This is a genomic window from Bacteroides sp. HF-4919 (assembly GCF_018860125.1).
This window is the reverse complement of the sequence record NZ_JAHKNF010000002.1, coordinates 288,358-346,028: the sequence shown is the minus strand read 5'-3', so window position 1 is coordinate 346,028 and position 57,671 is coordinate 288,358. Positions and strand designations below refer to the sequence as shown.

The following is a 57,671-nucleotide window of genomic DNA, read 5'->3' as shown; positions in this document are numbered from 1 at the left end:
GTACTACGTGTAGTTCCGGATTTATAGATGTAAATAAATTAATTGTAAATAACAATGGGTGATAAACAGAAATTTGCCTTCGATAAAACGAACTTCATTTTGCTTGCCATCGGCATGGCAGTGGTTATCTTGGGTTTTATCCTGATGACAGGACCTTCATCGTCGGAAGCGGTGTTTCAGGCGGATATTTTCAGTGTGAGAAGAATTAAAGTGGCTCCGGTGGTTTGCTTCCTGGGTTTTATCTTTATGATATATGGCGTAATGCGCAAACCTAAAACAAAAGAATAAAACAGGATGGAATGGTTTGAAGCACTGATCCTTGGATTGATTCAGGGACTGACTGAATATTTACCGGTGAGCAGTAGCGGGCATTTGGCTATTGGCTCGGCTTTGTTTGGTATAGAGGGAGAAGAGAATCTGGCATTTACCATTGTAGTACATGTTGCAACCGTGTTCAGTACATTGGTCATTCTCTGGAAAGAAATAGATTGGATATTCCGTGGCCTGTTTAAGTTTAAGATGAACAGCGAAACACGTTATGTGATCAATATTTTAATTTCGATGATTCCTATTGGTATCGTCGGTGTGTTTTTCAAGGATGAAGTTGAGGCTGTTTTCGGTTCGGGATTGCTGATTGTTGGCTGCATGCTGTTGCTTACGGCTGCTTTGCTGTCGTTCTCTTATTATGCAAAACCACGTCAGAAAGAGAACATCTCGATGAAAGACGCGTTTATCATTGGGCTGGCGCAGGCTTGTGCCGTATTGCCGGGACTGTCTCGTTCGGGCAGTACAATTGCTACAGGTTTATTATTAGGTGATAATAAAGCAAAACTGGCGCAATTCTCCTTCCTGATGGTGATACCGCCTATATTGGGAGAAGCTTTGCTGGATGCTATGAAGATGATAAAGGGTGAGGCTATTGCGGGAGATATTCCGGCTTTGTCACTGATAGTGGGTTTTATTGCCGCTTTTGTCTCAGGGTGCCTGGCTTGCAAGTGGATGATTAATATCGTCAAAAAAGGAAAACTGATTTATTTCGCTATTTATTGTGCAATAGCAGGAGTGGTCACCATCGTTGTTTCACAATTGCAATAAGTAACGGATGAATTTTAAAGAAGGAGAAGTACTTTATTTTGATAAACCGTTGGGGTGGACGTCTTTTAAGGTCGTAGGGCATGCCCGGTACCATATTTGCCGACGGATAAAAGTGAAGAAACTGAAGGTTGGACATGCAGGTACACTCGATCCGCTGGCAACAGGGGTAATGATTGTTTGTACAGGTAAAGCTACCAAGAGAATAGAGGAATTTCAGTATCATACAAAGGAATATATTGCTACCATTCAGTTGGGTGCCACTACTCCATCGTACGATCTGGAACATGAGATTGATGCTACCTATCCTACGGAGCATATTACCCGGGAGTTGGTGGAAGAGACGTTGAAAACATTTGTTGGTGAAATACAGCAAGTGCCTCCGGCATTCTCGGCTTGCAAAGTAGATGGTGCGCGTGCTTATGATTTGGCCCGTAAAGGTCAGGAAGTGGAGTTGAAGCCCAAATTGCTGGTGATTGACGAGATAGAACTGCTGGAATGTAACTTACCGGAAATTAAGATCAGGGTGGTATGCAGCAAGGGAACTTATATCCGTGCATTGGCACGCGACATCGGGGAAGCCTTGCAAAGCGGTGCACATCTGACCGGATTGATACGTACCCGTGTGGGGGAGATAAAGTTGGAGCAATGCCTGGATCCTGCAAAATTTGCAGAATGGATAGATCAGCAGGAAGTTGAGATATCTGATTGAAATAGAAAAGTAAGAAATAAAATAATTAATAAACGCACATTATTATCATGAAACTGTCGCAATTTAAATTTAAGTTACCCGAAGAAAAGATTGCTTTGCACCCTACAAAGTATAGGGATGAATCGCGCTTGATGGTACTCCACAAGCGTACGGGAGAGATTGAGCACAAGATGTTTAAGGACATCCTGAACTATTTTGATGATAAAGACGTGTTTGTATTCAACGATACCAAGGTATTCCCTGCCCGTTTGTACGGAAATAAGGAAAAAACCGGTGCACGTATCGAAGTGTTCTTACTGCGTGAGCTGAATGAAGAGCTGCGTTTGTGGGACGTATTGGTGGATCCGGCACGTAAAATCCGTATAGGCAATAAGCTTTATTTCGGTGATGACGATTCAATGGTGGCTGAGGTAATTGATAATACTACTTCACGCGGACGTACGCTCCGTTTTCTATATGACGGTCCTCATGACGAATTTAAAAAAGCATTGTATGCGTTAGGTGAAACTCCGCTGCCGCATACGATTCTTAACCGTCCGGTGGAAGAAGAAGATGCAGAGCGTTTCCAGTCTATTTTCGCTAAAAACGAGGGAGCCGTGACAGCACCTACTGCGAGTCTGCACTTCAGCCGTGAATTGATGAAGCGCATGGAGATAAAGGGCATAGACTTTGCGTATATCACATTGCACGCAGGGCTCGGTAACTTCCGTGACATCGACGTGGAGGATCTGACAAAGCATAAGATGGACTCTGAGCAGATGTTCGTAACCGGAGAAGCTGTTAAGATTGTGAACCGTGCCAAGGATCTTGGTAGGAATGTATGTGCTGTGGGAACAACTGTGATGCGCGCCATTGAAAGCACGGTGAGCACAGACGGGCATTTGAAAGAATATGAAGGATGGACGAATAAGTTTATTTTCCCGCCGTATGATTTTACAGTGGCTAATGCTATGGTGTCCAACTTCCACATGCCACTTTCTACTCTGTTGATGATTGTGGCTGCCTTTGGTGGTTACGAGCAGGTAATGGATGCATATCACATAGCATTGAAAGAAGGCTACCGTTTTGGTACTTATGGAGATGCGATGCTGATTTTGGATAAGTGATGAGAATATATCTGGGATTAGGTACTAATTTGGGTGATAAGGAGTTGAATCTTCGTGTCGCTGTACAGAAAATAGAAGAGCGGATAGGGAAAGTGATTTCCCTGTCCGCTTTTTATGCTACTGCCCCCTGGGGATTTCAATCTGATAATAACTTTCTGAATGCTGCGGCGGGAGTGGAGACATCTCTGTCTCCTTTCGATATACTTGAAAGGACCCAACAGATAGAGCAGGAAATAGGGCGTTTACATAAATCACATGATGGGGTATATAGCGACCGTCTGATTGATATTGACCTCTTGCTTTATGGTGATAAGATATTACAGGACGAAAGGCTTTCATTGCCTCATCCATTGATGGCCGAACGAAAATTTGTTTTAGAGCCGCTTGCCGAAATCGCACCGGACGTTGTCCATCCGGTACTTCATAAAACAATCAGAGAGCTATTTCTGGTTCTTTCGTAATTTACGGATCATCAAATGCCGTGGAAGGTAAGCCACACAGCCGATCAATACGGCATACAATATGCGCAAGTCGTCAAACGGTTGATGGTTCAGATAACAAATAAAGGCATAAATGCCCACTGTGACAGCAATATACACCAATAGTATAATAGCGGTTTTTAGTTTATTTTTCATAAGATAGTCTGTTAATACGAAGCAAAAGTAGCAATAAATCCAAAATATTATCTACCTTTGCCAATGAAATGAAGTGTGGAAAGATTTGAGTAGCTTGCAACCACAGAAAAAAATGCTAAAACAACATTCCCTTCTGTATGCGTTTTCTACTCTTTTTAATTTCTGTCCGCATTCATAATTTATAATTCATAATTCATAATTTTATTATGGGATATTTATTCACATCCGAATCGGTGTCTGAAGGACACCCCGATAAAGTGGCCGATCAAATATCGGACGCTGTGCTTGACAAACTGTTGGCTTACGATCCCAGTTCGAAAGTAGCTTGCGAAACCTTAGTGACTACCGGACAGGTGGTACTTGCGGGAGAAGTGAAAACAGGTGCTTATGTTGATTTACAACTGATAGCACGTGAAGTGATCCAAAAGATTGGTTACACGAAAGGCGAATACATGTTCGAAAGTAATTCGTGCGGTGTATTTTCTGCCATTCATGAACAGAGTGCCGATATCAACCGTGGTGTAGAACGTGAGGACCCTATGAATCAGGGGGCAGGCGACCAGGGAATGATGTTTGGTTATGCAACCAACGAAACTGAGAACTATATGCCGTTGTCGCTTGACCTGGCACATAGAATACTTCTTGTATTGGCCGATATCCGCCGGGAAGGTAAAGAAATGACTTATCTTCGTCCGGATGCAAAGAGCCAGGTAACTATTGAATATGACGATAACGGTACTCCCGTGCGTATTGATACAATTGTTGTTTCAACACAGCATGATGAATTTGTATTGCCGGCTGATGGTTCTGCTGCTGCCCAACTGAAGGCGGATGAAGAGATGCTGGCGGTAATCCGGAAAGATGTGATTGAGGTATTGATGCCGCGTGTCATTGCGTCTATCAATCACCCGAAGGTTCTTGCCTTGTTCAATGATAATATTGTTTATCACGTAAATCCGACCGGTAAATTCGTTATTGGCGGTCCGCACGGAGATACAGGGTTAACCGGACGTAAGATTATTGTTGATACCTATGGTGGTAAAGGGGCTCACGGTGGTGGTGCTTTTTCTGGTAAAGATCCCAGTAAAGTAGACCGCAGTGCTGCTTATGCTGCTCGTCATATTGCTAAAAACCTTGTAGCTGCCGGTGTTGCCGACGAAATGTTGGTACAGGTTTCTTACGCTATCGGGGTGGCGCGTCCGATTAATATTTATGTAAATACATACGGCCGCAGTAATGTGAAAATGAGTGATGGTGAAATCGCCGAAAAGATTGATGAGTTGTTTGACCTCCGGCCAAAGGCTATTGAAGATCGCTTGAAACTCCGTTATCCGATTTACAGTGAAACGGCCGCTTACGGACACATGGGGCGCGAACCTCAGGTAGTGACTAAGCATTTCCACTCTCGTTATGAAGGTGACCGGACTATGGAGGTAGAGTTGTTTACATGGGAAAAACTTGACTATGTGGACAAAGTAAAAGAAGCTTTCGGTTTGTAATCAGCGTAGCTTTACAGCTATTTATTATAGGGGGCCGTACTTGTTTTTATCCCATATGGGGAGAAAACAAGGCGGCCTTCTTCTTTTCTCCTTGAAATTTGGTACTTTTGCATCGTGTTTAACCAAACCCATGCAAGAAATGAACCAAATAGCTTCCGTATGTGTATATTGTGCTTCAAGTACGAAAATAGATCAGATTTATTTTGATGCAGCTGTGCGATTAGGACAGTTGTTGGCAACCCGGCATATCCGTTTGATAAATGGAGCGGGAAATATAGGGTTGATGCGGTCGGTGGCTGATGCCGTATTACAGAACGGAGGCGAAGTGACCGGAGTGATCCCTCACTTTATGGTAGAGCAAGGATGGCATCATACCGGTTTGACGGAGCTTATCGAGGTGGACAGTATGCACGAACGTAAACGACTGATGGCTGAAAAGAGTGATGCTGTGATTGCATTGCCCGGAGGATGCGGGACTCTGGAAGAGTTACTTGAAATTATTACCTGGAAACAGTTGGGGCTTTATCTTCAACCGATCGTGATATTGAATACCAATGGCTTTTTCGATCCTTTGTTGACAATGCTCGACAAAGCCATAGACGGTAATTTCATGAGGAAACAGCATGGAGATATCTGGCATGTAGCCCATACTCCGGAAGAGGCTGTGGATCTGGTTTATTCAATACCCGTATGGGACAGTTCCATCCGTAAGTTTGCTGCTATATGATTTCTCCTCGGGACTCTGTTGGTGTGCAGGTGGCAGATACTTTGCCGCAGACCTTCCATGAAGCTTGTGTTCCGAAAGATACATTGGCGGCGGTTGATTTACAGGCGGTGAGCGAGACGGTTACGGGAGTGGATGGCATATCGATCCCTTACTCTCCAAGGACGGATGACGGGTTGGCAATGATACTGCTGGGATGTTTCTTTATTTCTTCGTATGTATTGGCGCGCAGTAAGAAATTCCTGTTGCAACAAGTTAAAGATTTTATGTTGCATCGTGAAAGAACAAGTATTTTCGCTTCCTCTACGGCAGCTGATATGCGTTATCTGTTATTGTTGACTGTGCAGACTTGTGTTCTTGGAGGTGTATGTATCTTTAACTATTTTAATGATGTCCGGCCCTCACTGATGGAGCGCGTTTCGCCTCATGTGCTCTTGGGAGTTTATGTTGCTGTGTGCATATTCTATTTTTTATTCAAGTGGATTATATATTCGTTTTTGGGATGGGTGTTTTTTGACAAAAGTAAAACAGATATATGGCTGGAGTCTTATTCTACGCTGATTTACTACCTTGGATTTGCTTTATTTCCGTTTGTTTTGTTTCTGGTTTATTTTGATCTGAATGTTACCTTTTTAGTTTCAATTGGTTGCATTTTGGTAATTTTTACTAAAATATTGATGTTTTACAAGTGGCTAAAGCTTTTTTCCTGTAATATTTATGGGGTTTTCCTTTTAATTTTATACTTTTGTGCCCTTGAAATCATACCTTGTTTAATAGTCTATCAGGGTCTGATTCAGCTAAATAATGTTTTGATAATAAATTTTTAGGACGTTGAAAATTAAGAAAGTATTAGTGTCGCAGCCTAAGCCTGCTTCAGAGAAATCTCCTTATTACGACATTGCTGAAAAGTATGGTGTAAAAATAGATTTCCGCCCCTTCATCAAGGTTGAGAGCGTCTCTGCGAAAGAATTCAGACAACAGAAAGTATCGATTCTTGATCATACGGCTGTTATATTTACCTCACGCCATGCGATTGATCATTTCTTCCATTTATGTACGGAGTTGCGTGTGACGATCCCTGAGACGATGAAGTATTTTTGTGTAACAGAAGCTGTTGCTCTTTACATTCAGAAATATGTGCAGTATCGTAAGCGTAAGATTTTCTTCGGAGCTACGGGTAAGATTGAAGATTTGATTCCTTCGATTGTGAAGCATAAAACAGAGAAATATCTCGTTCCGATGTCGGATGTACATAACGATGACGTGAAGAATCTGTTGGATAAGAATAATATTCAGCATACGGAATGCGTAATGTATCGTACTGTTAGTAACGACTTTATGGAAGGAGAGGAGTTTGATTATGACATGCTGGTATTCTTTAGCCCTGCGGGAGTTTCTTCATTAAAAAAGAACTTCCCTGATTTCGATCAGAAGGATATCAAGATCGGAACATTTGGATCGACAACAGCACAGGCTGTTCGTGATGCAGGACTCCGTCTGGATTTGGAAGCACCTAATGTGAAGTCTCCTTCAATGACGGCTGCTCTCGATTTGTTTATTAAGGAAAACAATAAAGGAAAATAAATGAAACGGTGAACAGCAAACGGTAAACAATGAACAGGCATATTCATCTGTAGCATTGTTTACTGTTTGTTGTTTGCCGTTTATAATTATTATGGCAAATACCCTGTGCAAGGCCGAAAGGCTGAATAGTAAGATTCTGATTGAGAAGATGTTTGCAGGCGGCTCTAAGTCGTTTTCCATCTTTCCGTTGCGTGTGGTGTATATGCCTGTGGAAAATCAGGATGCTCAGGCATCTGTTTTATTGAGCGTTTCGAAGAAGCGATTTAAACGCGCGGTAAAGCGGAATAGGGTGAAACGCCAATTGCGTGAGGCGTACCGGTTGCATAAGCATCTACTATTGCAGACTTTAACCGATAAACAGCAACAGTTGGCTATTGCTTTCATCTATCTTTCGGACGAATTAACGTCCTCGGCCGAAATAGAGGAGAAAATGAAGACTCTGCTGGCTCGTATCAGCGAGAGATTGGTATGAAACGTCTGCTTTCATATATATTATTGCTTCCTATATACTTTTACAGGGCTTGTATTTCGCCCATGACCTCTCCTTCATGTCGTTTTACGCCTACTTGTTCGCAGTACGCTATTGAAGCGATTAAGAAACATGGTCCTTTTAAGGGGCTTTATCTTGCCGTCAGGCGGATATTTCGTTGTCATCCGTGGGGTGGATCTGGGTATGATCCCGTTCCTTAGTGATTTATGAATATTCTGGATATACATACGCATCGGCTGCCTGCAGAACCGGGGCAGGCAATACAAAATTGTCAGCCGGCAGAATTTATTCCGCTGGTCGGTGCTTACTATTCTGTGGGGATTCATCCCTGGTACCTGACCCGTGAGAATTTCGTCCGCCAGTGGGAACTGTTGTTGTCAGCTATCCATTCTCCTCAGGTTCTTGCAATTGGCGAAGCAGGTCTCGACAAGTTGGCACAGACGGACTATGTGTTGCAGCAAGAAGCATTTGAAAAGCAGGCTATACTTGCACACGAAATGGGATATCCGTTAGTAATTCATGCAGTGCGGTCAGCAGATGAAATTATCCGCTTTAAAAGGAAAATGCAGCCTTCTAACCCCTGGATTATACATGGTTTCCGCGGGAAAAAAGAATTGGCTCTGCAATATATCCGGGAGGGAATTTATCTTTCACTGGGAGAGAAGTATCAGGAGGAAGCGCTTCGACAGATACCTTCGGAATACTTGTTTCTGGAGACAGATGAAAGTCTGATAGATATCCATAGCCTTTATGAGCGAGCTGCTTTACTTCTGGAGATGCCTGTTTGCAAACTCATGCAACAAGTACAGCAAAACATTAATAACGTCTTTTTTAGGCAATAAGAGTTGCTTGTTCCGATAAAGAGTCGTACTTTTGCCCTAATTAAACTTTAAAACTTATTATCATTCGATGAATTTTGTAGAAGAACTAAGATGGCGTGGAATGGTGCATGACATGATGCCCGGCACAGAAGAGTTATTGGCGAAAGAACAGGTTACTGCTTATTTGGGTATTGATCCGACAGCCGATTCGTTGCATATCGGACACTTATGCGGTGTGATGATCTTGCGACACTTCCAGCGTTGCGGCCATAAACCATTGGCTTTGATTGGTGGTGCAACAGGTATGATTGGCGATCCTTCGGGTAAGTCGGCAGAACGTAATCTGCTCGATGAAGAGACTTTACGCCACAATCAGGCTTGTATCAAGAAGCAGCTGGCTAAGTTTTTGGACTTCGAATCTGATGTTCCTAATAGAGCCGAATTAGTGAACAACTATGATTGGATGAAGGAGTTCAGTTTCTTGGATTTTGTTCGTGAAGTGGGTAAACACATCACTGTAAACTACATGATGGCTAAGGAATCAGTAAAGAAGCGCCTGAACGGTGAAGCCCGTGACGGATTGTCGTTTACAGAGTTTACTTATCAGTTGTTGCAGGGTTATGACTTCCTTCACCTCTATGAAACCAAAGGATGTAAATTGCAGATGGGTGGTTCCGATCAGTGGGGAAATATCACTACCGGTACTGAGTTGATTCGCCGTACCAATGGTGGTGAGGCTTATGCACTGACATGTCCGTTGATTACCAAAGCTGACGGTGGAAAGTTTGGTAAGACAGAATCCGGTAATATCTGGTTGGATCCTCGTTATACATCTCCTTATAAATTCTATCAGTTCTGGCTCAATGTGAGTGACTCTGACGCAGAACGTTATATCAAGATATTTACTTCGCTTGATAAGGCAGAAATCGACGGGTTGGTTGCTGAACATAATGAAGCTCCGCATTTGAGAGCACTTCAGAAACGTTTGGCAAAAGAAGTAACTGTAATGGTTCATTCTGAAGAGGATTATAATGCTGCGGTAGATGCATCTAATATCTTGTTTGGCAATGCTACATCCGATGCGTTGAGAAAGCTGGACGAAGACACGCTTCTGGCTGTGTTCGAAGGTGTTCCTCAATTTGAGATTTCACGTGATGCATTGACAGAGGGAGTGAAAGCAGTTGACCTGTTCGTTGACAATGCTGCTGTATTTGCTTCAAAAGGTGAAATGCGTAAACTGGTTCAGGGTGGCGGTGTTTCTTTGAATAAAGAGAAGTTGGCTGCTTTTGATCAGGTGATTACTACTGCTGATCTGCTTGATGAAAAGTATCTGTTGGTTCAGCGTGGTAAGAAAAACTATTATTTGATTATCGCTAAATAAGGAGTTTTCTTTTCCGCCTTTCATTCAGGGGGCGGGTTGAGTGAAACTTTAATATAAAAAAGAGGATGTCTCAAAAGGGGGTGCCATGTAATAGGCAAATTGACCCTGTGAGACATCCTTTTTCTTTGTGGAGTGGCAGATTAATGCTTTCCTGCTTTATCTGCCGGGAGTTCTTTCAGTAATTCCTCTACTGCCGTCTTCAATTGCGTATCTTCACCTTTGACGATTGTTTCCGGTGAGTTGGCAACTTTAATGTCCGGTTCCAGCTGTGTGTTTTCCAGATAGCTTCCATCCGGGAGTCGATAGCCTATGACAGGAATACCGAATACCAGAGATGGGTCTTGCAGGCGTTCCCATGAAACACTGGTCATAGTTCCCGGTACGGGCATACCTACCAATTTACCCAATTTCTGGTGGCTGTATACCCATGGTGTACCGTGCGCATTCGAGTAATTGGCTTCACATGTCAGCATGATAGATGGTTTGTTCCATCGGCGGCTGGGCATATCGCATGCTTCGCGTCCGCGAACAACCTGAGTGAAATACTTCTTGCCGCTGAACAATACTTCGATATCTTCGTGAAGGCGGCCACCACCATTGAAACGGGTGTCTATAACGATACCTTCGCGGTTATTGTATTTTCCTAAAATATCCGAGTAGACGGAACGGAAACTGCCATCACCCATCGACTGTATGTGTACATATCCCAAACGTCCGTTGGACCATTTGTCTACATTGGCCGCCCGTTGTTTCACCCAGCGTTTGTAAAGCAGATTGTTGAGGGTTCCGTTGCCGACCGGGATTACTACTTCTTCCCACCGTTCACCGTTTTGCGGATTGTATAGCGAAACAAGCGTCTTCTTATTGGCTTTGTCATTCAGTAACGTCAGATAATCTGTTTCGGGAGTTATTGCCTGCCCGTTGATCTTTTCAATGACAGTTCCGGCTTTCACCTTCGAGCGGGCGTGATCGAACGGCCCTTTTTCAATCACTTCCATGATCAATGCACCTTTTCCTTTGTGATTCCAGTCTGTAAGCACTCCCAAACTGGCTGTGGCATCTCCCGGAATGGATGGAGAGAAGCGGCCGCCGGTATGCGATACATTCAGTTCACCCAGCCATTCGCTCAGCAATTCGGCAAAGTCGTAGTTGTTATTGATGTGCGGCAGGAATTTGCGGTAAGCAGCAGACATGGCATCCCAGTCTACTCCGTGCATGTTGGTGTTGTAGAAACGTTTCTGCTGCTGCTTATATACATGGTCGAACATATATTCTCGTTCTGCGGCTAAATCCATTTTCATCTCTGCTTTATAGCTGATCGGCTTCAGAGTCTCTCCGCTGAGGTCCATTTTCTGCATGGTGTTGCCTCCCAGGACAAACAGGGTTTTTCCTTCTTTGTCCATATTCATAGAAGCCCATCCGGCATTCATTTTATGAAGCAGCTTGGTTTCTTTTTTGCGGAGATCCATTTTCCATAGGTCAAATCCACCTTCGAATGCTGACAGATAGTAGAGGGTTTCACCGTCTTTTGAGATGATGGTACTGCCCAGATTCGAAGAATTGGGAGTGAGGCGGATGATACGGTCTTCGAGCCCATTCAGCTCCACTACGATGGTTTTTACCTCGTCTTTCTTTTCAGTCTCTGCTTTGGGATCTTTCTTTTTGCCTTTTTTCAGGTTAGCAGAAGCTTTTTCTTTATCCTTCTGTTGCTCCTTTTCCAGTTCTTTCTGCAATTCATAATCCTCTTTACTCAGACGGAACTTATCGAAAGCATCCTGATTGAGGAATACCAGCATGGCATCGTTTTGTGAACCCCAGGAAGCATGTGCACGCATCCCATATCGTTCGGTCGTGAACAAGATGGCATTGCCGTCCAGTGCCCAACGGGGAGATCCGCTCATGTAACCACTGTTAGTCAGGTTGATGATCGGGCTGCCACCCTGTGCACTCACTAATCCTATGTCTGAATATGGATCATGCCGGTTACCGATAAACTCGAGTGTGAACCATTTTCCGTCAGGTGACCATTGGTAGTCGAAATTTCCGTCGGTGCTGAACCAAGTGGATCCATCGGTGATCTGGCGAACCTTTTTCGTGTCTAAATTAACTACCATCAAGCGGTTGCGGTCCTCTATAAACGCCAGTTCTTTACCGTCCGGTGAGAATTGCGGATAAGCCCGTTCCACGGTTGTGGAGGGCAGTAACACTTCTTCTTCGATGATAGTGGCATTCGGGAAGTTGGCCTCCTCTTTACGGGCTATTTTAGCCAGGAAAAGTTGCCAGTTGCCGTTACGTTCGCTTGCGTAGGCCAAGGTACGGTTGTCCGGGGCGAAAGTGAGTCCGGCTTCGCGTGCAGGTGTTTGGGTGATTTGTTTTGTGGTGGCATAATCTGTCGAGGTCACAAATACTTCTCCCCGTACGATAAACGCAATCTGTTTTCCATCCGGCGATACGGTTCCCGATGTCGCTCCGTTTGTAAAAGTCAGGTCTGCTATTTTATCCTGATCATCGCGGACAATGTCTATGTCCGTTTTTTGTGGAGTGGCATTACCTTTTTGAGTATATATTTCCCCGTCATACGCATAGCATAATGTTCCGTCATGACTCATTGACAAGAAACGCACAGGATGTGTTTTGAAAGATGTCACCGTTTTAAGAGACTGTGTGTTGTCCAATGGGAAGTTGTAGACATTGAACGAGCCTTCGCGTTCACTTAATATATATACACTTTTTCCGTCCGGTGAAAGGATGGGGTTGCGGTCTTCTCCGGCGTGATTGGTCAGGTTGGTATGTTTTCCTGTTTGAGTGTTGTACATCCAGATGTCACGGGTGATGGACGAAGTGTGATGTTTCCGCCATTCATCTTCAAAACCTTTACGGTCCTGATAAAGGAAGAATTCCCCCGATGTTGCATAACAAACTGCTTCGGCCGGGGTGCCCAGCACCTGTTCCGTACGTCCTCCGTTTGCAGGGACCTTGTAGAGCTCTGTCATGGCTGTTGTCGGGAACATGGCGCTTTGTGCGGGATCCTGGATGGATGCTGAAAATAGAATATATTTTCCGTCCGGTGTAAAAGTTGAAGGGAGTTCGGATGCAGAATTGGTAGTCAGTCTTTGTGCCGTACCTCCTGTCGCCGGCATTATAAAAATGTCAAAATTGCCATTACGGTCACTGGCAAAAGCGATTTGCTTACTGTCCGGTGACCAAATCGGTGTGCATTCATACGATGGTTGTGTTGTAAGCTGGGTGGCTACCCCTCCTCCGGCAGGTACCTTGTAAATATCTCCTTTGTAACAGAATGCTATTTCTGTTCCGTCCGGCGAAATCTGTACGTCACGCATCCATAGCGGTGATGCGGCATTGCCGGTAAGCGTGGTGAGACCCAATGCAATGCATACAAAAAGTTTTCTCATACTTACTGAATTTATTCGTTTACTTTATTGATTTCTGTAAGTACAAAGGTAGCAATTAGCCGCGGCTAACGAGACTTATTATACAAAAAAGTCTAAAAAGATTTGGAAAATAACTTGCATGGCATTATCTTTGCATCGCTTTTTAACAGAAAGCGCATGAGCTTGTCCTATGGTGTAATGGTAGCACAACAGTTTTTGGTTCTGTTTGTCTAAGTTCGAATCTTGGTAGGACAACCCCCAAATGCCTTGAAAGTAAATTACTTCCAAGGCATTTTTCTTTTTGTATGGCCGAGTTTCCTTTAGGTCAGCTTGTATTATCCATCATCTCCTATTCATGTTATGCTATTTACCTTAATAATTAATTGAGATGGTACGTTCTTTATCTCGTCCTGTGTACGCAGGCTTATTAGCCCGTGTACCTGTGCCCATTAGCCTTGGTATGCGTGCCCATTGGCACGGGTATGCGGGACGAGATAGAGCCTTGACCATTTATATAAAAGATAGCAAGGAAAATGAAATACTTTTCAAGGTATAAATAGATAAGGAATTAACTTTATATGTCTATATAACAGTAGTTTACCATATACTTTCTGACAAAAATGGAGGGTGGAAGATGGAAGATAAGGGTGGAAGATTGATAGCCTAAAAAGACGATCTTCCACCATGATAAATTGCGGAATATCAGATGGTAAACTACAAAAAGGTGGAAGATGGAAGATGGAAATACTTTTTACGTATGAGTGGGTAAATTGGGGAAAAAATTTTCTTCTTTCTCTTTCTTTTTGCCTATTTTTGCCTATTCGTTAATACTAAAATCTAATAATCAATGAAACGTCGCGATTTTCTGAAGTGTTCACTTGCTGTAGGAGCAGGCTTGGCAACCTCTCCGTTGACTTATGCATTTAATGGTGAAAACCAAGAGTCAAACAATGATTCGTCCGGCTCCTCTAAGGCTCCTGCCACAAAAGGAGGGAAACCACATATCATTTTTATTATGAGTGACCAGCATCGTGGAGATGCTTTACATTGCATGGGGAATAAAGCCGTCATTTCTCCTAACATAGATAAGTTGGCTCAGGAAGGCAGCTTGTTTGTATGTGGTTATAGTTCTGCCCCCAGTAGTACGCCCGCGCGTGCCGGCTTGCTTACGGGGATGTCTCCATGGCACCATGGGATGTTGGGGTATGGAAAGGTCGCTTCCAAATATAAATATGAAATGCCCCGGATGTTGCGCGATTTGGGCTACTATACTTTTGGAATAGGGAAGATGCACTGGTTTCCACAGAAAGCCTTGCATGGCTTTCATGCTACATTGGTAGACGAGAGCGGGCGTAGTGAAACCCGTGATTTTATTAGTGACTATCGGGGATGGTTTCAGTTGCAGGCGCCCGGGAAGAATCCGGATTTAACGGGAATCGGGTGGAACAATCATAATGCCGGAACTTATAAACTTGAGGAAAGATTACATCCTACGGCCTGGACGGGGCAAACAGCCTGTGAATTAATACGGAATTATGAAAGTGATCAGCCTCTGTTCCTGAAAGTCTCTTTTGCCCGCCCTCATAGTCCGTATGATCCTCCGAAGCGATATTTGGATATGTATGAAAAGGCAGATATCCCTGTACCGTTTGTTGGGGATTGGTGTGGAAAGTATGCTGAACGTAAAGATCCGGAAAAGGTTGCGAAAGACGCCCCTTTCGCGAATTTAGGAGAAGAATACGCTGTCAATTCCCGACGCCATTATTATGCGAATGTGACGTTTATTGATGATCAGATTGGGCAGATTATTCAGGCCCTGAAAGAGAAAGGAATGTACGAGAACGCAATTATTTGTTATACGGCCGACCACGGTGATATGTTGGGTGACCATTATCATTGGCGGAAAACCTATGCCTATGAAGGTTCGGCGAAGATTCCTTATATTATAAAATGGCCTTCTGCCATGACTACACAGGCTATTAAAGGAAAACGAATAGAACAGCCGGTAGAGTTACGTGATTTTTTGCCTACCTTCATCGAACTTGCAGGGGGAACGGTACCGGATGATATGGACGGCAAGTCTTTGGTTGCACTGGTTTCAGGAAATAATGATGGCTGGCGGAAATATATTGATCTGGAACATGCCACCTGCTATAGTGCCGATAATTATTGGTGTGCGCTTACTGACGGTAAAATGAAGTATATCTGGTTTATTCATACGGGCGAAGAGCAATTGTTCGATTTAAGTGCAGATCCCGGAGAACGGAAAAATCTTTTTGGAGACAGTCGTTATGCAGACCGGTTGGCTGAGATGCGTAAAGCAATGGTTTGTCACTTGCAAGAGAGGGGAACAGATTTTGTAAAAGATGGAAAGCTGGTAGTAAGAGATCAGACTTTACTTTATAGCCCTAATTATCCAAAAGATTAATGTTATTTATCTGTGCAGGATAATTGGGCGCAATTTATTCTCAAATCCCGTTTTCTTTTCTTATTTTTGTGTCGTGTACGCAAACGATGTTTGTCTGAGCGGCACCTAATGTAAACTTATAAATAAGAAATATGAAAACAAACTATGAGATTCGCTATGCTGCCCATCCGGAAGACGCAAGAAGCTATGACACCAAGAGAATCCGGAGAGATTTCCTGATAGAGAAGGTTTTTTCGGCCGATGAAGTGAATATGGTATACTCCATGTATGATCGTATGGTAGTGGGCGGAGCCATGCCGGTAAATGAAGTGTTGAAGTTGGAAGCTATCGATCCTTTGAAAGCTCCTTATTTCCTGACCCGTCGTGAAATGGGTATTTTCAATGTCGGAGGTCCCGGCGTTGTGAGAGCAGGGAATGCGATATTTCAGTTAGCTTATAAAGAAGCGCTTTATTTGGGTTCGGGCGATCGGGAAGTAACTTTTGAGAGTGTAGATGCCGCACATCCTGCTAAATTTTATTTTAATTCGCTGACCGCTCACCGCAATTATCCTGATAAGAAAGTAACGAAAGCCGATGCGGTGGTTGCTGAAATGGGCACGTTGGAAGGCTCGAATCATCGCAATATTAATAAGATGCTTGTAAACCAGGTGCTACCTACCTGCCAGTTGCAGATGGGAATGACCGAACTGGCTCCGGGAAGTGTGTGGAATACGATGCCCGCACATGTTCACAGCCGCCGTATGGAGGCTTATTTCTATTTTGAGGTACCGGAGGAGCATGCCGTATGCCATTTCATGGGTGAGGTTGACGAAACCCGTCATGTATGGATGAAGGGCGATCAGGCAGTATTGTCACCGGAATGGTCCATTCATTCGGCAGCGGCAACTCACAGTTACACTTTTATCTGGGGCATGGGGGGTGAGAACCTTGATTATGGTGACCAGGATTTTTCGTTAATCACGGACTTGAAATAAGGTGTTTGATATGAATATTTCTTTTTAGAGAATGGAAGTGAGATGAGTTTTTTTAAAACATTATAAGTATGGTAAACTTTTCATTAAAGGGCAAAGTGGCATGGGTCACGGGTGCATCTTACGGTATCGGTTTTGCGTTGGCTACTGCTTTCTCAGAGGCAGGCGCGAAGATCGTTTTTAATGACATCAGTCAGGAGCTGGTCGACAAGGGGTTGGCTGCATATAAGGAACTGGGGATTGAGGCCAGTGGATATGTGTGCGACGTCACGAGTGAGGAGCAGGTAAATGCTTTGGTTGCACGGATTGAGAAAGAGGTCGGAGTGGTTGATATTCTGGTAAATAATGCCGGTATCATTAAGCGCATCCCGATGTGTGAGATGACAGCGGAGCAGTTCCGGCAGGTGATTGACGTGGACCTGAATGCCCCGTTTATTGTGTCGAAAGCCGTGATTCCTTCAATGATTAAGAAGGGGCATGGAAAAATCATCAATATCTGTTCGATGATGAGTGAGCTGGGGCGTGAAACAGTATCTGCTTATGCCGCTGCCAAGGGCGGGCTGAAGATGCTCACCCGCAACATTGCGTCCGAGTATGGTGAGTTCAATATCCAGTGTAACGGTATTGGCCCGGGGTATATCGCCACACCTCAGACGGCGCCTTTGCGTGAAGTGCAGCCGGACGGTTCGCGCCACCCGTTCGACTCATTCATTATAGCCAAGACTCCTGCTGCCCGTTGGGGAACACCGGAAGACCTGATGGGACCGGCCGTATTCCTGGCTTCGGATGCTTCGAATTTCGTGAACGGTCATGTGCTTTATGTAGATGGCGGTATTTTGGCTTATATCGGTAAACAACCTAAATGAATCTGATCAATACAATTGAATTAATGAAGAAAGTTTTTCTTTTTGCCGCACTCGCTTTGTTGTGTCTGGCTTGTAATGAAGCGGGTAAGTCGGTTTCTGTTACGGTATCCAATGCCACTTCGCTGGAACGTGACGGTGAGATGGCAGAAGTATCCATGAGCGAGGTTTCCTCTAAATTGCAGTTACCCGATACCGCGCAGATAGTCGTGGTGGATGCCGAAGGGCAGCAAGTACCCTATCAGATAACTTCTGACGAGAAAGTGATATTTCCGGTCAGTGTACAGGCGAATGGTTCGACTGTTTACACGATAAAGGCGGGTATTCCCCAGGAGTGTCCGGTGAAGGCTTGCGGAAGATATTATCCCGAACGGGTGGATGACGTGGCCTGGGAGAACGATTTGGTGGCTTTCCGTACCTACGGACCTGCTTTACAGGAAACCGGAGAACGTGCTTTCGGATATGATATCTGGACGAAGTACAACACCACTGAGCCGGTGGTGGAAGCTCGCTATGAAGGCGAATTGAACCCGGATACAAAAGCTAAAATAGCAGAACTCGGGAAGACGGATCCTAAAGCTGCGCAGGAGCTTTACCGGTCGGTTTCTTATCATGTGGACCATGGCAACGGACTGGACTGTTATAAGGTCGGTCCTACTTTGGGAGGGGGCACGGCTGCGTTAATGGCAGGTGATACAATTATTTATCCGTATTGTTACGCTACCCAGGAGATACTGGATAATGGTCCGCTGCGTTTCACTGTGAGACTGGTGTATCATCCGTTGGTGGTAAGGGGAGACTCCGGCGTGATCGAAACACGTGTGATTACGTTGGATGCGGGTTCGCATCTGAACAAAACGATTGTTTCTTATACCAATCTGAAAGAGACAATGCCTCTGGCAGTCGGCATCGTATTGCATGAACCCGATGGAGCTGTGGTGGCGAATGCGGCAGAGGGATACATCACTTATGTGGACCCGACGGATAATGTGGGTAATGACAACGGTAAAATCTTTGTGGGTGCTGCGTTCCCCACTTTGGTGAAGGAGGCGAAACCTGTTCTGTTCCCGGAGAAAGAGAAGAAAGAGCTGCGCGGAGGTGCCGACGGGCATGTGCTGGCTATCAGCGAGTATGAACCGGGAGCTGACTTTACTTATTACTGGGGAGCTGCCTGGGATAAGGCCGATATAAAAGACGCTGCTGCCTGGAATGCCTATATGGCCGATTTTGCCCGGAAGATACGTAATCCGCTGACGGTAACGGTGAAATAAGAGAGCTGCCTGAGCTTTTTACTGATGTCAGCAATATGGCTTTTCTACAGGAGATTGAGAAACAACTGTCAGGGGAGGATATGAACGTGGCATTGACGGGAGCGATTCTGCACTAATCCGTCCGGTCATAGCCCGACTCTTAGTCTTCCATCTGTTTTATATTCCTTATTAGTCCGCTATACTTAGCCCTCTTCACAGCACTGCCTTTGAAGAGGGTTCTGTATTTTTCTTCGCTTAGTTGTTGCCAGTCTTCTTTCTTCATATTCATGAACTCCGGCGAGGGTTGCAGCTCCGGTGTCCGGCAAGGAGTGGCAAACCGGTTCCAGGGACAAGCTTTCTGGCATTCGTCACATCCATAAACACGGTTTCCCATCAGAGGGGAAATAGAGGCCGGAATTTCGCCTTTATTCTCTATAGTGAGGTATGAAAGGCAACGGCGTGCATCCAGGCCGTACGGGGCTTCTAAAGCTTGCGTGGGGCAGGCTTGCAGGCAGCGGTTACACGTCCCGCAGCGATTCGGCCGGGGGCGGTCGTATGTGTCGGCTTCCGTGTTCAGGAAGAGTTCTCCCAAGAAGAAGGTAGATCCGGCACGGGGAATGATCAGCTGGGTATTCTTCCCGATCCATCCGAGGCCGGCACGCCAGGCCCAATAGCGTTCGAGTACGGGGGCGGTGTCACAGAACACACGTCCGTCCAGTTCCGGTACGTCTGATTCCTGTATGAAGCGGAACAGGGTGGTCAGTTTTTCACGCATGAGATCGTGATAGTCCTTCCCGTAAGCGTACCATGCGAATTGGTACTCGTCCTCGGGTAACCGGGTAGCGGGGTAGTAGTTCAGGGCTACGGAGACTACGCAACGGGTGCCTTCGACCAGCAGAGCCGGATCGCAGCGCTTGTCGAAATGGTTGCCCATATAAGCCATTTCGGCGTGCCTGCCCGAGCCCAGCCATTCCTTCAGAAAGTCCCGGTGTACGGGATCGACCGGCCCGGCCGGTGCTATGCCGCAAGCAGAAAAGCCGAGGCGCAAGGCTTCGGCTTTCAGGGCTTTACTGTTTATCTTCGTTTCCATTATAGGATCTTAAATTCGTATCCTTCCTCTTTCAGGAAGTCGATGGCACGGGGAAGTGCGTATTGCAGGTTTCCGTTGTTCCAGGACTTCAGCGAATCGTGGAAGGTAATGATAGACCCGTTGCGGGCATATCTCATCACATTGGCCAGCACTTGCGGCGGGCGGAGCTTCTTACTGTAGTCTCGGGTGACGAGGTCCCACATGACGATCTTATAGTGGCGCTTCAGCGTCATGTACTGCATCCAGCGCATGTGTCCGTGAGGCGGACGGAACAGGTCCGTTTTCATCAGCTCGTTGGCCTTGTCTGTATTGGCCAGATAATTTACCGACAGATATTCGAAGCCGCGGATGTGGTTGAACGTATGGTTGCCGATGCGGTGTCCGCGTTCCACTACCATACGGAACACATCCGGATGCTTGCGGATGTTGTCGCCTACCATGAAAAAAGTAGCCTTGATGTTGTGTTTGTCCAGCAACTCCAGTACCCAGGGCGTCACTTCCGGAATGGGGCCGTCGTCGAAGGTCAGGTAAACTGCCTTCTCGTCAGGGTCCATCCGGAAGATAGCGTCGGGATAGATTGCACGGAAAAACCAAGGCGGTTGCTCTATAAACATCTTCTTCGGTTACAGATTACTGATGGACTTTCATGCGTCCTACGTAAATGTTATATAGTTCGTTCACTTTCGGAGTATAGTTGCCGGCCAGTTTCGACTTGTATTTCTCCATCATTTTGGCTTCCATATCCAGTGCGCTGAGGTGCATGATGAATTCACGCTGCGACATCAACAGATGATTGTCGTCCAGGCTGAGATACCAGGTGAGATATTCCACAGACTTGTTTGCCAGTTCGTCGATGATCCGGTCGGCTTTCGCGGTATCTCCCAACTGGTAGTAGGCTTCTGCCATCTCGAGTGCCCCGTTCTGGAAGTCGTAGGGTACGTTGAAGGCGGGAATCATCTTTTCGGCATATTCCAATGCGGCCAGCGCCTTGTCTTTCTTGCCTTCTTTCATCAGCTGTGTGATGAGTTGGGCGAAGATGCGGCGATGGGTGTAGCACATGCGCATGGTGTTCTCGTCGATGTAGATGCCCGGCTTGTCGATGCCTCCGAACTTGAACTTGTTCATCAGGTTGTCGTACATCTTCTCGCTGTCGATGGTTGCTTCGAGCGCTTCCGTATCGAACGGGGTGAAGCGGTACGTCAGACCTTCCTGGATGAAATGCTCGCGCATATTCAGTTGGTTGTCCGTACCTACGGTGATAGCTATGTAGATGGGGCGTTCCCAATTGGCGTTGGCCAGCATTTCGAGCATCATCAGCTCGCTCTTGTAGAGGGCGCGTTTGGGGTTGCCCTTTTCGTCTTTGAGCGAGATGTGCATATAGTCGGGGATGGAGTCGCCCAACGCTGCCGGGATCATCATACCCGAGCGGCGTACGGCCTCTTTGTCGATCTTGACAACGATGCTGTCGGTCGGTATTACCGCTTGTCCGTCTTTGGTGCGTACCCAGTATTTCAGGATATTCTTCAGTTCGTAAGGATTGTCTCCGAATTGTGCCCGGATGTTGTTCAGGGCTTCCGGGTTCTTGCCGTTCAGGACTTCTTCTTCGGCGGCTTTGTAGGCTTTGTCTATCTGCTTCTTGAAGTCCGGGCGGATGGGTACGTATTCGTTCTGTCCCTCCATGTATTCGGTTCTGTCCCAAGTGATGGGCAGTGCTGGAGAGTCGTATGCCGGACGTTTCATCTGGTCGATGTACCAGTCGGTCTGCAGATAGCTCAGGTTACAGGTGCGTGCGTCGGTGCGGAAACCTTCTGTCTCTTGGTTGTACCACAGCGGGAAGGTGTCGTTGTCACCGTTGGTATAGATGATGGGGTTGCCGCTTTCCTGGAGTGACATCAGGTAGTTCTGTCCGAAGTCGCGTGCCACGTAGCGTCCGCTGCGGTCGTGGTCGTCCCATGTCTGGCTGGCCATCTGTATGGGTACGAGCAGGCAGACTGCCGACGTAAGGGCTGCTGCGGGAACTTCTTTCATGTATCTGCGCAAGAGGTGGACGATGCCTGCGACACCCATACCGATCCAGATGGCGAAGGCGTAGAAGGAGCCTGCGTAAGCGTAGTCACGTTCGCGGGGCTGTCCCGGTGTCTGGTTGAGGTAGAGCACGATGGCTATACCGGTCATGAAGAACAGGAAGAATACCACCCAGAATTGCTGGATGCCTTTCTGTCCGCGCCATGCCTGCCAGAAGAGTCCGATGATTCCCAGCAGAAGCGGGAGGCAGTAGAAGACGTTGTGTCCCTTGTTGTCCTTCAGTTCTTGTGGCAGGAGGCTTTGGTCGCCGTACATGAGGTTGTCGATGAACGGGATGCCGGTGATCCAGTTGCCGTGCTCTATTTCGCCGCTGCTCTGGATGTCGTTTTGCCGTCCGGCGAAGTTCCACATGAAGTAGCGCCAGTACATGAAGTTGAGCTGGTAGGAGAAGAAGAACTTAATGTTGTCCCACTGTGTGGGCATGTTCACCATCAGCATCTCTCCGCATTGGTCGTAGGGGACGTCATATCCGGTGATGTCCTGCCAGGACTTGTAATAAGGGGCGTGTGCCGAACTGTACATGCGGGGGAAGAGCATGTTCTGCGCGTACTCATATTCCACGCGTCCCGGAAGTTCGACGTACGAATCTTTTTCGTCCGGTGAGGTTTTCTCTTTGCGGACGTATTTGGTGTCCGCACTTTTCTGGCGGGGAACGCAATAGCCGTCTTCTACGTCGAGTGCTACTCTCGAGGAGTAGGCCGGGCCGTAGAACAACGGGCGTGTGCCGTATTGCTCTCGTCCTAAGTATTCGCCCAGCGTGAAGATGTCTTCCGGTGAGTTCTGGTCCATCGGCGTGTTGGCTACCGAGCGGATCACGATGAGGGCATACGAGGAGTATCCCACCATGATCATCATGGTGCAGAGCAGCGCCGTGTTCATGGTGCGGGCGGACATGCGTATCTTGGCGTTGAGCTTCGATGCGTAGAAGAGGTAGAGGGCCAGTGCGCCCAATACGAGGATGCCGATGATGACGGCGCCTGCTCCGTGTCCGTAGAACGGGATGCCGAGCATGGCGATGGTCAGCAGGAAGGAGAGGTTCATGCGGGTGCGGCTCTTCTCGTTGTAGCTTTCGTAGATGCCCCAGATGATGGCGGCTGCCAGTAGGGCGATGTAGACGATCACGCCGGTGTTGAACGGCATTCCGAGGGAGTTGACGAACAGCAGTTCGAACCAGCCGCCCACTTTTACGACACCGGGTACGATGCCGTAGAGCACCGCTGCCACCAATACCATCGATCCGGCGAGTGCCAGCAGGGAGCCTTTACCGTTGGCGTTAGGCACTTTCTTGTAGTAGTATACCAGTACGATGGCCGGCAGGCAGAGCAGGTTGAGCAGGTGCACACCGATGCTGAGACCTGTGAGATAAGCGATGAGGATGATCCAGCGGTCGCTATGCGGTTGGTCGGCAACGTCTTCCCACTTCAGTATCAGCCAGAATACGATGGCGGTGAACATCGAGGAGTAGGCATATACTTCTCCTTCGACGGCCGAGAACCAGAATGTGTCGCTGAATGTATAGGCCAGTGCGCCTACCAGTCCGGAACCCATGACGGTGATCAGTTGTCCGCGGGTGATGGCGTTCTCGTCCGTGATGACGAGTTTGCGGACCAGGTGCGTGATGCTCCAGAAGAGGAACAGGATGCAGGCACCGCTCATCAGCGCACTCATGTAGTTGACCATCCGGGCTACCAGTGCCGGGTCGTTGACGAATTGCGTGAAAAGGTTGGCGGTGAGCATAAAAAAGGGTGCTCCGGGGGGGTGTCCTACTTCCAGTTTATAGGCGGTAGTGATAAATTCCGGGCAGTCCCAGAAACTGGCTGTGGGCTCTATCGTCATGCAATAGACGGTAGCGGCGATCAGGAAGGTGATCCAACCCACGAGGTTGTTTACGGTTTTGTACTGTTTCATTCAGACTATAGTTAGTTATTTGTTAACATGATAGACGGGCGCAAAGATAATGATTTACGTGAAGATAGCCGTAGAAAGTGTAGAGTTTTAGGAGTTTGGAGGGGAGAATTAAGAAACGGTAACGGTTGGTCTTAAATTAATAATAAGAATAGTTGAAGAAGAATTATTGTATGGGAGAGCAAAGACCGTGTTTCAAAAAACGTTCGTCTGATGTAACAAAGATAAGTCGCTTTTTTCATCTGTGCAAATGTTTTTACATATATTTAATTATCAGGTGTTTATCTCTTCCTTTGGCCTTCAGTGCGCAGAGCCAAAACTGTGTTTCAAAAAAGGAACGTCTTTTGAAACACAAGAGTCGTTCTATCTATCTAATTTACACAAACTTACCGCAAAATAAAAGCTGTATTCACAGCCTGCCATAACCGGTCTTCCCATTCATTAATGGGAAGGCCTTGCTGAGTATGATCTATTTTATTCATTTTTAAACATTTGAGTTATGAATACGAAGACAAAACTTCTGTATGTAGGCTTTCGTGCGTTAAGCACATGCTGTGTGTACACGGCTTTTTTAATGATAACATCGTGTGGCGACAATGTTGTGAACCCCGACAGTCCGGAACCGGACGGAGAGGATATGATTCCTGTTACGGTCAGCCGGGTTGAGGATGGCAGCTATATGGAAAGCCATGTTGATACTCCCGACACAACCGGAAGAAGAACGCTTGTGGACGAATGGGTGCCGGTGAAAGAGCCACCCACCGGCAGGGCCATACCCGCTGCCGTGCCTTACGAAGGGCCTTCAGCGGTACGGATGACGCTCCGTGAAGAGCCACAAGCCACTACCCGTGCCTCTACATTGGGCAACGGCATTTATTTCCGGTTGATCGCTTTCCGTAAAGTAGGCAGCAATTACGTGTTCCAGTCGGCAGCGGATTTTACGACGAACGGGGCTTCCGCTCCCACACTCAGGCAAGGAAATCTGCTCACCAGAGCAGGAACTGTCCGTGTGATCGGATACTCGTTCAATAGTACGGCAGCGATGGGAACGATCCCTTCATCCTATGCTTATAACGGTACTTCCGTCACTATCCCGAATATGGGCAATGACTTTATGGTGTATGACTCGAAGGATATAGAGGGTGTGAGCGAAATCAACCACAATCTGTCGGTTAGTTTCACGCAAAAGCTCTGCAAGCTGACGGTTAAGCTATCCTTGTCACAGTTTGGGAGTAACACATTCACCAACTGTACAGGCGTATACGTTTCTCAGGGCGGCAATGCGTCCGCCTGGACGATAGGTCCCTCTACAAATAATGTAAGTGCCAATACCGGAAATACGTCCACATTCAGTATAGCGAATAATTCGACTGCCACTGTGCGGTTAGTTCCTTTCTCGGGTTCCCGGGCGATCACGGTGCATATCGGTACGTTGAAACTTAGTAATTACTTCAATGCGAATAACCGGAATATCACCTCGAGCCAGAATGTACAGTTGCTACCGGGAAAGAGTTATACCATTACGCTGAAGTTTGAGTTGGGGATACAATTGGCGGCGAGCGACATTAACCTGACACAAAACGGATGTACGGCGAGTGATAAGAATGATTTGGCAAAGCTGAGATGGGCTACAGGAAATTTGAAGAGTACGGGAAGCACGAATTATATATGGGCACCTTCACAGACAGAAACTGGGTATTATTACACATGGTATAGTACTTACACTGGGAACACAAGTACCAATAACACAGATCCATGCTCAAGATTAAATACTGCATATTATGGAACGGGGTGGCGCACACCTAGCAATAATGAGTTCAGCAAATTGACTCGATGTACAAACAAAATAATGACTAATGGTGGCATGTGGTTTATGAACAATACTAAAGGTGTTTTTCTAAAATGCGGAGGTGGGCGCTACGGTAGTTTAGGTAGTGGTACGACATCTAACGATGGTGTAAATACAGCTGCTCGCTATTGGTCTAGTGATGCCAGCAGTAATACCCATGCACATAGTGTACTCCTATACGGTACTGCTGCAAGTACTACACCAAGAGAAAAAACAGATGGATACTCTGTACGTTGTGTGAAAGGTACCAAACAATAATATTCACTTTTAAACTTAACAAATCATGAAAACCGAACTCAAAGGCTGGCTTGCGGACAATACCGTGACCACCGACAACAAAGAAGACAAAATCCTGGTATTGGAGAGCGCCGGAAACCTGACGCTATCCGATGTACTGGATGAAATGAAGAAAGAAGATACCGGCTTGCGGGCAGAGACTTTAAAGCATGCCGTCGATCTCTTTCAGCGTACGGTATCGGAATTGGTACTGAACGGATACTCTGTCAATACGGGGCTTTTTCGTGCCGTACCACAGTTTCGTGGAGTAATAGACGGTGGAGTATGGAATCCCGAGAAAAATTCTATCTATGTTTCCTTCAATCAGGATAAGGATTTACGTGAAGCTATCGCACGGACCGGCGTGAAAATTCTGGGAGCCAAAGGTGACCCGGCCTACTTCATTGGCGGTGAAGACGCTGCCACCCGTGCCACGGATGGTAGTGCAACTGCCGGACGTAACTATCGCCTGCAGGGAAAGAATATTAAAGTAATAGGTACAGACTCTGCAGTGGGTATCGTATTGATTGATGAGAAAGGTACGGAAACAAAGTTGCCGATGGATATGATAGCAGTAAACAACCCTTCGGAAGTGTTGGTGTTACTTCCTGCGGACTTAAAAGACGGAGTCTATGAATTACGACTGACTACCCAGTTTTCAACCGGTAATAAGTTGCTGAAAGTACCTCGTACAGTGATACGTAGTCTGGTTATTGGTCTTCCTTCGGGAGGGGATGGTGATATTGTAGATGATCCTACAGCCTGATTCCTGAGAAAGAGGTTTTCCTTACTCGGGGAAACCTTGCTTCCCGGTGGAGGGAAACTATCGTTCCTTGGCTTAGGAAAGAGGATTGTGCAAAAACTCCGTCCTGCACCACTTCACATAAAAGATGAAGCAATGCAGGGCGGAGTTTCTGTATGGGATAGGGTGCCCTTCGTCAGGCTTTATCGTTTTCGTGGCAATGGCAATGTTCGCCCAGCACCCGGTGAGGCAGTGTGCCGTGTCCCAGCAGCTCGATCGGGCAGTTGAAGTTCCGTTCCAGCCATTCGGTGTTGACGCTTGCGGCCGGGTGATAGTCCAGTGTTTCGTTCACGCAGGCGATGTTCTTTACCTGTTGCAGCACCGTCCCGATGTCGTGGCTGACAAGGATGATGGCGCAGTCGCGGTTGATCTCGGCCAGCAACTGGTAGAGGCGGGCTTCGAAGCGCTTGTCGATATAGGTGCTCGGTTCGTCGAGAATGAGCAGTTGCGGGTCGCTGATGATGGCGCGTCCCAGCAGGGCACGTTGCAGTTGTCCGCCGCTCAGCTGCCCGATAGCGCGGTGTTCCAGTCCCTCGAGTCCCATGCGGAGGATGACTTGGCGGGCTTTCTCACGCTGATGGTCGTCGAAGCGGCTGATCAGCGATTTCTTTGAACTCAGTCCCGACAGGATCACTTCCAGAACCGAGATGGGGAAGGAGCGGTCGATCGAGCTGTACTGCGGCAGATAGCCCGTCGTGAGCGGTTCGTGATGCTTGACGATCTCTCCTCCCGTGGGGCGGAGCAGTCCCAGGATGCACTTGATGAGGGTGGTCTTACCCCCGCCGTTGGGACCGATGATGCCGAGAAAGTCACGCTCGTAGACTTCCAGGTTGACATCGTGGAGCACAGTGCGTCCGTCGTAGGCGGCCGAAAGGCCCCGGATGGAGAGGAGGGAGGCAGAGGCTGTTCCTTCCGTATGCTTGTGGCTGTTTCTTTCTTTATCCATAGGTTGGTTGGGGTTAGTTATTATTGTCCGGGTTCACCACAGAGGACGCAGAGGACACAGAGAATATTTTCTCTTTCATATCTTAGAAGCAAGAGATTAAAACTCTGTGCCCTCTGTGTCCTCTGTGGTGAATTCTATTCTGCGCTGAGGCTTTTCGCTACGTTCAGCATCTCCTCCTCCCAGTCGTACGAAAGCGGATTGATGGGTACCACCCGTGTTCCGGTCTGCCGGGCAATGATTTCAGCGTTGCGGCGGTCGAACTCCGGCTGTACGAAGATGATTCGTACCCCTTCTTTGCGGCAGAGGTCCATCAGCCCTTTCAAGTGGGCGGGTGAGGGTTCCTTACCCCCTTCCTCGATGCTGATCTGGTGTAATCCGTAGTCGCGTGCAAAGTAAGAGAGGGCCGGGTGGTAGATGATGAAGGCACGGTCGGCTCCGGGTGCCGACAACGTCCGGCGGATCAGGCTGTCCGTCTGCTCGATGCGTTGGCAGAGCGAGTCGTAGCGGGCTTTGTAGTATGCCTCGTTCTCCTTGTCGAGCACGGTGAGCGCCTTGAACGTGTTTCCGGCTATGATCAGTGCGTTGGCTGCCGAATTCCAGATGTGCGGCTCCACGCCTCCCTCGTGGCGGTGGTCGCCGTGATCGAAGGCGGATTCAAAGATCAGGTCTACCCCTTTCGAAGTGTCGAACACCTGGATGTGTGGCGTATTGTTCATCAGCCGGTCCATCCACGAACGTTCGAAGCCGATGTATCCGATGCGCAGGTACGCCTCGCTCTCGCCCAGCGACACCAGTTGCTGCGGGGTGGGGTCGTATGTTTCGGGGCTGCTGCCTTTGGGCACCATGCTGCGTACGGTAAACTTGTCTCCGGCGATGGCTTCGGTGAAATACCGTTGCGGCTCCATGGTGACGGTGATGATCCGTTCGCCGGTACTGTCCTTTCCACGCCCGGAACAGGCGGAAAGGAGGAGCAGAAAAAGAAAAGCGAAGACGGCCGCATCTCCGGTTCCTCTCCCCGGGAAGGGGAAGGCGGGGGCGACTGTCGGCTGTTGTATTCGGTTGGTTTTCATAATGGTTATCCTTGTTATCGTTTTAGTTCACCACAGAGGATGCAGAGGGTACAGAGTTTTTAATCTCTTGCTTTTAAGATATGAAAGAGAAAATGCTCTCTGTGTCCTCCGTGGTGAGAGGTATCTTCTTCGCCCTCAATATTTCTCTTTTGCCACCCGGAGGGCCCGGAAGCCGTTCCACGGTGAATCCTGCTGCCTGCAGCATCCTCCGTACCACTCCTTTGGCGCAATACGTAGTCAGTATTCCGTCCTTTTCCATCATAACGTACAGGCGGTCGAATAGTTCTTGCGTCCACATCTCCGGCTGCTTCTCCGGCGCGAAAGCGTCGAAGTAGATAAGGGAGAATAGCGGTGAATGATCAGCGATGGACGGTGAATGATCAGCGATCGGCGACGGACACTCCATGCTTGTGAAGTCTCCCTGTATCTTCCTCAGGGTGAAATGTGGAGTGATCCGCACGTCTTCTCCCCAGGGCGATGTATGGAGAGCCTTCATCCATTGCGCAGCCTGTTCGTTGCTGATCGTTGATTGTTCCTCGTTAGTATACCCGAGTTTCTCCACCGTTTCCCACGGTAGGGGGTAGAGCTCGATACCTGTATAGTGTACCTGCCTGCCCGACTTTTCCGCTTCGATCAGTGTGAGCAGTGCGTTCAGCCCCGTTCCGAACCCTATCTCGAGGATGCGGGGCGAGGGGGCGGCGGAAGTCTTCAGCCCCATGTCGATGAAGATATGCGAGGACTCCGTCAGGGCCCCTTTTACGGAATGATAGTGCTCGTCCAGTTCGGGAACGAAGAGAGTGGCACTTCCGTCGGCAGTATATTCAATGATTCTTTCCATCTTTCAGTTCTTTACATAACCAGGTTCAGGGCTTCCTGCATTGCTTTCAGCAGGATGATGTAACGTATCAGTTTCCCGGCAAACATCGAAGCGGTGGTCAGCCACACGTTGCTCCGCATGAATCCTAAGGCCATCGATATCACCTCACCGATGGCCGGCAGGAAGGCAAAGAAAGCCATCAGGGCGCCTTTCCCCCGGAGGAAACGCTGCATCTTGTCTATCTTCTCCTTCTTGACCTTGAAGTATTTCTCAATCCAGTCTACTCTGCCCAGGCGCCCCATGTAATAGCACGTCATCCCTCCGGCCGTGTTTCCTAACGAAGCGGAAATGAGGCAGAGAGCAGGGTCGAGCCCTAATTTCACCAGCCCTAACAGTACGATCTCCGAACTGAATGGGACGATGCTTCCGGCCAGCAGCGCCGAAATGAACAGGCCGGGATAACCCCAGTCAATGAGTATCTGTGAAACGGTTTCTATAAAAGCGTCCATATGTTAAAGCAGAATAAGGCGATGAGGGCAACCATCGAACCGATGAAAAAGAGGTTGGATGTCCGGCTGTTGGTCAGTACGAACAGGTGTCCCACCAGGATACTGACGCCAATCAGCAGCAGCGAAAGCAGATTCATGCTCAGGGTGGGTTGCAGTACGATGAACAGGAAGATGCAGAAGTTGAGGAAAATAAGGAAATGCAGATAAGCGCGCGTCCGTATCTTATCCTCGTATCCTGCCACGATGCAATGCACCGAGCTGACCACATACAGGATGAACAGATAGCCTAACGTGACGACTTCCCACAAACGGAAATCGTGCCCGAAGTCGATGGGCCGGAAGCTGATCAGGTTGACGAACGGCTGATAGAAAAGCGCCATTTCGTTGTGGAAGAACGCATGTCCCAGTAAGAACCAGTAAGGGACGCTCCAGCCTGTCATTGCCCCACAGAAGCTGCGGAACGTGAGCGCCTGGAAGTTGGATGCCCCCAACAGCCAGATGGGGATGAAGTACGTCAGTTGCGGAAACACGATGCTGCCCGCGCTCAGAAAGGCGAACGAGTGGAACAGGTATCCGGCAGGCCGGGGGTCCTGATAGCTCTTGAACAGGAAATAAAGCGAGATGAGAAAGGCTACGGCGGCAATGTCGCCCGCATAGAGCAGGTGCATGCCGGGACAGGCCGTGATGAGCAGAAAGTAAAGCGATGTCTGCACGGATGCCCTCATGCGGATGATGGCAAACGTATTATTCAGCTCTATCAGGAAATAACCGATGGCGGCAAAGAGCAGGAAGCTGACAATGCGGTTGGCCCATGCGGGTATGTTTACGATATCCCACAGAGAGTAGGCCGACTCTTTTGTCTCCAGTCCGGGCAGTAGAAAGGAGGTCAGCACCCAACAGGCGATACACGTAAAGATAACGACAGGCAGTGTGAATCTGCCCGCCGTTATCCGGCCTTGTAGTCTTTGGTTTCTCATTATAAATCGAAGCCGATGTCGCGGCGATAGTTCTTGTCCTTAAAGTCAATCATGTCGGCCACCTTGTAGCATTGTGCCAGTGCCCCGGCCTTGTCGTTGCCGTAAGAGCAGATGGCGAGCACGCGTCCGCCACTGGTCACCACCTGGCCGTCCTCCATGGCTGTTCCGGCGTGGAACAGGATGCTGTCCGTTGCCCGGGCTGCTTCCAGTCCGCTGATGGCGTACCCTTTCCGGTAGGCTTCAGGGTATCCTCCGCTGACCATCATCACGCAAGTGGCCGTGCGCGGGTCGATGACGAGTGACCGGGTGTCGAGGTTACCTTCGGCCACGCCTTCCAGCAATTCTACCAGGTCGCTTTGTATGCGCAGCATCACGCTTTCCGTTTCGGGATCACCCATGCGGACGTTGTATTCAATCACCATCGGTTCGCCTTTTACGTTGATCAGTCCCAGGAAGATGAAGCCTTTGTAGACGATGCCTTCGGCTTTCAGTCCGTTGACGGTCGGTTCGATGATGCGGGTGCGCACCTTCTCCATAAACACCTCGTCGGCAAACGGGACGGGAGTCACGCTACCCATGCCGCCGGTATTGAGCCCTTTGTCTCCTTCACCGATGCGTTTGTAGTCTTTGGCCACAGGCAACACCTTATAATGGTCGCCGTCCGTCAGCACAAATACGGAGCACTCGATGCCGCTCAGGAACTCTTCGATGACCACCGTTGCCGAAGCATTGCCGAACATACCGCCGAGCATCTCTTTCAGCTCTTTTTGAGCCTCTTCCAAGGTAGGCAGGATCAGTACACCTTTACCGGCGCAAAGTCCGTCTGCTTTCAGCACGTAGGGGGCTTCGAGCGTTTCGAGGAATGCCAGTCCCTCGTCCAGTGTACCGGCCGTTACGCTCCGGTAGCGGGCTGTCGGTATGTGGTGGCGCTGCATGAATTCCTTGGCGAACTCTTTGCTGCCTTCCAGCTTGGCTCCTTCCTTCGACGGGCCGATGACGGCAATCTCTTTCAGGCAGGGATTGTTCTGGAAACGGTCGTAGATACCTTCTACCAATGGGTCTTCCGGCCCTACTACAATCATGTCGATGTTCTCTTCAAGAGCGAATGCTCCTAAAGAGTCGAAATCGGTTGCTTTGATGTTTACGTTTTCGCCTACTTCAGCGGTTCCGGCATTGCCGGGCGCGATGAACAGCTTTTCTACTTTCGGGCTTTGGGCGATCTTCCATGCCAGGGCGTGTTCACGGCCGCCCGAACCTAACAGTAATATCTTCATGTCTTTTTGAGGATTTATATCTTTATAAATAGTCTTCGAAATAACGGGTTATCTTTTCATGCAGATGCACACGGTCGCGTCCCGACACATTGTGCTTGTGGCACGGATAGATGAATAGGTCCGGATACGTGCGGGCGTCGATGCAGGCTTTCATGAACGAAAGGGTGTGTTGCGGCACGCAAGTATCGTCGTGGTCGTCATGGATAATCATCAGATGTCCCTTCAGGTTACCCGCCAGGTTTTTCAGGTTGCACTCCTTGTACCCTTTCGGGTTGCTTTGCGGAGTGTCCATGTAGCGTTCGCCGTACATCACTTCGTAATATCCCCAGTCGATGACCGGACCGCCGGCTACACCTACTTTAAAGATCTCGGGATAGCGGAGGAGGAGGGCAGTGGTCATGTGTCCGCCAAAACTCCAGCCGTGTACTCCGATGCGGTTTCCGTCGACGTAAGGGAGGCTTTTCAGGAATTCGGCTCCTTTCACCTGGTCTCTTCCCTCTTCAATGCCCAGCTGGCGGAAAGTGACGTTCTCAAAGTCGAGTCCGCGGTTGTCGCTTCCGCGTCCGTCCACGGTAAACAGGATGTAACCTTTGTTCGCCATGTAAATGTCCCAGCCGCGTGCCCCATTCTGCCAACCGTTGGTGACCATTTGTGCATGGGGGCCGCCGTATACATAGATGATGGCGGGATATTTCTTGTTCGGATCGAAGTCTGCCGGCTTGACCAGGCGGTAATACAGGTCTGTTTTGCCGTCTGCCGCTTTGATGGTACCGGTTTCGATGCTTGGCATCTTATAGCCTGCAAAGGGATCGGCTGCCGTGAGCAGGTTGACACTTTTACCGCTCTGTACGTCAAGGATATTAATGCTGCGCGGAACGCTTGGAGAACTGTACTGGTCAATCAGGTAGCGGCCCGAAGGGCTTAGTTTGCCGCTGTGCACGCCTTCGCCACTGCCCAGAGGAGTACGTACCCCGGTTTTGATATCCACGCGGAACAGGTTGCTCTGCAAGGGCGAGAACTCCGTGCTTGCTATGATAATCTCCTTCTTCTTGGCATCGAAACCCAGCACCTCTTTAACCAGCCATTCGCCTTCGGTCAACTGGCGGAGTTGCTTGCCGCTTGTGTCGTATAGGTAGAGGTGGCTGAAGCCGTCTTTCTGGCTCTGGTAGATAAACTTGCTGCTGTCCCAGGGCAGGAAAATAATCGGTTCCTGAGGTTCTACATACTTGTCGTTTTCCTCTTCAAAAAGAGTAGCCATCAGCTCGCCTGTCTCGGCGTTATACTGGCAGAGCTTGGCATGATTCTGGTCGCGGTTCAGTTCTATCAGGTAGAGGCTCTTTTCATCCGGTGCCCAGCTGATATTGGTAAAATAGCGGTCGGTCGGGTCTCCGGCATTGAGATAGATGCTTTTTCCGGTAGCAGGGTTATAGATGCCCACTTTCACCTGGTGGCTGGTCATTCCCGCCATCGGGTAACGGATGTTGTTGACTTCGGCAATGGGAGCGGTGATGTCAACCAAAGGATATTGGGCCACCATGCTTTCGTCCATGCGGTAGAAAGCGAGCAGGTTGCCCGAAGGACTCCAGAAGGTCCCTTTTTTGATTCCGAATTCTCTGCGGTGGACAGCCTGGCCGCATACGATGCCTTGCGGTTCGTTGGTTACGGCTTTGTCGTCTACATAAAGATTATTGCCGATGGTATAGGCCACATGCCCCGTTTCGGGCTGATAATCTCTGTTGACGCCTTCTTTGGGAACTGGGCGCGTACTGATAATCTCGCGGTAGTCGAAATCGTAAACGATGTATTTGTCCGGCAGACTGATCAGCATCAGGCTTTTCTTCGGCCATGGGAAGCTGACATTGTGGAAGTGTTGCAATTTACCGTGGTTGCCGGCTTCTAACGCCTTGTTTACTATATTACGGGTGGTCAGTGGTGTTTCCTTCCCGTTTTTGGGATTTATCATGAACACTACCTCTATTTCCGGTTTGATACACTCATCGCCCCACCATTGCAGGCCGAACAGATTCTCAGCAGAACGGTAGGTGGCTCCGCCTGGGATCAGGTCTTCCAAGGTCGGCGTTTTGGGTTCTTGTGCCATAACGTTTGGTATTAGTAAAGATAAGAGCATTACTAATAAAGCATTCTTTTGTTTACTGTTGGTTTTCATGATTTGCTTTATCATTATTTAGATCCTTTGATTTGTACTCTGCCCAAGTTCGTCGTTCTTGACTGGATGACAGCGCTTATCCGGGCAAGGACGATGTGCTCAGGCACGAAGAGCCGGATGGCAGCCGATTCATCCATTTACAGGCTTCTGTCGGGAAATAGCTTAGTCTTCCTGAGGTTTCTCGATTCTTGGCTCACGATTCCCTTTGAATTCTCTCGGTTTTCTGTCTCCATATCCCGAACTACGTTCTTCACGCGGTCTTCTTTCCCCTCTGAATCCGCCTTCTTCCCGACGTGGCTTGAATTCTCTTCTTTCTCTTGGAGCACGTTCGCTGTTTTCATCACCACTTTCCTGACCCTTGAATTCCTTATATTTACCGTCGAAGATCTGGTATTTGCGGAACTCACACTCCAGGGGACCATTGAATAACGGGGTTTTTATACTCGGTTTCAGTCCGATCTGGTCGAAGCATTCTTCACGGTAAGACAGTATCCATGCATCGTTTCCGACAAAAGCATGTTTGAGGCGTTCGCCGATCATATTATACAGTCCCAGAAGGTCGTTGGTCGAGATACGTTCTCCGTAAGGGGGATTGGTTATGATAATCGACTTTTCAGCCGGTTGTTCAAATTGCTGGAATGGTTGCAATTTCAGGATAATGTCTTTCGATACTCCCGCTGCCTTTACATTATGGGTTGCTATCTCATTGGCTTTCGGGTTATTGTCGTAACCATATATCTTATGAGTGAACTCACGTTCCTGGCTGTCATCGTTGTATATCCGGTCGAACAGATCCTGATTGAAGTCTCCCCATTTTTCAAAAGCAAATTCTTTTCGGAACACTCCCGGGGCAATATTACGCGCAATTAAAGCCGCCTCGATGGGAATAGTACCCGAACCACACATTGGGTCAATCAGGTCGCACTCGCCTTTCCATCCCGTCATTAAAACCATCCCGGCTGCCAGAACCTCGTTCAATGGAGCTTCTACAGCTTCCTGGCGATAACCTCTCCGGTGAAGTGATTCACCCGAAGAGTCGAGTGAGAGGGTACAGGTGGTCTGTGCAATGTGGATGTTCAGTAGTACATCCGGCTTGCTGATGCGTACAGAAGGACGCTTTCCGTTCAATTCGCGGAAATAGTCGACAATGGCATCTTTTACTTTGTAAGAGACGAACTTGGAATGACGGAATTCATCGCTGAATACTACTGCGTCAACGGCAAAAGTCTTGTCTACATCCAAGATCTCTTCCCAGCGAATGGCTTTGATCTGTTCGTAAACAGCGTCAGCATCTTTTGCGGTGAAGTGCTTGATGGGTTTTAGAATACGGATTGCAGTACGCAGGCAGAAATTTGCTTTGTACATCATCTCTTTGTCACCGGTAAAAGAAACCATACGGCGTCCTATTTGTACGTCGTTTGCTCCAAGTGTTGTCAATTCCCCTGCCAGTATCTCTTCCAGTCCCTGAAAGGTTTTGGCAATCATTTCAAATTGTTCGCTCATAAAATGGATAACATGCCAGTGTGTTAATGCTCCGGTTATGGACCGTGCGACCGGCGTTTTAATGTTGTTAATTATATTATTTTTTTGCTTTTGTCTGTACGATTCTGGCTCCTGCCGGTATGTTTTCGGTTACCCAAATATTACCGCCTACGGTGGCGTCACGTCCGATGGTAATCCGCCCCAGAATGGTAGCGTTGGAGTAGACAATCACATTGTCTTCCAGAATGGGGTGGCGTGGAATACCTTTAATCGGTTTGCCGTCAGCATCCAGGGGGAAGCTTCTTGCACCCAGTGTCACTCCCTGATAGAGTTTCACGTTATTGCCAATGATACTTGTGGCTCCGATCACCACACCGGTACCGTGGTCAATGGTGAAATGTGTGCCGATTCTTGCACCCGGATGTATATCGATTCCGGTTTCACTATGTGCCATTTCGGTAATGATACGCGGAATTAGCGGTACTCCTAATTCCAGGAGTTCGTGTGCGATGCGATAGTTGCTGATCGCTTTAATGGCGGGATAGCAGAAGATCACTTCACCGAAACTTTGTGCGGCAGGGTCACCATTGTAGGCTGCTTCCACATCTGTGGCCAAAACACGACGCAGATGGGGGAGTTTACTGATGAACTTAGCCGCCAGACGAGCCGCTTCTTCACGTTTCGACTCGGTGCATTCATTGCATTGGTCACCATTGCCAAAACACAATCCGGCAAGAATTTGCTCTGTGAGCAGATTGAACAGTTTTTCTACATTGACACCGATATGGTAGTTGATAGTGCGGCTGTTGACTGTTGAGTTTCCGTAATATCCCGGGAAGAGAATGGAGCGCGCTAATTCGATAACATCGCACAATACCCGTGGCGAGGGCAATGGCTCACCGTCTTTATGTTGGTGAAACAGTCCTTTGTATGATTCGCTTTCCGATAGCTCATCGACTGTTTGTGTCAGGATGTGAGTGAAGTTCAGTGGACTCATTATGAGGCTATTCTAATTATATTGGCTACAAAGATATGAATAATTGCGCATAAAAAGTAGTTCGTTTGTTATCGAATTTAAAAAAAGGATGTATTTTTGTTGGGTATTACACGTGAAATCAAAACAATGAGGCATAAAACAAACCGGGCAATTGTATTTTTTTGTTTGTTATTACTGTTAACGGGCTGTAAACAAAACACAAGCCATTCTGATTTAGCTATTCCGGGCATGAGTCCGGACTCTGTGGAACGGTGCGCCCAGGATTCATTGTTTACCAATACTCAATATTCACGTCATCTGTTGCGACAAGCCTTGTCGGGCACCTCTGACAGCCTATCTTATTACCGTCTTTTATCATTCTATTCCAAATCTTATTTTGTTACGGCGGATTTTGATTCAATCCTGTATTATAATCAGTTTATTAAGCGTTTTTGCGACAAGGTTACACCTTCACCGGAGGTACATGATTTGCTTTCTACCGTTTATAATATAGAGGGTAACGTTCTGATGCAGCGTACTCAGCCCGACTCTGCAATCATCTCCTATGAAAAAGCATACAAAGAAAGGTTACAGGGAAAGGAGCCGGACTATCTGCCGGACTTATGCATAAATCTGGCTGATGCCAATGTTCATAAAGGAGATTATACGTATGCTGCGTATTACTATCGCCGGGCCTTGTTTCTTTGCGATTCCCTCGGATTACCGGATCGTAATAAGTTTCCGGTTTACTATGGTCTCGGACAGACATACATGGAATTGCGCGACTTTGAACTTTCCAATCATTATTATGAGTTGGCCGGGGCTTTTTTTGACCGGATGAGCGTTTCTGAGAAATGGACTTATCTGAATAACCGGGGAAATCATTTTTATTATAAGAAAGATTACCCCCAGGCTGTCTGTTACATCAGTCGTGCATTGGATGTGGTAGAGTCTTATCCGCAAATGGTTTTTGAGCAGAATCTTTGTAAGGCAAATCTCGGTGAGCTTTATGTGATAACCAATAAACTGGACTCAGCGCAACTATATCTGGACGAAAGTTATAGGTTCTTCTCCGAAATCGGGAATCAATCGGCGCTCTATTACATAGAGACACAAATGATTGAGCTTGCACTTAAAAAGGGGAATGTGGCTCTTGCCGGACAAATTATCAAACGCTCGGCCAATTATGGACATATAGATGCCAATATGATAAACATACGTAATCACTACCTTCAGCATTATTACGAACGGGTAGGGGATTATAAAAAGGCTTATGAATATCAGAAATACGATCTTCAACTTAATGATTCTATTCGCAATGAACGGGTTCGTACTCGCGTTGCAGAATTAGATATGCGTTATCGGCAGGATACGATTGTGATGCGTAGAGAGTTGGTGATTGAGAAGCAAAGAGGAGAGATGAAGGAACTGAAACTGACAGCATATATATGGGCTTTGGTTTGCATTGTATCTGTTGTCGTAGCAGGATGTATTTATTGGTATATGAAGAAGAAGCGCATGTTTCTTCAGGAACGGCATATCAATCAGATCGGGCGTCTTCGCATGGAGAATATTCGGAACCGGATTTCACCCCATTTTACATTTAATGTGCTGAATCGTGAGATTAGTCAGTTTAAGGGTGACGGGGCTTTGTGTGATGATCTTACGGAGCTGGTCAGGCTGCTTCGTAAGAGTTTGGAGCTTACGGAGAAACTTAGCGTTTCTCTTTATGATGAACTGGAATTTGTGAAAACCTATATTCGTTTGGAGCAGGGACGGCTCGGAGATGATTTTTCAATGGATATAAAGATCGAAGGGGGCTTGGATATTCAACAAGTGATCATCCCCTCAATGATTGTACAGATACCGGTAGAGAATGCGTTAAAACATGGGCTGACCGGAATCGAAGGTTTAAAGTCGCTCCGCATATCAGTCTGCCGGAGAGGCAATGGTATACTGGTTGATATTTGTGATAATGGGCGTGGATATTCACCACAAACTATGTCATCTGCGCGTGGGACAGGAACAGGGTTGAAGGTACTTTATCAGACCATTCAGCTATTGAATGATAAAAATCGAGAGAAGATATGTTTCGAGATAAAAAATCTGGCGAATAATGGGCAGACCGGAACACAGGTTTTAGTCTATATACCATTTGGCTATTCTTACAATTTATAAAGATAGGAAATATGTATAAGGTGATTATTATAGATGATGAGAAGGCTGCTATTGAGGCTTTGCGTCGGGATTTGGAAATGCAGGCTGATCTGGAGATAAAAGGGACAGCCGGCAATGGGGCAAAAGGGAAGAAGCTTATCATGGATATACATCCTGACCTTTTGTTCCTGGATATAGAATTGCCTGATATTCAAGGAATCCGTTTGCTTAGTGAGATTCGTGAGCAGGTCTTGTGGGACATGAAAGTCGTTTTCTATACTGCTTATGATAAATATTTGCTGCAGGCTCTGCGTGAGTCAGCCTTCGATTATTTGCTGAAACCTTATGATACTGAAGAACTGAACTTGATTATTGAGCGTTACCGTAAAACAATGGCTGCTGCCCAACCCATTCCCTCTTTCTCTTCTGCTGTCGACACTTTAATTCCCGGTAGGGATCTATTTATGATCAGTACAGTGACAGGTTTCAGATTTCTCCGTCTTGAAGAAATAGGATATTTTGAATATTTGAAAGATAAGCGCTTGTGGCAAGTGGAGCTTTTTAATCAAACAAAGCTTTGTTTGAAGAAAAATACAACGGCTGGGGATATAACCGGTTACTCCGATGCATTCGTACAGATCAGCCAGTCGGCTATAATCAACATCAATTATTTGGCAATGATTAAAAGTAAGCAGTGCCTGCTTTATCCTCCTTTTAGTGATAAAGAGGACTTAGTTATTTCACGGGGATTTTTGAAGGAGCTGCAAGAACGCTTCTGTATAATTTAAGGTTTTTCTGTCAGATAAGCTTTTATTTTGCCATTTATACCTTGTCTGCAACCATATATCCTATTTTTAGATAAAGAGGAGTTGTTGTACTCTCTCTTTGCTTGTATCTTTGTGAGGTACGATTACTCTTAAAAAATACTGGGATGAACAGTATTAAACAATTAAACAATTCTCTTGATAGTTAACTGGTTGGGTAAAGCCGGAGCTTTTTGTGAAAAAACTCCGGCTATTTTATAGGGGTACTTTTAAAGGTCATTTCTTTGATTTACTCTTTTATGTTTCACGTGACACAAAAAAAAGACCGAAGCTACTGCAACGGTCTTTTCAGAGTATGTATTGTGTTAGATCTTTAAGAGAGTAAAGTATTGGAGAACTATAGATTAGGGTTATCCATTGTAACAGTCATTTCCGGAGCCAGTATAAATTCTTGTTTCCGGTTATTCCATTTATAATAGTTTGTAGTAACAGTTTTGCCTTCGTATGTATAGCGAACGAGCAGATCATTTTCCCAGTTATTTTTATAGCTGTTCCATTTCATGGTCTGACTTTCAATCATACGTTTATTGGTATCGTATTTATAGTTGTATTTCATGTAATTGGCCAAAGAAGAACCTTCCATTTTATAAACGGTTTGTCCTACAAGCATGCCGTTTTCTTCTTCAGAGTTATAAATAAGATTGTTATCATAGTTCCGTGCACAAACTGTAATGCTGCTTACTAAAAGAACTGCTGATAATACTGCTGTTTTTAAAAATCCTGTTGTTTTCATGATATCTGTTTTTAAGTCTTTGAATTGTCAAATTTCCAATATTAGTTGGTTTTAACGGCGACAAAGTTAAATATAAAACGGATATAAATGCATAAAACCCGAAGTTTTTTATCATATTGTCAATTGTTGGCTTCCGGTTGAGATTACTTTTTGATCCATTTAATAGAAAAAAGATATCCGGCAGGTAGTTTGCCGGATATTTATATAAACAGTAAGTATTTTTAGATGCTTTTTAAGTAGCTTTCTGAATGAATGGTTAATGATTGTTATCAATGTGCTTGCAGCCAGTTTGTACCCCATCCGCAATCTGCTTTTAAAGGGACATGCATACGATAGGCTTTCTCCATTTCTTCAATAACCACTTGCTCTACTATCTCTTTTTCTTTTACCGGTACACTGAAGTTCAGTTCATCGTGTACTTGCAAAATCATTTTAGCTTTCAAGCCTTCAGCTTTAAAACGTTCATAAATACGGGCCATAGCAACTTTGATTATGTCCGCTGCACTTCCCTGTATCGGAGCATTGATTGCATTGCGTTCTGCATATCCCCGCACTACCGCATTGCGTGAGTTGATATCCGGCAGGAAGCGTTTGCGATGGAAAATGGTTTCAACATAGCCGTGTTCACGCGCCACTTGAATACTTTTGTCCATGTAGGCTTTTACTTGCGGATAAGTTTCAAAATAACCGTCTATCAGTTCTTTGGCTTCTTTGCGGTCTACATTCATACGTTCGGCCAAACCAAAAACGGAAATACCATAAATGATGCCGAAGTTGGCAGTCTTGGCTTTACGCCGCATGTCTGCAGTTACCTCCTTTATATCTATTTTATAGATCTTAGCCGCTGTAGCAGCATGAATATCATAGCCGCTGAGAAAAGCATCAATCATGTTTTTATCTTTGCTCAAGTGCGCCATTATACGTAATTCAATCTGTGAATAGTCGGCGGAAAAGAAGCTGCAACCGTCATCGGGAATAAAGGCTTTACGGATTTCTTTGCCATCTTCGTCCCGGATCGGAATGTTTTGCAGATTAGGGTTACTGGAACTGAGTCTTCCTGTTGCAGTAACAGTTTGATTGAATGAGGTATGTATGCGGCCTGTTCTTGGATTGATCAGTTGCGGAAGAGCATCGATGTAAGTGCTTAATAGTTTCTTTAGACCTCTGTATTCCAATATTTTACCGATAACATCATGTCTGTTGCGTAAGCTTTCTAAGACCTCTTCTGAGGTGACGTACTGTCCGGTCTTTGTTTTTTTAGCTTTTTCTACTATTTTCAATTTATCGAACAGTATTTCTCCTACCTGTTTGGGGGATGCAATGTTGAATTCTTCTCCGGCGAGGTTATAGATCTCTTTTTCGATACTCTGTAATCTTGTGGTGAAGTGCTCTGACGATTGTTTCAATGCTTCCGTATCTAAACGGACTCCGTTGCTTTCGATATTGACAAGAACGGGAACAAGAGGCATTTCTATTTCATAAAATAATTTCTCAGCATCATTCTTCTTTAATTCCTGTTCCAGGATATTTTTTAGTTTAAGCGTGACATCTGCATCTTCACAGGCATACAGATAAACATCTTTGGGAGAGAGGTCGCGCATGTTTTTTTGTCCTTTTCCTCTCGGTCCAATTAACTCTTCAATATGGATCGTCTGATAATGCAGGTAGATTTCTGCCAGATAGTCCATGTTATGCCGAAGCTCCGGTTGGAGTACATAATGTGCCACCATGGTATCAAAGAGTCTGCCTCGGATTTCAATGCCATAGTTCTGAAGAACGAGCATGTCATACTTTATGTTTTGTCCAACCTTGAGTGACTTATCGTTTTTGAAAACAGATTCAAATTCCCGAACGATTTTAGTCGCTTCTTCTCGTCCCGCTGGTACCGGAATATAAAATGCCTGATTTTCGGCGATACTAAAGCTCATTCCTACCAACTCTGCATCCATCGGATCTGTTCCGGTTGTTTCCGTATCTAACGCAAGAATTTCTGATGTCAGCAATTTTTTAATTATTTCCTGTCTTTTTGATTCAGTATCAATGAGTTGATAGTCGTAGGTTAATGAATTTAAGCTTTCCAGATTTGATTTTTTCTCTTCAGTTGGAGTGTCGGGCGTAAATTCTTCGAAGAGATTACCTTGAATGGGACTATTTTCTTGACTAAACAGTGGTCCGGCAGGAGAGGGGGACGGTGATGATTCTTTTTTGAATATCCGTTCCATCAATGTACGAAATTCCAGCTCCTCAAAGATTTTGCGGAGTGCTTCTTCGTCTGCTTGTTCGCGGACAAGTGAATTCATGTCGAGTTGGATCGGTACATCTATTTTAATTGTTGCCAGGAACTTTGAGAAAATGATCATTTCCCGGTTCGTTTCAACTTTTGTCTTCAATGCTCCCTTCAACTGATCGGTATGTTCAAGGAGATTTTCAATGCTGCCAAACTCAGCAATTAATTTCTGAGCTGTTTTTTCTCCTACTCCCGGGCATCCCGGAATATTATCGGAGGAGTCACCCATCAGTCCGAGCATATCGATAACCTGTGCCGGAGATTGGATATCGAATTTAGCTTTTACTTGTTCTATCCCCATTACCTCAAATTCCTTATCTCCATATTTGGGGCGATACATGAATACATGATCTGTTACCAGTTGACCATAATCTTTGTCGGGAGTCATCATGTAAGTGGTGATACCCTGTTTCCCGGCTTCTGTTGCCAAAGTCCCGATTACGTCATCTGCTTCGTATCCCGACACTTCGAGGATGGGAATTCGGTAAGCTCTGATGATATCTTTTATAATAGGTACGGAAAGGCGGATTGCTTCCGGAGTTTCTTCGCGTTGGGCTTTGTATTGCTCAAAAGCTTCGTGGCGGAACGTGGGGCCTGACGGGTCGAATGCAACTCCGATGTGAGTGGGGTTCTCTTTCTTCAATACTTCTTCCAGAGTGTTAACGAATCCCAGTATGGCCGATGTATTAAATCCCTTGGAATTAATGCGGGGATTTTTTATGAACGCATAGTACGCCCGATATATAAGAGCATAAGCATCTAAGAGGAACAGTTTGCTGTTTTGATTCATATTTTTCAGTTTTTTCATGGTAAAAGTACAAAAAAATACCGTATTAACCGTTTTATTATTACTTTTGTGCTCAAATAGTGTGTGCATGGATAGCTTATCTTTAATAAAGTCCCCGATTACTACGGAGCTGGAAGATTTCAAAAATCTGTTTGATAGTTCTCTGTCCAGTTCAAATCTTTTGCTTAATAATGTGATTGCTCACATCCGGCAGAGGAATGGTAAGATGATGCGCCCTATTCTTGTGTTGCTTGTAGCAAAGCTTTATGGAGAAATAAAGCCTGCTACTTTACATGCAGCTGTATCCCTTGAACTTCTTCATACGGCAAGTCTGGTGCATGATGATGTAGTGGACGAAAGCACGGAACGTCGTGGTCAACTGTCAGTAAATGCTATTTTTAATAATAAAGTAGCGGTATTGGTGGGGGATTTTCTTTTGGCAACGAGTCTGGTACATGCCGAGCGCACTCGCAACCATGATATTATCGGTGTGGTAGCATGTTTAGGACAAGATCTGGCAGAAGGAGAAATACTGCAACTTTCCAATGTCAGTAACCGGGAATATTCCGAAACGATTTATTTTGATGTTATCCGCAAGAAGACAGCTGCTCTTTTTGCAGCATGTACCAAGGCTGCAGCGCTTTCGGTAGAAATAACCGATGAAAAGGCTGAATTTGCGCGTCTTTTTGGCGAAAATATTGGAATCTGCTTCCAGATAAAAGATGATATTTTCGATTATTTTGAGAGTAAAGAGATTGGTAAACCTACCGGAAACGATATGCTGGAGGGTAAGTTGACTTTACCCGCATTGTATGTACTTAATACTACTAATGATGCATGGGCGCAGGAAATGGCTCTCAAAGTGAAGGATGGTACGGCTACAGTAGACGAAATAGCCCGTTTGATTGAGTTTATCAAACAAAACGGAGGGATAGAGTATGCCATAAAAGTGATGTACGAATATAAAGAACGCGCTCTTGATTTATTGCGTATGCTCCCGGATTCGGCAGTAAAGACTGCCCTGATTACATATGTGGATTATGTCGTTGATCGAGATAAATAACTTTTTTATTTCAGTGTTCTTTTTTTCCATGGGCTTTCTTCATCTTCTGTCGCTTTTCGGTAGAGGCTAATATTTCTTTCCTGTTTTTCTTTTTCAGAAGCCTCCATTGCTTGTCCCAAAAGGAAACTTTTTCCTACTTCAGTCCAATTGCTAAAAGCTTGCATACATTGTTGGCCCGCCGAACAAATATAATTCCACGCAAGGTCTTCATTAATATATCCGGTATCGTAGGCTATCCGTACCAGGCATACCATTCTTCCCATATCCCATGCTAATACCCCCTTTTTAAAGTCTTCTTCTTTGATTTCAACAGCCTGACCAGCTTTTGTACAAGTGATAAAATTGTGTAGGTTGTTGCATTTTCGTATGAAAAGTTCAATGCCGAAAAAACGCTCCCGTAGTTTTTCCTCCAGTTCTTTGGGAGCATATTCTGACAGTAGAAAGGGTAGGAGAATACTGAATGAAGTACGGTCGCCTTCATCATGCAGGAAGTGAATCATTTCAATAACAGCCGTTTCGTTTTTGATTCTTGGACTTCTCTGAAGAAGTTTAGAGAGGGTTTCTTGGTTTGCTCCTGTTGTCAGACTATCTACATAGAAATGCTCTTGCAGACTTGGAATCAGACTGATAAATAATCCGGTTTCCTTTGCCTTGTCTAAACTCTCCCTTTGTTGGTTCCGGTTGAATTGTTGAAATAATGCCTGTTCTGTCATACTCTTGTTTATTTTAATTCTTTGTTAACCGAAAAGCGTGAGAACTGTTGCTCTGTATCTTTCCTGGGGCTTCGGCAAGCCGTTATGATGATACAAGCAACAGTCTCACGCTCCGTTCGATATATAACAAGAGTATATACGTGAAGGTGCGTGAGACCCGTTTGCTTATTACCTTTCATAACATGAATTTTGCCGAATTCCAGGAAAAAGATAATAATTGAAACGTTCTCTAATACAATGATTTAGCCTATTCTCTGTGGGCTAATATCAACGCAAAGATAGAAAAATCTTCTGACTTCTTCGTAGGTAACTTTAGTTTTTCTTAAATAAAAATACCGTGTCACCCCACATTAATAAAAGGGGACGACACGGCATGACATATTTGATTGCTAATGTAGCCTTTAGAAGAATTTCAGTTCTTCGCCTTTGATTTCAGACAGGAGCAGATTTGCCAAACGACTGGTTCCCAAACGGAACAGTTTGTTACTAAGCCATTCTTCACCTAATATCTCTTTTACAATGGTATAATAAATCAAGGCATCATTTACGCTGTTAATGCCGCCGGCCGGCTTAAAACCTATTTTATTTCCGGTTTGTTCGTGGTATTCTTTGATGGCCTGGCACATTACATAAGCTGCTTCCGGAGTTGCTGCCGGTTGCTGTTTTCCGGTGGATGTTTTGATGAAATCGGCTCCGGAATACATCGATAGGATAGAAGCTTTTTTAATGTTAGAGGCAGTCTTTAGAGCACCTGTTTCAAGGATTACTTTCAGATGATGTTCTTTACAAGTTTCCTTTAGCTCCATAATTTCTTCACACATCGTTTCGTAGTCACCGTTTAGAAATGCCCCTACAGGAATCACGATATCTATTTCGTCGGCTCCGTCAGCCACTGCCATTGCGGTTTCTGCTATCTTTATTTCAGTAAATGTTTGCGAAGAGGGGAATCCTCCTGATACGCAAGCGATATTTACACCTTCCACCTCGAGTGTGTCTTTTACCACCTGTGCAAAATTAGGATATACACAGATTGCCGCAACGTTCTTCAGATCAGGAAATTCATTATCGAACTGATTCACTTTTTCAGTGAATCTCATGACACTTTCATCGCTGTCTGTCGTATTGAGTGTGGTCAGATCAATACAGTTGAAAAGGAATTTTTTTACCTCCTCCGTATTGTTCTCCGGTACTTTTTTATCGATTAATGCTGCAACTTGAGCCTGTACGTCAGCATCGTTCAGTTGCGTGTTGTACTTAGCCAGAGCGGTCAGGTACTTGTCTTGAGGAGTATCATTCATTTCCATGTTCTCTCAGTTTTGGATTGTTGATATGTCTTTTATTATCTCTTTGAGTTTTCTTTTCCAGATTTCGTGCAAATGCCTCTGTGAGGTTTACGCCGGTTTGGTTCGCGATACACAGGAGCACCCAGAGTACGTCTGTTATTTCGTCACTGATGTTGTCTTTTTCGCCTTCCTTAAAAGATTGATCGCCATATTTGCGAGCCATAATGCGGGCCAATTCGCCTACTTCTTCCGTGAGAACAGCCATATTGGTCAGTTCGCTGAAATAACGTACACCGTATTCGTGTATCCACGAATCGACGGCTTTCTGTGCTTCTTCTAATGTCATTATTCCTTGTTTTTGGTATCAATACAAATAGTTACAGGCCCATCGTTCAATAATTCTACTTTCATATCGGCTCCGAATTCTCCTGTTCCCACTTCCTTCCCTAATGCACAACTCAAATCTTTGCAGAATTGTTCATAAAGCGGGATTGATATTTCCGGTTTGGCGGCCTTAATATAGGATGGACGGTTTCCTTTTTTTGTAGATGCGTGTAGCGTAAACTGACTGATTACCAATATATCACCTCCTGCATCTAAGATTGATTTATTCATAACTCCGCTTTCGTCATCAAAGATGCGGAGATTTACGATTTTCTTGCATAGCCAGTCAATATCCTCCTGTCCGTCCGTATCTTCAATACCTGCCAGAATCATCATTCCTTCCCGAATTGCGGATTTACAGTGTCCGTCAATTGTTACTGAAGCGTGGCTGACGCGTTGTATAACTACTCTCATTCAAATTATATTGCTTAATCTTTACTATTGCAAAGATAGCTATTTTTAGCGATTATTGAGACCCTCTTTTACGATTTTTGCCTTCGATTCACCTATTACCGTGGCCACTTCTTCCATAGAAGCTTCTTTGATACGTTTTACGCTTTTGAACTCTTTCAGCAGGAGGGTTTTCGTTTTCTCCCCGATTCCCTTGATGCTGTCCAGAGCGGATGATACCTGTCGTTTGCTACGTTTGTCTCTATGGAAAGTAATGGCGAAGCGGTGTACTTCATCCTGGATCTGTTCCAATAGCCGGAATAAAGGGCTATGCTGTTTGATGCCGATTGTTTGAGGTGGGAAACCGAAAAGCACTTCAGAAGTTCGGTGTTTGCGGTCTTTGGCAAGCCCGGCAATAGGGATGTCCAGTTGCAACTCTTCCATTACTTGTCTGACTACCTCCATTTGCCCCTTTCCACCGTCAGTGATAATCAGGTCGGGCAGGGGAGATTCTTCCTCTAAGACGCGTTGGTATCGTCTTCTGACAACCTCTTTCATTGAGGCATAATCATCGGCACCTACAACTGTTTTGATATTGTATTTTCTGTAATCGTTCTTTGATGGCTTTGCTTTCTTAAAGACTACGCAGGCTGCCACTGCATCTGTCCCCTGAATATTTGAGTTATCAAAACATTCTATTTGCATCGGCAGTCTGTCCAGATGTAGTTCCTGCTGAATCTCCTTCATCAGACGCATACTGCGTTGTTCGGGATTCAGTTTTTCAGCTTGCTTCATCCTGTCAGCCTTATATTGTTTTACGTTGAGTAGAGATAGTTCCAGCAACTTCTTTTTATCGCCTCGCTGAGGTATGGTGAATGTGACGTTGTTCAACTCCATTTCTATATCGAAAGGAACGATAATCTCACGCGAAGCGCTTTTGTAACGTTCTCTCATTTCGATGATGCCCAATGTGAGCAGTTCTTCTTTTGTTTCATTCAGTTTCTTCTTGTACTCAAAAGTGAAAGCCTGATTGATAGCTCCGTTTGTGATATGGAGATAATTGATGAAAGCTGATTTCTCACCGTCTTCTTCGATCGAGAATACATCTATGTTGTGCAGTACCGAACTGACAACCTCGGATTTCGAACGGTAATTTTCGATTAATGCGTATTTTTCTTTCACCTTTTGTGCTTCCTCGAATTTCATTTCAGCGGCTAATTCCTGCATCTGTTGGTACAGCATTTTGCTTATTTCCTGAGTATTCCCTTTAAGGATCTCTTTTATTTCAGAGATGTTTTTCAGGTATTCTTCTTGTGATTGCAGTCCGATGCATGGTCCGGCACAGTTCTTGATGTGATATTCAAGGCATACATTGAACTTCCCTGCGCGAATATTCTCAGGTGAAAGGTTTAGGTTACATGTGCGTAAAGGGTATAAGTGCTTTATCAAATCGAGTACGGCATGCATGGACGGAGCGTGACTATATGGGCCGTAATAGGATGAACCGTTTCGGATGATACGCCTGGTTTTGAATACTCTTGGAAAGTATTCGTTCTGTACACAGATGGACGGATATGTTTTATCGTCTTTCAGCAGGACATTGTAACGCGGCTTATACTTCTTGATCAGGTTATTTTCAAGCAGTAACGCGTCTTCCTCTGAATTTACCACGATGTAGCGTATGTCTGCGATCTTGCTTACTAATACACGGGTTTTTCCGGGTTGATGTTCTTTGCTGAAATAGGAATTAACTCTTCGTTTCAGGTTTTTTGCTTTTCCTACATAGATAATGGTGCCTTCGGCATTCAGATATTGATAAATGCCGGGCTTTTCAGGAAGGTTTGAAACAATCCCTTTTAAGTATTCGCTGGTTTTAAGTTCTTGATCTGTATTCATAAAAAAGGGCATAGTGATTATCACTATGCCCTGCAAATATATTCATTTTATTTATAACGACAATACGGATTGTACCTCTACGTCTTTGTCGTTTTCGAATACTTTTTCCCCATTCAACTCTTTTAATTCAATAATGAAGTTGATATATACTTTCTTCGGATGGAGTTTCTTTACGAGATTACAGGCAGCTTTCATTGTGCCTCCGGTTGCCAGCAGGTCATCGTGCAATAATACTACATCATTTTCGTTCAAGGCGTCTTTATGTATCTGCACTGTATCTTTGCCGTATTCTTTGTCATAGCTTTCTTCCATTGTCTCGGCAGGGAGTTTCCCGGGTTTACGGATAGGTATGAATCCTGCTCCGAGGCGGGTTGCGAGAATCGGACCCATAATAAAACCCCGTGATTCGATACCTACTACCTTGGTGATCCCTTTGTCTTTGTACATTTCGTACATAATATCCGAGAGTTCTTGGAGGCGCTCCGGGTCTTTGAACAGTGTAGTGACATCATAGAATAAAATTCCGGGTATTGGGAAATCCGGTATTTCCCGGATGCTTTTTTTAAGCTTCTCTTTGCTCATAATCATTGTTTTATATCGTTTCTTTAAATGTTTTGTTTCACGTGAAACGCAAGTGCCCTATCGTCCGGAAAGGACCAGTAATACGTTGATGTCGCTTGGCGAAACACCGGGAATCCGGCTTGCTTGCGCTATTGTTTCGGGGTCGATTTTCTTAAGTTTCTGTCGGGCTTCAGTCGAAAGTGATTGAAGATTGTCATAATCGAACTTGCCTTTTATCTTAATACTTTCAAGTCTTGCCAACTTGTCAGCGATGATGCGTTCCCGTCCAATGTAGCCTTCATATTTGATTAGAATTTCTGCAGCTTCCAAAATTTCGTCTTTCCTTTCATCTGTGATTTTTTCTAATTCGCGCTTAAATGCCGGTATGTGTTCGGAGATGTTTTCTATTGTAATTTGCGGACGATTAATCAAATCAATCAACTTGCATCCGTGGCGTAGGGGAGTAGTCCCTAATTTTTCAAGTGCATCGTTTATTAGTGCAGCTTTAATTGAATAGTTACGGGTAAAGTTTACAATGCTTTCTATTGCTTCACGCTTGCTCTTTAATAAAGCATAGCGGTCCTCTTTTACTAACCCTAATTTGTATGCTCTTTCTGTGAGTCGCATATCTGCATCGTCCATGCGAAGAAGAATGCGATATTCGGCTCGTGAAGTAAACATGCGATAAGGTTCGTCAACACCTTTAGTCACGAGGTCGTCGATTAATACGCCAATATATGCTTCATCCCTTGCTAAGGTGAAAGGCTCCCCGCCATGGCAGTTGATGTGTGCATTAATACCTGCAATGATACCTTGTCCGCCGGCTTCTTCATATCCGGTAGTACCATTTACTTGTCCGGCGAAGAAGAGATTTCTGATTTTCTTCGATTCCAACGTGTGTTTTAGTTGTGTCGGATCAAAGTAGTCGTATTCGATAGCGTATCCCGGTCGATAAATAACGAGGTCTTTGAAAGCGGGAATCTTCTTCAGTGCTTTTATCTGTATATCCATCGGCAAAGATGAAGAGAATCCATTCAGATATAATTCCTGCGTAGTTTCTCCTTCCGGTTCAAGGAATAACTGGTGTTGTTCTTTATCGGGAAAGGTTACGATCTTTGTTTCGATACTCGGGCAATAGCGTGGTCCGATACTTTGTATTTGACCGTTGAAAAGGGGAGAATCGGATAGACCGTTGCGCAGAATGTCATGTACTTCTTTATTTGTAAAGCACGTCCAGCATTGTAATTGCTTAAGATGCCGCACGCTGGTATTCATGAATGAGAATTTGTGGAAATCGCATTCACCATCCTGAGTGTCCATCAGTTCGTAATGTACGCTTCTTCCGTCAATACGTACAGGAGTGCCGGTCTTCATTCGTCCGTATTCAACGCCATGCTTTGCGATGGATTCGGTTAATTCGTAAGAGGCCGGTTCTGCCATACGTCCACCCGGAAGTTTTGTTTTTCCTACATGCATCAGTCCGTTCAGGAAAGTTCCTGCGGTCAATACGATGCATTTGGCGTGAAACGTCACATCCCAGAAAGTCTTCAGTCCCACAACCTCTCCGTTTTCAACGATAATTTCCTTTACGGTATCCTGCCAGATATGTAAATTAGGTATATTTTCTAATATTTCACGCCAGGCCCAGATAAATTTATTCCGGTCGCACTGTGCACGCGGGCTCCACATAGCCGGCCCTTTCGAACGATTTAGTATACGGAACTGGATAGCTGTCTGATCTGTTACTAATCCCATGTAGCCACCCAAAGCATCTATCTCACGTACAATTTGTCCTTTAGCAATCCCCCCTACAGCAGGGTTACAGCTCATTTGCGCCACCTTGTTCATATCCATAGTGATAAGACAGGTTTTTGAGCCTAAATTTGCTGCCGCTGCCGCAGCCTCACAGCCTGCATGTCCGGCACCAATTACAATAACGTCGTACTTAAAATCCATTGAATCAATGTTTATTTCTTAACCGCGCAAAGTTACGAAAAAGTTGCCAGTTGCGGGTTTTATGCAATAAGTTTTAAGTGTTTATAGGTATCACAAACCAATGATTTAATTTATCGATAAGATCTTAATTTTGCCTTTTTACTGTCAAAACGTTTGTGATTTGAACGTTTTAAAAAACGCTATTTGGGACGAAATGTTCTCAATAGCCAAAAATATGAGCAATTGGGGCTCTTTTGGAGCGTAGGCGGTCAAATGAAGTTAACTTCATACCTTCGGGAAGTTAACTTTTTGTTGATAAGATACTAATTCTTTCCAAGTACGAAGTTAACATCGTATTAGCATGAAGTTGGTTTTTTGTTAAAAGAGGATGAACTTTACACTCAATAAGCTATTTAATAGTGTAAAAAACACCTTTTCTTTTTCTGAAATTCATCAGAAGTGTTTATGCTATTAAATGTCTTTTTGTTGAATGCATCTATTTTTTGCTTTCTAATATCCATGTTCTGGTTTCCTGTTTGGTCTTTTTGCTTGGGAAGGGTATAAATTCTTATCTTATTGAATTTATCTAATTCAAAATGCCAGCGTTTTTTTGAGTATTGTTTCCGGTTGGACGGAAATATGGGGATGTAGGGGAGTCTGAAAATACAGAATGATAGATTATCAATTGTCTTCTTTTGAAAAATTAGGAAGTTACAGAAAAGAGTCGTAAGTTTGTTGGATAGAAAGTATTATAATTATGAATAAGGCATTTCCTACTCTCATTCTTCTATTGTCTTTAGTAGGAGTATTGATCTCTTGTCAACATTCTTCTTCTGCGTATCCCTCTTCTTTAAGGTATGCCGATTCTCTAATGGAAATTTCTCCTGATCATATTTTGAATTATCTCGGTGAGCTTAATGTATCTGCATATTCAAAAGATGATCGGATCTATTTTGGTTTACTTTTGACACAGGCTACTGATAAAAACTTTTTGCCACTTCTTCCCTGTGATTCACTGATTGATGCGGCCCTGGATTATTATGTGAAAAAGGATGGTATTCATTGGGCTCGTGCTTGGTTTTATAAGGGGAGGATTCAACGACAAATGAAAATGACGGAAGAGGCCCTGAAGAGTTGTTTTACCGCTTTGCAAGGGGTAGAAGGGAATACGAAAGAGGAATTGAAGTTGAAAGGAATGATTTATGAAGATATGGGAGGGATCTATTTGGATCAGCTCCTTTATCAGAAAGCGTTTGAAGAGTTCTATCATTCTTATCAGTGCGATTCTTTGCTGAATGATGAAAGGATCTTAATGTATTCTCTGTCGAATATGGGCTGGGTGCGTGTAGTTGAAAAAAAAGAAGAAGAAGCCTCTTTTTATTTGGATCAAGCTTTACGGTTGGCTTCGGCTTTGAATGATTCCATTTTTATAAGTGATCTATATGAACGCATGAGTTTAAATTGTGAGAATGTGGACTCTGCTTTTATATATGCCTGTTTGGCAGAAAACTATTTGACTAAGAAGAACGACTCCATTAGTTTGTGGCTAACATTTGGTGAGTTATATTTGGATAGACAGAAGCTGGATTCCGCAGAATATTATTTAAAACGTATTCTAAATACTTCTGATTTTGAACGGAAGATATTAGCTTCGTATTCTTTGGCAGAGGTTGAACAGATCAGAGGAAATTATCAACGTGCTTTTGAATATCAGTCTTATTATGGCGATAATATAGACTCTATTTTCTCTTTAAATCATGCATCTGATATCGAGCGGTTGGCCTATAAATATGATTCGGAAGCGAAGATTACAAAAGAGAAGGAAAGCCGGAAGGTTTTAATTCACCGAATCTGTTATGGAGTAATTTTGTTCGTGCTGATCATTGCTATCGTTTTTCAACGAATCCATCGATGTCGAAAAATAGCTCAAGTGTTGTATGAGCAGCGCGTTGCTTATTTAAAAGAGCGCGTTGCTTCGTCACAGTTCCACATAGAACGTTTGGAAGCTGAAATCAGTTCTTTAAAACAAATAGGTGTGGAACGCGAGCAAGAAATTGTATTGAAGCAATCAGAGTTGCGTCGTATTATTGACGAGAAAGCGCATTTACGTAATAGTCTATTTAAGGAGACATCTATTTTTAAGCGTATTCAAGAACTAAGCAAACAAGTGAAGCGAGAGTGTGATGAAACGATAAAGAATCCCAAAGTACTTCTTGCGAAAGAACAAGTGCAATTGAAAGAAGTGTTGTTTGAACTTTACGACGATCATATTCAATACCTTCGTGCTACTTATCCTAAAATAACTGATGACGATTGTATCTACTGCTGCCTGAAACTTTGTGAAATGGATGATCAGACTATTGCCTATTGTTTTGGCAATACAAGTAAGCAAATTGTGGTGCAGCGGCGTTTACGTTTAAAGAAAAAAATGAAAGAATCAAATGAATAAATCCTTTTTTTGAGATTTATAGAACATCAAAAGAGAAAAATGTTATCAGATGTGATCGCTTTATCTCTGTAAATTAGCTGTTTATAATAATATAAGTGTTATCTCTTTTCTCATTTTACTAAAGGGGAATAGAGTAACTTTGTCGTCAGAACAATAAACTTATATAACAATGAAAACAAAGATGATTGTATTGGGAGGATTACTATCTGCGCAAATAGTATTTCTGTCTAACAGTGTTTATGGAGAGAATTCTATGATTGTAACTATTATGAAAAGTAGACATAGCGTGCATGTGATAACACATAAGAAGGAAAATCTGCAAAGAAGTACTTTACCTGTAGCTTGTGGCTATATCGAAGAGAACCAATTTGTCTTAAGTTTTAGTTTTTCTTTGGAGAATAGAAAGATACGGGTTGTTGACTCTGAAACCGGACAGCAAGTTTTTGATGATACGGTGACTGGTACTGCTGTCTCAATTCTTTTGGACAGAGATTCTAATAGTTTTGACGTTTATATTGGAAGTGAAAATTGATTTTAATTAAAAACTTAAAATAACACGAAATGAAAAGAATATTCAAATTAATATTGTTGTTATCTATATTTTGTGGATGTAATAAGAATGATGAAGAAACCATTGTGGATAACACAAATACAGAAGATATGTCTGAGTATAAAAGAGCTAAAGACTTGATATGCCAATTCAGTGAGAGGATAGATAAAGAGAAAGGTGGTACGAGAAGTAATACCTTGCAAATTACATTATCTTTAGCAGGTAAGAAAGCTATTGTCATTCCGAAAATGATTACAAGAGCTGGGGAGGTTAGTACAGATAGTGTGAATATGTTCGTATTTGATACAGAAAAGGATGGGAAATTGGGGTTTGCAATAGCCACCGGAAAAGCTGAAGTAGGAAGAGTCTATGCTTATGTGGAAAATGGAATGCTGTCAGATACTATAGAAAATGAAGGTATGGCTTATCTTGTTGGTCAGATTCCGGATATTATAAAACAGGATCAACTGAATTCTAGTCTGACAAGAAGCGGTGAACAGAGAACAACACATGTCTCTATACCATTGGTAAAGACCGAATGGAACCAGCATTATCCTTATAATGCTCAGATGCCTACGAATGGGAAGTGCTCTATGAGCTATTATTATGCAGGTTGTATTCCTATTGCAGTCGCTCAGGCAATTACTTATTATAGAAAATGTCCGATAGCTTATGATTGGGATGCATTTACTGTAAATACTGGGGTATACGATACTAATCTGATAGCTCCTGTATCTCAATTTGTGAGAAAGGTAGCGGATGGAATTAAGGTAAGCTATAGATGTGATGGGACAGGAACCAAAAACTTAGGCTCGACTAATGATTTTTTGAAAGGATGGGGATATAATGTCGAAAGACATAAGACGAATGATGTTGATAAGAATTTATTGTATCAATGTCTTATAACTAAAAACGTTGTTGTCTTTGTAGGAAAGAAAAAAAAGGGTACGGGACATGCTTGGTTGGTTGATGGTGGAGTTTTTGAATATTCAGGAAATGCCATGATTGGTTGTACTAATATACAGGTACAAGCGATTCATTGTAATTTTGGATGGAACACGTCTAATAATGGTTGGTATGCTATTAAAGACGGAGCTTATAATAGACCAGCTGATAATGCTTCTCAAGATGGTAATAATCCGACTAATGATAAAAATTCACCGAATGGTAATTATTACACAGATAATGATTATATTTATTTTCATGAAGCTATGGGGACTGAAATCTTATGGTAAAATATAAATTCATAATTATGAAAAAATTATTTTTTTTATGTTGTATATCTTTGGTGTGCATTTACGGATGCAATGATGATTCTGATAAATATTTTTCTAATTTTTTGAAGAGTAAAGAGGCGACTCTTGGTTCGGAGAGGGGGACCATTACGGTAGAAGGATGGGAGAAGTTTAAGCTGGTGCAGGCAAAGGAAATAGTAAATCAAGATACGATTTATACGGTAGATGAAATAAATGGCACTGATTATCAGGGAAGATGGTATCACGTAAAAGTCGATGAAAAACGGATGACTATAGATTGTGATAAGAATGAGACAGGGAATAAGAGAGTAGTTTCTTTACTTTTCCAGGGATCAGGTAATTCGTTTGATTGGTTTTCTCTGACCCAATCAGAATGATTCGGTTTATATATCATAGCTGAATGTATGTTACAATCGGATATTTTAGATATTTGGGATTACAGTTATATATTGAAAAATAAAAGATTAACCTAAAGCTGGATTTTAATTTAGGAGATAGAGTCAGCGTGTAAAAACTTATTCTATCTCCTTTTATCTTTTATTGTTTCCTTATAGCCAATGCCCTGTTTTCTGCCGCTTCCATGATTTCCCGCTCTCCGGGTCCCTTGTCATTAATGCCGCAAAGGTGGAGGATTCCATGAATGATGGTACGGTGTAATTCCTCGTCATAAGTCGTATTGAATTGCTCTGAGTTAGTCTTTACCGTTTCCAGGCTAATAAATAAATCTCCGGAAAGACGGTCACCCTGACAATAGTCGAAGGTGATGATGTCTGTATAGTAATCATGTTGTAAGTACTGGCGGTTTACTTCCAGTATTTTTTCATCCGAACAGAATATATAGGCGATTTCACCGATTCTTTTCCCATAAGTGGCAGCTACGGCTTTGATCCATTCGGTAGTCTCGCGTTTCTTGATATCGGGCATTTTGACACCCTCTGTTTGATAAGTTACGGCCATAATTGTTTTTATTTTAAAAGAAGAATAAATAACTGATTAGAATTGCTGCAATGATTCCGGCAAAATCGGCAATCAGTCCGCACGTCACCGCATTACGTGTTTTCGTGATGCCTACGCTGCCGAAGTAAACAGCCAGAATATAGAAAGTGGTATCGGAAGCTCCGCGAACCACACAGCTCACACGTCCGACAAATGAATCGGGTCCGAATTGCTTCATGGTATCGATCATCAATCCATTGGCACCGCTTCCACTGAGTGATTTCATTAAGGCAG

At 45.0% G+C, this 57,671-nt stretch carries 52 protein-coding genes and 1 tRNA gene (2 of these 53 only partly in view); 28 read left to right on the top strand and 25 right to left on the bottom strand.

Annotated features, from left to right (window positions below):
• The 6 genes in view from KO473_RS05615 to folK are tightly spaced (at most 47 nt apart) and all read left to right on the top strand, a layout consistent with a single transcriptional unit that may run on beyond the window.
• Positions 1–13, top strand: partial view of an ABC transporter permease gene (locus KO473_RS05615; RefSeq protein ID WP_005812419.1) — the end only. 869 nt of this gene lie to the left of the window's left edge; 13 of the gene's 882 nt are visible here — the last part of the coding sequence; its start codon lies beyond the left edge, outside the window; the stop codon is at positions 11–13.
• A 41-nt stretch (positions 14–54) separates the two neighbouring features.
• Positions 55–288: a DUF3098 domain-containing protein gene (locus KO473_RS05610; RefSeq protein ID WP_005812418.1), complete on the top strand. Its 234-nt coding sequence runs from the start codon at positions 55–57 to the stop codon at positions 286–288.
• A 6-nt stretch (positions 289–294) separates the two neighbouring features.
• Positions 295–1,095 carry an undecaprenyl-diphosphate phosphatase gene (locus KO473_RS05605; RefSeq protein WP_005812416.1) on the top strand — a complete coding sequence of 267 codons (801 nt, stop codon included), beginning with the start codon at positions 295–297 and terminating at the stop codon, positions 1,093–1,095.
• Between the two features lie 7 nt (positions 1,096–1,102).
• Positions 1,103–1,804: a tRNA pseudouridine(55) synthase TruB gene (truB, locus tag KO473_RS05600; RefSeq protein ID WP_005822544.1), complete on the top strand. Its 702-nt coding sequence runs from the start codon at positions 1,103–1,105 to the stop codon at positions 1,802–1,804.
• A gap of 47 nt (positions 1,805–1,851) precedes the next feature.
• Positions 1,852–2,910 (top strand): tRNA preQ1(34) S-adenosylmethionine ribosyltransferase-isomerase QueA, encoded by a 1,059-nt coding sequence (gene queA / locus KO473_RS05595; protein WP_005779710.1) that lies wholly within the window; start codon positions 1,852–1,854, stop codon positions 2,908–2,910.
• Entirely contained in the window at positions 2,910–3,371 is a 462-nt protein-coding gene (gene folK / locus KO473_RS05590) for a 2-amino-4-hydroxy-6-hydroxymethyldihydropteridine diphosphokinase (protein ID WP_005822545.1), read from the top strand. The genes queA and folK overlap by 1 nt, the downstream gene beginning before the upstream one ends.
• Here the strand turns inward: folK and KO473_RS05585 are convergent.
• Positions 3,351–3,545 (bottom strand): hypothetical protein, encoded by a 195-nt coding sequence (locus tag KO473_RS05585; protein WP_005812400.1) that lies wholly within the window; start codon positions 3,543–3,545, stop codon positions 3,351–3,353. The two genes, folK and KO473_RS05585, sit on opposite strands and share 21 nt — an antisense overlap.
• A gap of 206 nt (positions 3,546–3,751) precedes the next feature.
• On the opposite strand from KO473_RS05585, the gene metK reads away from it, so the two are divergent.
• The 8 genes from metK to tyrS all read left to right on the top strand — a co-directional run bounded on the left by metK (position 3,752) and on the right by tyrS (position 10,044).
• Entirely contained in the window at positions 3,752–5,044 is a 1,293-nt protein-coding gene (metK, locus tag KO473_RS05580) for a methionine adenosyltransferase (RefSeq protein ID WP_005812398.1), read from the top strand.
• Positions 5,045–5,183: 139 nt separating this feature from the next.
• On the top strand, positions 5,184–5,771 hold the full coding sequence (locus KO473_RS05575) for a TIGR00730 family Rossman fold protein (protein WP_032541101.1): 588 nt from the start codon (positions 5,184–5,186) through the stop codon (positions 5,769–5,771).
• Positions 5,768–6,595 (top strand): DUF4271 domain-containing protein, encoded by an 828-nt coding sequence (locus KO473_RS05570; protein WP_122130115.1) that lies wholly within the window; start codon positions 5,768–5,770, stop codon positions 6,593–6,595. The genes KO473_RS05575 and KO473_RS05570 overlap by 4 nt, the downstream gene beginning before the upstream one ends.
• A gap of 4 nt (positions 6,596–6,599) precedes the next feature.
• Complete coding sequence (locus tag KO473_RS05565) at positions 6,600–7,352, top strand: uroporphyrinogen-III synthase (protein ID WP_005779700.1); 753 nt, start codon at positions 6,600–6,602, stop codon at positions 7,350–7,352.
• 91 nt (positions 7,353–7,443) lie between these two features.
• Positions 7,444–7,824, top strand: coding sequence for a ribonuclease P protein component (gene rnpA / locus KO473_RS05560; protein WP_005779698.1), 381 nt, complete (start codon positions 7,444–7,446; stop codon positions 7,822–7,824).
• Entirely contained in the window at positions 7,821–8,042 is a 222-nt protein-coding gene (gene yidD, locus KO473_RS05555) for a membrane protein insertion efficiency factor YidD (protein ID WP_122130116.1), read from the top strand. Before rnpA ends, yidD begins: the two co-directional genes overlap by 4 nt.
• A 6-nt stretch (positions 8,043–8,048) precedes the next feature.
• A complete protein-coding gene (locus KO473_RS05550; protein ID WP_005812392.1) occupies positions 8,049–8,684 on the top strand; it encodes a TatD family hydrolase in 636 nt (211 codons plus the stop codon).
• A gap of 67 nt (positions 8,685–8,751) precedes the next feature.
• Entirely contained in the window at positions 8,752–10,044 is a 1,293-nt protein-coding gene (gene tyrS / locus KO473_RS05545) for a tyrosine--tRNA ligase (protein ID WP_005779687.1), read from the top strand.
• A 140-nt stretch (positions 10,045–10,184) separates the two neighbouring features.
• Here tyrS and KO473_RS05540 read toward each other — a convergent pair whose 3' ends face one another.
• Complete coding sequence (locus KO473_RS05540; RefSeq protein ID WP_122130117.1) at positions 10,185–13,457, bottom strand: S41 family peptidase; 3,273 nt, start codon at positions 13,455–13,457, stop codon at positions 10,185–10,187.
• A 163-nt stretch (positions 13,458–13,620) separates the two neighbouring features.
• Between KO473_RS05540 and KO473_RS05535 the strand changes: the two genes are divergently transcribed.
• The 5 genes from KO473_RS05535 (at position 13,621) to KO473_RS05515 (ending at position 18,969) form a co-directional block, all read left to right on the top strand.
• Positions 13,621–13,691 (top strand) — tRNA-Gln (locus KO473_RS05535).
• Between the two features lie 592 nt (positions 13,692–14,283).
• Positions 14,284–15,864 (top strand): arylsulfatase, encoded by a 1,581-nt coding sequence (locus KO473_RS05530; RefSeq protein ID WP_122130118.1) that lies wholly within the window; start codon positions 14,284–14,286, stop codon positions 15,862–15,864.
• A 131-nt stretch (positions 15,865–15,995) separates the two neighbouring features.
• Complete coding sequence (gene kduI / locus KO473_RS05525) at positions 15,996–16,838, top strand: 5-dehydro-4-deoxy-D-glucuronate isomerase (RefSeq protein ID WP_005779680.1); 843 nt, start codon at positions 15,996–15,998, stop codon at positions 16,836–16,838.
• A gap of 68 nt (positions 16,839–16,906) precedes the next feature.
• Positions 16,907–17,701: a gluconate 5-dehydrogenase gene (locus tag KO473_RS05520; protein ID WP_005779678.1), complete on the top strand. Its 795-nt coding sequence runs from the start codon at positions 16,907–16,909 to the stop codon at positions 17,699–17,701.
• Positions 17,702–17,724: 23 nt separating this feature from the next.
• On the top strand, positions 17,725–18,969 hold the full coding sequence (locus tag KO473_RS05515; protein WP_216035090.1) for a DUF4861 domain-containing protein: 1,245 nt from the start codon (positions 17,725–17,727) through the stop codon (positions 18,967–18,969).
• 139 nt (positions 18,970–19,108) lie between these two features.
• Here KO473_RS05515 and queG read toward each other — a convergent pair whose 3' ends face one another.
• From queG to KO473_RS05500, 3 genes are read right to left on the bottom strand one after another with little or no spacing between them, the layout of a single operon-like run.
• The gene (queG, locus tag KO473_RS05510; RefSeq protein WP_122130119.1) at positions 19,109–20,038 is read right to left on the bottom strand and encodes a tRNA epoxyqueuosine(34) reductase QueG; all 930 of its coding nucleotides are present in this window, start codon (positions 20,036–20,038) and stop codon (positions 19,109–19,111) included.
• Positions 20,038–20,652, bottom strand: coding sequence for a polysaccharide deacetylase family protein (locus KO473_RS05505; protein WP_005779672.1), 615 nt, complete (start codon positions 20,650–20,652; stop codon positions 20,038–20,040). Before KO473_RS05505 ends, queG begins: the two co-directional genes overlap by 1 nt.
• 16 nt (positions 20,653–20,668) lie before the next feature.
• Entirely contained in the window at positions 20,669–24,031 is a 3,363-nt protein-coding gene (locus KO473_RS05500; RefSeq protein ID WP_122130120.1) for a protein O-mannosyl-transferase family, read from the bottom strand.
• A gap of 496 nt (positions 24,032–24,527) precedes the next feature.
• Here KO473_RS05500 and KO473_RS05495 point away from each other — a divergent pair, with 496 nt between their 5' ends.
• Positions 24,528–26,135 (top strand): FISUMP domain-containing protein, encoded by a 1,608-nt coding sequence (locus KO473_RS05495; protein ID WP_005822560.1) that lies wholly within the window; start codon positions 24,528–24,530, stop codon positions 26,133–26,135.
• A gap of 25 nt (positions 26,136–26,160) precedes the next feature.
• A complete protein-coding gene (locus tag KO473_RS05490) occupies positions 26,161–26,919 on the top strand; it encodes a DNA-binding domain-containing protein (protein WP_005822563.1) in 759 nt (252 codons plus the stop codon).
• Positions 26,920–27,091: 172 nt separating this feature from the next.
• Here KO473_RS05490 and KO473_RS05485 read toward each other — a convergent pair whose 3' ends face one another.
• The 9 genes from KO473_RS05485 to KO473_RS05445 form a co-directional block, all read right to left on the bottom strand.
• Positions 27,092–27,901, bottom strand: coding sequence for a metal ABC transporter ATP-binding protein (locus tag KO473_RS05485; RefSeq protein WP_005822566.1), 810 nt, complete (start codon positions 27,899–27,901; stop codon positions 27,092–27,094).
• Between the two features lie 134 nt (positions 27,902–28,035).
• Positions 28,036–28,971 carry a metal ABC transporter solute-binding protein, Zn/Mn family gene (locus KO473_RS05480; protein WP_005822569.1) on the bottom strand — a complete coding sequence of 312 codons (936 nt, stop codon included), beginning with the start codon at positions 28,969–28,971 and terminating at the stop codon, positions 28,036–28,038.
• Positions 28,972–29,044: 73 nt separating this feature from the next.
• Complete coding sequence (gene mnmD, locus KO473_RS05475) at positions 29,045–29,809, bottom strand: tRNA (5-methylaminomethyl-2-thiouridine)(34)-methyltransferase MnmD (RefSeq protein ID WP_005822571.1); 765 nt, start codon at positions 29,807–29,809, stop codon at positions 29,045–29,047.
• 11 nt (positions 29,810–29,820) lie between these two features.
• Complete coding sequence (locus tag KO473_RS05470) at positions 29,821–30,297, bottom strand: YqaA family protein (protein ID WP_005779653.1); 477 nt, start codon at positions 30,295–30,297, stop codon at positions 29,821–29,823.
• Entirely contained in the window at positions 30,282–31,274 is a 993-nt protein-coding gene (locus tag KO473_RS05465; RefSeq protein WP_005822576.1) for a hypothetical protein, read from the bottom strand. The genes KO473_RS05470 and KO473_RS05465 overlap by 16 nt, the downstream gene beginning before the upstream one ends.
• On the bottom strand, positions 31,274–32,548 hold the full coding sequence (gene purD, locus KO473_RS05460) for a phosphoribosylamine--glycine ligase (RefSeq protein WP_005779651.1): 1,275 nt from the start codon (positions 32,546–32,548) through the stop codon (positions 31,274–31,276). Before purD ends, KO473_RS05465 begins: the two co-directional genes overlap by 1 nt.
• A gap of 22 nt (positions 32,549–32,570) precedes the next feature.
• The gene (locus KO473_RS05455) at positions 32,571–34,715 is read right to left on the bottom strand and encodes a S9 family peptidase (protein WP_005822581.1); all 2,145 of its coding nucleotides are present in this window, start codon (positions 34,713–34,715) and stop codon (positions 32,571–32,573) included.
• A gap of 162 nt (positions 34,716–34,877) precedes the next feature.
• A complete protein-coding gene (locus tag KO473_RS05450; RefSeq protein ID WP_005822583.1) occupies positions 34,878–36,218 on the bottom strand; it encodes a class I SAM-dependent RNA methyltransferase in 1,341 nt (446 codons plus the stop codon).
• A gap of 76 nt (positions 36,219–36,294) precedes the next feature.
• Positions 36,295–37,194, bottom strand: coding sequence for a serine O-acetyltransferase (locus KO473_RS05445; protein ID WP_005779645.1), 900 nt, complete (start codon positions 37,192–37,194; stop codon positions 36,295–36,297).
• 126 nt (positions 37,195–37,320) lie between these two features.
• On the opposite strand from KO473_RS05445, the gene KO473_RS05440 reads away from it, so the two are divergent.
• Together KO473_RS05440 and KO473_RS05435 are read left to right on the top strand one after the other, a co-directional pair.
• A complete protein-coding gene (locus tag KO473_RS05440; protein WP_032537721.1) occupies positions 37,321–39,351 on the top strand; it encodes a histidine kinase in 2,031 nt (676 codons plus the stop codon).
• Between the two features lie 11 nt (positions 39,352–39,362).
• Positions 39,363–40,118, top strand: coding sequence for a LytTR family DNA-binding domain-containing protein (locus KO473_RS05435; RefSeq protein WP_005822587.1), 756 nt, complete (start codon positions 39,363–39,365; stop codon positions 40,116–40,118).
• A 373-nt stretch (positions 40,119–40,491) separates the two neighbouring features.
• Here KO473_RS05435 and KO473_RS05430 read toward each other — a convergent pair whose 3' ends face one another.
• Positions 40,492–40,887, bottom strand: a complete 396-nt coding sequence (locus KO473_RS05430) for a DUF3836 domain-containing protein (RefSeq protein ID WP_005779642.1) — start codon at positions 40,885–40,887, stop codon at positions 40,492–40,494.
• Positions 40,888–41,156: 269 nt separating this feature from the next.
• Complete coding sequence (polA, locus tag KO473_RS05425) at positions 41,157–43,964, bottom strand: DNA polymerase I (protein ID WP_005822590.1); 2,808 nt, start codon at positions 43,962–43,964, stop codon at positions 41,157–41,159.
• Positions 43,965–44,049: 85 nt separating this feature from the next.
• Between polA and KO473_RS05420 the strand changes: the two genes are divergently transcribed.
• Entirely contained in the window at positions 44,050–45,024 is a 975-nt protein-coding gene (locus tag KO473_RS05420) for a polyprenyl synthetase family protein (RefSeq protein WP_005779638.1), read from the top strand.
• Positions 45,025–45,029: 5 nt separating this feature from the next.
• Here KO473_RS05420 and KO473_RS05415 read toward each other — a convergent pair whose 3' ends face one another.
• From KO473_RS05415 to mnmG, 7 genes are all read right to left on the bottom strand, one after another.
• Positions 45,030–45,737 (bottom strand): DUF1266 domain-containing protein, encoded by a 708-nt coding sequence (locus tag KO473_RS05415; protein WP_005822593.1) that lies wholly within the window; start codon positions 45,735–45,737, stop codon positions 45,030–45,032.
• A 401-nt stretch (positions 45,738–46,138) separates the two neighbouring features.
• Complete coding sequence (gene deoC / locus KO473_RS05410; protein WP_005812349.1) at positions 46,139–47,041, bottom strand: deoxyribose-phosphate aldolase; 903 nt, start codon at positions 47,039–47,041, stop codon at positions 46,139–46,141.
• The gene (locus KO473_RS05405) at positions 47,028–47,366 is read right to left on the bottom strand and encodes a nucleotide pyrophosphohydrolase (protein WP_005779634.1); all 339 of its coding nucleotides are present in this window, start codon (positions 47,364–47,366) and stop codon (positions 47,028–47,030) included. The genes deoC and KO473_RS05405 overlap by 14 nt, the downstream gene beginning before the upstream one ends.
• The gene (gene dtd, locus KO473_RS05400; protein ID WP_005822597.1) at positions 47,366–47,818 is read right to left on the bottom strand and encodes a D-aminoacyl-tRNA deacylase; all 453 of its coding nucleotides are present in this window, start codon (positions 47,816–47,818) and stop codon (positions 47,366–47,368) included. Before dtd ends, KO473_RS05405 begins: the two co-directional genes overlap by 1 nt.
• A 45-nt stretch (positions 47,819–47,863) precedes the next feature.
• Entirely contained in the window at positions 47,864–49,690 is a 1,827-nt protein-coding gene (gene uvrC / locus KO473_RS05395) for an excinuclease ABC subunit UvrC (protein ID WP_032537722.1), read from the bottom strand.
• A gap of 51 nt (positions 49,691–49,741) precedes the next feature.
• Positions 49,742–50,278: an adenine phosphoribosyltransferase gene (locus KO473_RS05390; protein ID WP_022011645.1), complete on the bottom strand. Its 537-nt coding sequence runs from the start codon at positions 50,276–50,278 to the stop codon at positions 49,742–49,744.
• Positions 50,279–50,329: 51 nt separating this feature from the next.
• Complete coding sequence (gene mnmG, locus KO473_RS05385) at positions 50,330–52,207, bottom strand: tRNA uridine-5-carboxymethylaminomethyl(34) synthesis enzyme MnmG (protein ID WP_005822602.1); 1,878 nt, start codon at positions 52,205–52,207, stop codon at positions 50,330–50,332.
• 736 nt (positions 52,208–52,943) lie between these two features.
• Between mnmG and KO473_RS05380 the strand changes: the two genes are divergently transcribed.
• The 4 genes from KO473_RS05380 (at position 52,944) to KO473_RS05365 (ending at position 56,818) form a co-directional block, all read left to right on the top strand.
• A complete protein-coding gene (locus KO473_RS05380; RefSeq protein ID WP_005822604.1) occupies positions 52,944–54,635 on the top strand; it encodes a hypothetical protein in 1,692 nt (563 codons plus the stop codon).
• Between the two features lie 169 nt (positions 54,636–54,804).
• Entirely contained in the window at positions 54,805–55,167 is a 363-nt protein-coding gene (locus KO473_RS05375) for a hypothetical protein (RefSeq protein ID WP_005822606.1), read from the top strand.
• 29 nt (positions 55,168–55,196) lie between these two features.
• Complete coding sequence (locus KO473_RS05370; RefSeq protein ID WP_005779623.1) at positions 55,197–56,420, top strand: C10 family peptidase; 1,224 nt, start codon at positions 55,197–55,199, stop codon at positions 56,418–56,420.
• A 17-nt stretch (positions 56,421–56,437) separates the two neighbouring features.
• A complete protein-coding gene (locus tag KO473_RS05365; RefSeq protein ID WP_005779621.1) occupies positions 56,438–56,818 on the top strand; it encodes a hypothetical protein in 381 nt (126 codons plus the stop codon).
• 160 nt (positions 56,819–56,978) lie between these two features.
• Here the strand turns inward: KO473_RS05365 and ybeY are convergent, their stop codons facing one another.
• Positions 56,979–57,398, bottom strand: coding sequence for an rRNA maturation RNase YbeY (gene ybeY, locus KO473_RS05360; protein WP_005779618.1), 420 nt, complete (start codon positions 57,396–57,398; stop codon positions 56,979–56,981).
• A 13-nt stretch (positions 57,399–57,411) separates the two neighbouring features.
• Positions 57,412–57,671, bottom strand: partial view of a nucleoside recognition domain-containing protein gene (locus tag KO473_RS05355; protein WP_005822610.1) — the final stretch only. The gene runs 973 nt beyond the window's last position; the window shows 260 of its 1,233 coding nt (coding positions 974–1,233); its start codon lies beyond the right edge, outside the window; the stop codon is at positions 57,412–57,414.

Excerpts from the sequence above, each read along its gene's own strand:
- KO473_RS05610 (WP_005812418.1), top strand. The coding sequence starts at position 55 with ATGGGTGATAAACAGAAATTTGCCTTCGATAAAACGAACTTCATTTTG.
- KO473_RS05605 (WP_005812416.1), top strand. The coding sequence starts at position 295 with ATGGAATGGTTTGAAGCACTGATCCTTGGATTGATTCAGGGACTGACT.
- truB (WP_005822544.1), top strand. The coding sequence starts at position 1,103 with ATGAATTTTAAAGAAGGAGAAGTACTTTATTTTGATAAACCGTTGGGG.
- queA (WP_005779710.1), top strand. The coding sequence starts at position 1,852 with ATGAAACTGTCGCAATTTAAATTTAAGTTACCCGAAGAAAAGATTGCT.
- folK (WP_005822545.1), top strand. The coding sequence starts at position 2,910 with ATGAGAATATATCTGGGATTAGGTACTAATTTGGGTGATAAGGAGTTG.
- KO473_RS05585 (WP_005812400.1), bottom strand. The coding sequence starts at position 3,545 with ATGAAAAATAAACTAAAAACCGCTATTATACTATTGGTGTATATTGCT.
- metK (WP_005812398.1), top strand. The coding sequence starts at position 3,752 with ATGGGATATTTATTCACATCCGAATCGGTGTCTGAAGGACACCCCGAT.
- KO473_RS05575 (WP_032541101.1), top strand. The coding sequence starts at position 5,184 with ATGAACCAAATAGCTTCCGTATGTGTATATTGTGCTTCAAGTACGAAA.
- KO473_RS05570 (WP_122130115.1), top strand. The coding sequence starts at position 5,768 with ATGATTTCTCCTCGGGACTCTGTTGGTGTGCAGGTGGCAGATACTTTG.
- rnpA (WP_005779698.1), top strand. The coding sequence starts at position 7,444 with ATGGCAAATACCCTGTGCAAGGCCGAAAGGCTGAATAGTAAGATTCTG.
- yidD (WP_122130116.1), top strand. The coding sequence starts at position 7,821 with ATGAAACGTCTGCTTTCATATATATTATTGCTTCCTATATACTTTTAC.
- KO473_RS05550 (WP_005812392.1), top strand. The coding sequence starts at position 8,049 with ATGAATATTCTGGATATACATACGCATCGGCTGCCTGCAGAACCGGGG.
- tyrS (WP_005779687.1), top strand. The coding sequence starts at position 8,752 with ATGAATTTTGTAGAAGAACTAAGATGGCGTGGAATGGTGCATGACATG.
- KO473_RS05540 (WP_122130117.1), bottom strand. The coding sequence starts at position 13,457 with ATGAGAAAACTTTTTGTATGCATTGCATTGGGTCTCACCACGCTTACC.
- KO473_RS05530 (WP_122130118.1), top strand. The coding sequence starts at position 14,284 with ATGAAACGTCGCGATTTTCTGAAGTGTTCACTTGCTGTAGGAGCAGGC.
- kduI (WP_005779680.1), top strand. The coding sequence starts at position 15,996 with ATGAAAACAAACTATGAGATTCGCTATGCTGCCCATCCGGAAGACGCA.
- KO473_RS05520 (WP_005779678.1), top strand. The coding sequence starts at position 16,907 with ATGGTAAACTTTTCATTAAAGGGCAAAGTGGCATGGGTCACGGGTGCA.
- KO473_RS05515 (WP_216035090.1), top strand. The coding sequence starts at position 17,725 with ATGAAGAAAGTTTTTCTTTTTGCCGCACTCGCTTTGTTGTGTCTGGCT.
- queG (WP_122130119.1), bottom strand. The coding sequence starts at position 20,038 with ATGGAAACGAAGATAAACAGTAAAGCCCTGAAAGCCGAAGCCTTGCGC.
- KO473_RS05505 (WP_005779672.1), bottom strand. The coding sequence starts at position 20,652 with ATGTTTATAGAGCAACCGCCTTGGTTTTTCCGTGCAATCTATCCCGAC.
- KO473_RS05500 (WP_122130120.1), bottom strand. The coding sequence starts at position 24,031 with ATGAAACAGTACAAAACCGTAAACAACCTCGTGGGTTGGATCACCTTC.
- KO473_RS05495 (WP_005822560.1), top strand. The coding sequence starts at position 24,528 with ATGAATACGAAGACAAAACTTCTGTATGTAGGCTTTCGTGCGTTAAGC.
- KO473_RS05490 (WP_005822563.1), top strand. The coding sequence starts at position 26,161 with ATGAAAACCGAACTCAAAGGCTGGCTTGCGGACAATACCGTGACCACC.
- KO473_RS05485 (WP_005822566.1), bottom strand. The coding sequence starts at position 27,901 with ATGGATAAAGAAAGAAACAGCCACAAGCATACGGAAGGAACAGCCTCT.
- KO473_RS05480 (WP_005822569.1), bottom strand. The coding sequence starts at position 28,971 with ATGAAAACCAACCGAATACAACAGCCGACAGTCGCCCCCGCCTTCCCC.
- mnmD (WP_005822571.1), bottom strand. The coding sequence starts at position 29,809 with ATGGAAAGAATCATTGAATATACTGCCGACGGAAGTGCCACTCTCTTC.
- KO473_RS05470 (WP_005779653.1), bottom strand. The coding sequence starts at position 30,297 with ATGGACGCTTTTATAGAAACCGTTTCACAGATACTCATTGACTGGGGT.
- KO473_RS05465 (WP_005822576.1), bottom strand. The coding sequence starts at position 31,274 with ATGAGAAACCAAAGACTACAAGGCCGGATAACGGCGGGCAGATTCACA.
- purD (WP_005779651.1), bottom strand. The coding sequence starts at position 32,548 with ATGAAGATATTACTGTTAGGTTCGGGCGGCCGTGAACACGCCCTGGCA.
- KO473_RS05455 (WP_005822581.1), bottom strand. The coding sequence starts at position 34,715 with ATGAAAACCAACAGTAAACAAAAGAATGCTTTATTAGTAATGCTCTTA.
- KO473_RS05450 (WP_005822583.1), bottom strand. The coding sequence starts at position 36,218 with ATGAGCGAACAATTTGAAATGATTGCCAAAACCTTTCAGGGACTGGAA.
- KO473_RS05445 (WP_005779645.1), bottom strand. The coding sequence starts at position 37,194 with ATGAGTCCACTGAACTTCACTCACATCCTGACACAAACAGTCGATGAG.
- KO473_RS05440 (WP_032537721.1), top strand. The coding sequence starts at position 37,321 with ATGAGGCATAAAACAAACCGGGCAATTGTATTTTTTTGTTTGTTATTA.
- KO473_RS05435 (WP_005822587.1), top strand. The coding sequence starts at position 39,363 with ATGTATAAGGTGATTATTATAGATGATGAGAAGGCTGCTATTGAGGCT.
- KO473_RS05430 (WP_005779642.1), bottom strand. The coding sequence starts at position 40,887 with ATGAAAACAACAGGATTTTTAAAAACAGCAGTATTATCAGCAGTTCTT.
- polA (WP_005822590.1), bottom strand. The coding sequence starts at position 43,964 with ATGAATCAAAACAGCAAACTGTTCCTCTTAGATGCTTATGCTCTTATA.
- KO473_RS05420 (WP_005779638.1), top strand. The coding sequence starts at position 44,050 with ATGGATAGCTTATCTTTAATAAAGTCCCCGATTACTACGGAGCTGGAA.
- KO473_RS05415 (WP_005822593.1), bottom strand. The coding sequence starts at position 45,737 with ATGACAGAACAGGCATTATTTCAACAATTCAACCGGAACCAACAAAGG.
- deoC (WP_005812349.1), bottom strand. The coding sequence starts at position 47,041 with ATGGAAATGAATGATACTCCTCAAGACAAGTACCTGACCGCTCTGGCT.
- KO473_RS05405 (WP_005779634.1), bottom strand. The coding sequence starts at position 47,366 with ATGACATTAGAAGAAGCACAGAAAGCCGTCGATTCGTGGATACACGAA.
- dtd (WP_005822597.1), bottom strand. The coding sequence starts at position 47,818 with ATGAGAGTAGTTATACAACGCGTCAGCCACGCTTCAGTAACAATTGAC.
- uvrC (WP_032537722.1), bottom strand. The coding sequence starts at position 49,690 with ATGAATACAGATCAAGAACTTAAAACCAGCGAATACTTAAAAGGGATT.
- KO473_RS05390 (WP_022011645.1), bottom strand. The coding sequence starts at position 50,278 with ATGATTATGAGCAAAGAGAAGCTTAAAAAAAGCATCCGGGAAATACCG.
- mnmG (WP_005822602.1), bottom strand. The coding sequence starts at position 52,207 with ATGGATTTTAAGTACGACGTTATTGTAATTGGTGCCGGACATGCAGGC.
- KO473_RS05380 (WP_005822604.1), top strand. The coding sequence starts at position 52,944 with ATGAATAAGGCATTTCCTACTCTCATTCTTCTATTGTCTTTAGTAGGA.
- KO473_RS05375 (WP_005822606.1), top strand. The coding sequence starts at position 54,805 with ATGAAAACAAAGATGATTGTATTGGGAGGATTACTATCTGCGCAAATA.
- KO473_RS05370 (WP_005779623.1), top strand. The coding sequence starts at position 55,197 with ATGAAAAGAATATTCAAATTAATATTGTTGTTATCTATATTTTGTGGA.
- KO473_RS05365 (WP_005779621.1), top strand. The coding sequence starts at position 56,438 with ATGAAAAAATTATTTTTTTTATGTTGTATATCTTTGGTGTGCATTTAC.
- ybeY (WP_005779618.1), bottom strand. The coding sequence starts at position 57,398 with ATGGCCGTAACTTATCAAACAGAGGGTGTCAAAATGCCCGATATCAAG.